The 54,919-nt window shown below is 54.2% G+C and carries 46 protein-coding genes and 1 pseudogene; 22 read left to right on the top strand and 25 right to left on the bottom strand.

Annotation, left to right across the window (positions count from 1 at the left end):
- Positions 1–2,266, bottom strand: a 2,266-nt coding sequence (locus DD606_RS11780; RefSeq protein WP_129258680.1) for an Ig-like domain-containing protein, incomplete at its 3' end; no start/stop codon positions are given.
- A gap of 893 nt (positions 2,267–3,159) precedes the next feature.
- Positions 3,160–4,077 carry a LysR family transcriptional regulator gene (locus DD606_RS11775; protein ID WP_050870900.1) on the bottom strand — a complete coding sequence of 306 codons (918 nt, stop codon included), beginning with the start codon at positions 4,075–4,077 and terminating at the stop codon, positions 3,160–3,162.
- A 98-nt stretch (positions 4,078–4,175) separates the two neighbouring features.
- Between DD606_RS11775 and DD606_RS11770 the strand changes: the two genes are divergently transcribed.
- A complete protein-coding gene (locus tag DD606_RS11770; protein ID WP_046621224.1) occupies positions 4,176–4,898 on the top strand; it encodes an SDR family oxidoreductase in 723 nt (240 codons plus the stop codon).
- 39 nt (positions 4,899–4,937) lie between these two features.
- On the opposite strand, the gene DD606_RS26435 is transcribed toward DD606_RS11770, so the two are convergent.
- From DD606_RS26435 to DD606_RS11730, 8 genes are read right to left on the bottom strand one after another with little or no spacing between them, the layout of a single operon-like run.
- Positions 4,938–5,363: a hypothetical protein gene (locus DD606_RS26435; RefSeq protein WP_050870901.1), complete on the bottom strand. Its 426-nt coding sequence runs from the start codon at positions 5,361–5,363 to the stop codon at positions 4,938–4,940.
- Positions 5,364–5,398: 35 nt separating this feature from the next.
- Positions 5,399–7,597: a glycoside hydrolase family 2 gene (locus tag DD606_RS11760; protein ID WP_050870902.1), complete on the bottom strand. Its 2,199-nt coding sequence runs from the start codon at positions 7,595–7,597 to the stop codon at positions 5,399–5,401.
- On the bottom strand, positions 7,566–10,274 hold the full coding sequence (locus tag DD606_RS11755) for a response regulator (protein ID WP_022651692.1): 2,709 nt from the start codon (positions 10,272–10,274) through the stop codon (positions 7,566–7,568). Before DD606_RS11755 ends, DD606_RS11760 begins: the two co-directional genes overlap by 32 nt.
- 2 nt (positions 10,275–10,276) lie before the next feature.
- Complete coding sequence (locus DD606_RS11750) at positions 10,277–10,711, bottom strand: globin (RefSeq protein WP_022651691.1); 435 nt, start codon at positions 10,709–10,711, stop codon at positions 10,277–10,279.
- On the bottom strand, positions 10,708–12,102 hold the full coding sequence (locus DD606_RS11745) for a DUF3131 domain-containing protein (protein ID WP_022651690.1): 1,395 nt from the start codon (positions 12,100–12,102) through the stop codon (positions 10,708–10,710). The genes DD606_RS11750 and DD606_RS11745 overlap by 4 nt, the downstream gene beginning before the upstream one ends.
- Positions 12,087–13,634, bottom strand: coding sequence for a DUF3131 domain-containing protein (locus DD606_RS11740; protein ID WP_032609971.1), 1,548 nt, complete (start codon positions 13,632–13,634; stop codon positions 12,087–12,089). The genes DD606_RS11745 and DD606_RS11740 overlap by 16 nt, the downstream gene beginning before the upstream one ends.
- Positions 13,631–14,962, bottom strand: a complete 1,332-nt coding sequence (locus tag DD606_RS11735; protein ID WP_003862249.1) for a DUF3131 domain-containing protein — start codon at positions 14,960–14,962, stop codon at positions 13,631–13,633. Before DD606_RS11735 ends, DD606_RS11740 begins: the two co-directional genes overlap by 4 nt.
- Positions 14,959–16,773, bottom strand: coding sequence for a glycosyltransferase (locus DD606_RS11730; protein ID WP_023323634.1), 1,815 nt, complete (start codon positions 16,771–16,773; stop codon positions 14,959–14,961). The genes DD606_RS11735 and DD606_RS11730 overlap by 4 nt, the downstream gene beginning before the upstream one ends.
- Positions 16,774–17,055: 282 nt before the next feature.
- Here DD606_RS11730 and opgC point away from each other — a divergent pair, with 282 nt between their 5' ends.
- The 5 genes from opgC to DD606_RS11705 are packed head-to-tail and all read left to right on the top strand — an operon-like array spanning position 17,056 to position 21,161.
- Positions 17,056–18,273 (top strand): OpgC domain-containing protein, encoded by a 1,218-nt coding sequence (opgC, locus tag DD606_RS11725; RefSeq protein ID WP_129258678.1) that lies wholly within the window; start codon positions 17,056–17,058, stop codon positions 18,271–18,273.
- Between the two features lie 10 nt (positions 18,274–18,283).
- Positions 18,284–19,183 carry a hypothetical protein gene (locus DD606_RS11720; protein WP_003862255.1) on the top strand — a complete coding sequence of 300 codons (900 nt, stop codon included), beginning with the start codon at positions 18,284–18,286 and terminating at the stop codon, positions 19,181–19,183.
- Positions 19,184–19,191: 8 nt separating this feature from the next.
- Positions 19,192–20,406, top strand: a complete 1,215-nt coding sequence (locus DD606_RS11715; protein WP_023323632.1) for a PP2C family protein-serine/threonine phosphatase — start codon at positions 19,192–19,194, stop codon at positions 20,404–20,406.
- Entirely contained in the window at positions 20,396–20,734 is a 339-nt protein-coding gene (locus DD606_RS11710) for an STAS domain-containing protein (protein WP_058647808.1), read from the top strand. Before DD606_RS11715 ends, DD606_RS11710 begins: the two co-directional genes overlap by 11 nt.
- Positions 20,735–20,741: 7 nt before the next feature.
- Complete coding sequence (locus DD606_RS11705) at positions 20,742–21,161, top strand: ATP-binding protein (protein ID WP_022651685.1); 420 nt, start codon at positions 20,742–20,744, stop codon at positions 21,159–21,161.
- Between the two features lie 100 nt (positions 21,162–21,261).
- On the opposite strand, the gene DD606_RS11700 is transcribed toward DD606_RS11705, so the two are convergent.
- The 6 genes from DD606_RS11700 to DD606_RS11675 all read right to left on the bottom strand — a co-directional run bounded on the left by DD606_RS11700 (position 21,262) and on the right by DD606_RS11675 (position 27,378).
- Positions 21,262–22,437 (bottom strand): hypothetical protein, encoded by a 1,176-nt coding sequence (locus tag DD606_RS11700; protein ID WP_059370922.1) that lies wholly within the window; start codon positions 22,435–22,437, stop codon positions 21,262–21,264.
- Positions 22,438–22,448: 11 nt separating this feature from the next.
- On the bottom strand, positions 22,449–23,240 hold the full coding sequence (locus tag DD606_RS11695; RefSeq protein ID WP_003862266.1) for an HpcH/HpaI aldolase/citrate lyase family protein: 792 nt from the start codon (positions 23,238–23,240) through the stop codon (positions 22,449–22,451).
- Complete coding sequence (locus DD606_RS11690) at positions 23,222–23,965, bottom strand: alpha/beta fold hydrolase (RefSeq protein WP_059370924.1); 744 nt, start codon at positions 23,963–23,965, stop codon at positions 23,222–23,224. Before DD606_RS11690 ends, DD606_RS11695 begins: the two co-directional genes overlap by 19 nt.
- A gap of 8 nt (positions 23,966–23,973) precedes the next feature.
- Entirely contained in the window at positions 23,974–24,738 is a 765-nt protein-coding gene (locus DD606_RS11685) for an SDR family NAD(P)-dependent oxidoreductase (RefSeq protein WP_129258676.1), read from the bottom strand.
- A gap of 3 nt (positions 24,739–24,741) precedes the next feature.
- Positions 24,742–26,064, bottom strand: coding sequence for a histidinol dehydrogenase (gene hisD, locus DD606_RS11680; RefSeq protein ID WP_129258674.1), 1,323 nt, complete (start codon positions 26,062–26,064; stop codon positions 24,742–24,744).
- Between the two features lie 75 nt (positions 26,065–26,139).
- On the bottom strand, positions 26,140–27,378 hold the full coding sequence (locus DD606_RS11675) for an MFS transporter (RefSeq protein ID WP_003862274.1): 1,239 nt from the start codon (positions 27,376–27,378) through the stop codon (positions 26,140–26,142).
- Between the two features lie 308 nt (positions 27,379–27,686).
- Between DD606_RS11675 and DD606_RS11670 the strand changes: the two genes are divergently transcribed.
- From DD606_RS11670 to DD606_RS11635, 8 genes are all read left to right on the top strand, one after another.
- A complete protein-coding gene (locus DD606_RS11670; RefSeq protein WP_003862277.1) occupies positions 27,687–28,757 on the top strand; it encodes a LacI family DNA-binding transcriptional regulator in 1,071 nt (356 codons plus the stop codon).
- Positions 28,754–29,725, top strand: coding sequence for a nuclear transport factor 2 family protein (locus DD606_RS11665; RefSeq protein ID WP_015571630.1), 972 nt, complete (start codon positions 28,754–28,756; stop codon positions 29,723–29,725). Before DD606_RS11670 ends, DD606_RS11665 begins: the two co-directional genes overlap by 4 nt.
- A gap of 105 nt (positions 29,726–29,830) precedes the next feature.
- Positions 29,831–30,973, top strand: a complete 1,143-nt coding sequence (locus DD606_RS11660; RefSeq protein ID WP_058662900.1) for an ester cyclase — start codon at positions 29,831–29,833, stop codon at positions 30,971–30,973.
- Positions 30,974–32,269: a histidinol dehydrogenase gene (gene hisD, locus DD606_RS11655; RefSeq protein ID WP_022651679.1), complete on the top strand. Its 1,296-nt coding sequence runs from the start codon at positions 30,974–30,976 to the stop codon at positions 32,267–32,269.
- A gap of 54 nt (positions 32,270–32,323) precedes the next feature.
- The gene (locus DD606_RS11650) at positions 32,324–33,634 is read left to right on the top strand and encodes an amidase family protein (protein WP_048244776.1); all 1,311 of its coding nucleotides are present in this window, start codon (positions 32,324–32,326) and stop codon (positions 33,632–33,634) included.
- A 438-nt stretch (positions 33,635–34,072) separates the two neighbouring features.
- Positions 34,073–34,300, top strand: coding sequence for a DUF1272 domain-containing protein (locus DD606_RS11645; RefSeq protein WP_072051147.1), 228 nt, complete (start codon positions 34,073–34,075; stop codon positions 34,298–34,300).
- 211 nt (positions 34,301–34,511) lie between these two features.
- Positions 34,512–35,255, top strand: coding sequence for a hypothetical protein (locus DD606_RS11640; RefSeq protein WP_039274301.1), 744 nt, complete (start codon positions 34,512–34,514; stop codon positions 35,253–35,255).
- A gap of 161 nt (positions 35,256–35,416) precedes the next feature.
- Positions 35,417–36,496 (top strand): SMEK domain-containing protein, encoded by a 1,080-nt coding sequence (locus DD606_RS11635; protein ID WP_045353505.1) that lies wholly within the window; start codon positions 35,417–35,419, stop codon positions 36,494–36,496.
- A 156-nt stretch (positions 36,497–36,652) separates the two neighbouring features.
- Here DD606_RS11635 and DD606_RS11630 read toward each other — a convergent pair whose 3' ends face one another.
- The 4 genes from DD606_RS11630 to DD606_RS11615 form a co-directional block, all read right to left on the bottom strand.
- Positions 36,653–37,693, bottom strand: a complete 1,041-nt coding sequence (locus tag DD606_RS11630) for a hypothetical protein (protein ID WP_129258672.1) — start codon at positions 37,691–37,693, stop codon at positions 36,653–36,655.
- Between the two features lie 276 nt (positions 37,694–37,969).
- Complete coding sequence (locus tag DD606_RS11625) at positions 37,970–39,277, bottom strand: McrC family protein (RefSeq protein ID WP_129258670.1); 1,308 nt, start codon at positions 39,275–39,277, stop codon at positions 37,970–37,972.
- Positions 39,274–41,430 carry an AAA family ATPase gene (locus DD606_RS11620; RefSeq protein WP_045353502.1) on the bottom strand — a complete coding sequence of 719 codons (2,157 nt, stop codon included), beginning with the start codon at positions 41,428–41,430 and terminating at the stop codon, positions 39,274–39,276. The genes DD606_RS11625 and DD606_RS11620 overlap by 4 nt, the downstream gene beginning before the upstream one ends.
- Before the next feature lie 579 nt (positions 41,431–42,009).
- Complete coding sequence (locus DD606_RS11615) at positions 42,010–43,689, bottom strand: SgrR family transcriptional regulator (RefSeq protein WP_129258668.1); 1,680 nt, start codon at positions 43,687–43,689, stop codon at positions 42,010–42,012.
- A gap of 222 nt (positions 43,690–43,911) precedes the next feature.
- On the opposite strand from DD606_RS11615, the gene ptsG reads away from it, so the two are divergent.
- The 7 genes and pseudogenes from ptsG to DD606_RS11580 all read left to right on the top strand — a co-directional run bounded on the left by ptsG (position 43,912) and on the right by DD606_RS11580 (position 49,509).
- A complete protein-coding gene (ptsG, locus tag DD606_RS11610) occupies positions 43,912–45,438 on the top strand; it encodes a glucose-specific PTS transporter subunit IIBC (protein WP_045353499.1) in 1,527 nt (508 codons plus the stop codon).
- A complete protein-coding gene (locus DD606_RS11605) occupies positions 45,435–46,277 on the top strand; it encodes a glucose-6-phosphate isomerase family protein (RefSeq protein ID WP_045353498.1) in 843 nt (280 codons plus the stop codon). Before ptsG ends, DD606_RS11605 begins: the two co-directional genes overlap by 4 nt.
- The gene (gene hxlB, locus DD606_RS11600; protein WP_045353548.1) at positions 46,277–46,840 is read left to right on the top strand and encodes a 6-phospho-3-hexuloisomerase; all 564 of its coding nucleotides are present in this window, start codon (positions 46,277–46,279) and stop codon (positions 46,838–46,840) included. Before DD606_RS11605 ends, hxlB begins: the two co-directional genes overlap by 1 nt.
- 23 nt (positions 46,841–46,863) lie before the next feature.
- Positions 46,864–47,499, top strand: a complete 636-nt coding sequence (gene hxlA, locus DD606_RS11595; RefSeq protein WP_045353497.1) for a 3-hexulose-6-phosphate synthase — start codon at positions 46,864–46,866, stop codon at positions 47,497–47,499.
- A 46-nt stretch (positions 47,500–47,545) separates the two neighbouring features.
- Positions 47,546–47,746 (top strand): annotated as a pseudogene (locus DD606_RS26430) (nucleotidyltransferase domain-containing protein); the annotation flags it as partial.
- 372 nt (positions 47,747–48,118) lie between these two features.
- Positions 48,119–48,901: a DUF6615 family protein gene (locus DD606_RS11585; protein WP_058656523.1), complete on the top strand. Its 783-nt coding sequence runs from the start codon at positions 48,119–48,121 to the stop codon at positions 48,899–48,901.
- Between the two features lie 203 nt (positions 48,902–49,104).
- Positions 49,105–49,509, top strand: a complete 405-nt coding sequence (locus tag DD606_RS11580) for a hypothetical protein (protein WP_045354513.1) — start codon at positions 49,105–49,107, stop codon at positions 49,507–49,509.
- A 315-nt stretch (positions 49,510–49,824) separates the two neighbouring features.
- Here the strand turns inward: DD606_RS11580 and DD606_RS11575 are convergent, their stop codons facing one another.
- Genes DD606_RS11575 through DD606_RS11560 form a run of 4 tightly spaced genes read right to left on the bottom strand, consistent with a single transcriptional unit; the run spans position 49,825 to position 52,727 of the window.
- The gene (locus DD606_RS11575; protein WP_129258666.1) at positions 49,825–50,847 is read right to left on the bottom strand and encodes a Gfo/Idh/MocA family protein; all 1,023 of its coding nucleotides are present in this window, start codon (positions 50,845–50,847) and stop codon (positions 49,825–49,827) included.
- A 10-nt stretch (positions 50,848–50,857) separates the two neighbouring features.
- Positions 50,858–51,838 carry a PTS glucitol/sorbitol transporter subunit IIB gene (locus tag DD606_RS11570; protein WP_129258664.1) on the bottom strand — a complete coding sequence of 327 codons (981 nt, stop codon included), beginning with the start codon at positions 51,836–51,838 and terminating at the stop codon, positions 50,858–50,860.
- Positions 51,835–52,209, bottom strand: a complete 375-nt coding sequence (locus DD606_RS11565; RefSeq protein ID WP_045354507.1) for a PTS glucitol/sorbitol transporter subunit IIA — start codon at positions 52,207–52,209, stop codon at positions 51,835–51,837. The genes DD606_RS11570 and DD606_RS11565 overlap by 4 nt, the downstream gene beginning before the upstream one ends.
- The gene (locus tag DD606_RS11560; RefSeq protein ID WP_045354506.1) at positions 52,206–52,727 is read right to left on the bottom strand and encodes a PTS glucitol/sorbitol transporter subunit IIC; all 522 of its coding nucleotides are present in this window, start codon (positions 52,725–52,727) and stop codon (positions 52,206–52,208) included. The genes DD606_RS11565 and DD606_RS11560 overlap by 4 nt, the downstream gene beginning before the upstream one ends.
- Before the next feature lie 371 nt (positions 52,728–53,098).
- Between DD606_RS11560 and DD606_RS11550 the strand changes: the two genes are divergently transcribed.
- A complete protein-coding gene (locus DD606_RS11550) occupies positions 53,099–53,515 on the top strand; it encodes a helix-turn-helix domain-containing protein (protein WP_045354519.1) in 417 nt (138 codons plus the stop codon).
- A gap of 366 nt (positions 53,516–53,881) precedes the next feature.
- Here DD606_RS11550 and DD606_RS11545 read toward each other — a convergent pair.
- A partial coding sequence (locus DD606_RS11545; RefSeq protein WP_129258662.1) for a DUF927 domain-containing protein occupies positions 53,882–54,919 on the bottom strand: 1,038 nt, incomplete at its 5' end.

Genomic DNA, 54,919 nt, shown 5'->3' with positions numbered 1-54,919 from the left:
TGTTTGGCTCGGCGGTTCCGCTGACGCTGGCCCCGTCTTCCGCCACCACCAGGTTGCCCGGTGCGGCAGGTGGGGTGATATCCGCTGCGTTGACCAGCGCCGGTGAGCTCTGGTTGCCTGCGGCATCGGAGGCGACCACGGAGATAATCTCACCGTTGGTCTGCGCAGGGTTCAGGTTGACGACATAGTTGCCGTTGCTGTCGGCAGTGGCGGTCCCGATTTGCAGCCCGGCATTGTTGGTGATGACGATTTTACTGCCCGGCTCGGCGGTACCGGTGATCTGGGTGCCTGCGGAGTTGAGCGTCGCAACCGGCATGTCTGGCGGCGTAAGATCGACGGTAAAGTTGATCGGCTGAGACAGACCGCTCTGGTTGCCTGCCGCATCGGTTTCCCGCAGGGTAATCGAGTGTGCGCCTTCTGCCAGTGGACTCGTCGGCGTGATGCTCCAGGTACCGTTCGGCAGAACGGTGGTGGTGCCGATAACAACGCCGTTATCGTAAACCGTGATCGTGCTGCCCGGTTCGCCTCTGCCCGTCAGGCGCGGCTCTGAAGCATCGGTAAATTGCCCGGCACCGATCGCCCCTTTCAGTACGCCCGTGTCGTCGTTAATGATAAATCCGGAAGGCGTTTGCGGCGCGGTGACATCTACCGTGACGGTAAAGACCGGCGAGGCCGGGCCAGTGTTACCGGCGACGTCGGTGGCGCGCACGGTAAGCTGGTGGCTGCCTTCGCTCAGGTTCACCGACGGCGTAAAGCTCCAGCTTCCGTTACTGCCCACAACGGCTGTGCCAATGGCAATGCCGTTATCATAGATGGTGACCGTCGAGCCCGCTTCCGCCGTGCCGGTGAGCTGTGGCCGTGGGTCGTTGGTGCTGCTTCCACTCCCGAGTGTGCCGGTGCCAGGCGCAACATCATCGGTGATGCTGACGATAGCTGGCGCGCCAGGCGCGACGGTATCGACCACGAAGCTTACCGCCGTGGACGCCGGGCTAGTATTGCCTGCGGCATCGGTCGCGGTGGTGGTAATGGCGTGGTTGCCTTCAGACAGGTTGGTCGACGGGGTAAAGCTCCATTTCCCTGTGGCATCGGCTGTGGCGGTGCCAATCGGTTTCCCGTTGTCATAGAAGGTAATGACGGTGCCGGCTTCACTGATGCCGCTGAAGGTCGGGCGGGCATCGTCCGTGCGTTGTCCGTTGCTCAGCGGGCCTGTTTCGGCGCCTACGTTATCATTGACGGTGACAATCTCCGGTGCATCCGGCGCGGTTAAATCCGGTGCCGTGACCTGAACGCCCGGGCTGGTATTGCCGGACGGATCGGTGGCGGTAGCGGTGATCTGTTCCCCGTTGGTGAGCGGCGTACCCAGATCAATCGTAAATTTCCCGTCGCTACCCGCTTTGCCCGTTCCGATGGTGTTGCCATCGGCATCTTTCAGGGTAACGGTGCTGCCCGGCTCAGCGGTACCGGTGACGGTTTTGCCGTCAGGGGAGACCTCCAGATTGGCCGGGGCATCCGGTGCGGTGAGATCCGGTGCCGTGACCTGACCGCCCTGGCTGGTATTGCCGGATGGATCGGTGGCGGTGGCGGTGATCTGTTCCCCGTTGGTGAGTGGCGTACCGAGATCAATCGTAAATTTTCCGTCGCTGCCCGCCTTGCCCGTTCCGATGGTGTTGCCATCGGCATCTTTCAGGGTAATCGTGCTGCCCGGCTCAGCGGTACCGGTGACGGTTTTGCCGTCAGGTGAGACCTGTAGATTGGTGGGGGCATCCGGAGGCGTGGTATCTGGCTCGGAAGGATTTCCCGGATTGCCGGGATTCGGGCTGTTGTTATCGTCATCTCCGCCACCTCCACCGCCAGTTCCCGCCGCAATGGCAATCCCACCTGCGGCGGCCAGGCCACCCAGCACCCAGGGCCACGCTGCGGCGCCGCCGATATCACTCCCTGACGCCGCCAGTAGGGCGTCCGTGGAGGCGATGGATTCATAGGTTGCGGCACCGGTTGGATCTTCAATCCACCACAGCGCACCGTCGCTCTCCTCAAGCACCAGCTGGCTCACGCCCTGCGCGTCGGTGACGTAGAAATTCTTGAGGGTAATCACTTCGCCCGAGTTGAGGGTAATCACCAGATCGTTTCCGCTGCGGGAGTAACCTGAGATGTCGGCGCGATCCACGTTAAGTTTAACGATTGAGGAGTGATCGAGTGTTATCTGTGTCCCTTCCGTGGTCGTTTCCACGCCAGTTAATTTAGATATAACAGATATTTGGCTCATACAATTATTACTCCAGCTGAGTGATTGGTTACGGCGTGTAAAACAAAGCCATCGTTTCTGAAGAGACGAACGCGCTCCCGGCGAAAATACTGTTTAATAAACAGGATTTACCGTTACTTTCTTTAGCGCGACCGATGCCCGCCAGGATTAAAAGTGGCAACCTCAGGGCAAAGCTAATTATTTACACAGGAAATAGTTGTTTATTTATATGTTTGCGATTTATAAGCCTTATTATTTGTGCAGGTATTGATTTATTTCGTTATGAAAATGATATAGCTATAAATGTCTGAATATGCAAATTAAGTGTTCGTAAACCCATTACGGCTATTGCAGGGGCGATTAATTGATAGCGTTAATATATTTCGTTAGCTATGAGGGCGCGTGGGTAAAGGGTTTTGGCGTTAAAGGGGCAACCCTTAAAACGCTGCTGGTGGGGCGATAATAATAATTAAAATGTGCGGTAAATATTTAATTTTGGTTATGTTTAATTTCTGCTTAATAGTGATTTAAGTTAGGGTAAAATATCTGGTGTATGATATATTTTAAATTCTCTCATTTATAAAATATATTTTTGCGTGCGGGTTAATTTCTGCTACTCCAAAAATAATGTGATTTCTTCTCATGTTTTATAAATAAAAGGCCGCAAGCGTGGCCTTTCAGAGGCAATCGGTATTAGCCTAAAGAAATTAAGCCGATTTCCACGAGGGCGGCTAATGTCAAAAGAATAAAGAGGATAACAACTATTGGTCTGTACATTTTTAAGGTTCCATCCTTGTGTGAAGTCCTGCCCATCGTGTCCGTTGTCATTTTCCATGGTAATGACGTGCTGTCGTTGATGCTCATCAAAGGGACGCAGCAGATTGAGGAAAATCTGCATTCAGGGTTGGAACCATTCAACGCTGTGTGGGTTGCGTGGCGGGGAGCTGTCGCCACTGGCGGATGTGCTCGATCAGGGCTCTGAGCTTGGGGGCCATATTGTGGCGCTGGGGAAAATAGAGATAAAAACCAGGAAAAGATGGAAGAAACGCATCCAGTAAGGAAACCAGCTGTCCTGATTCAATGTACGGTGTGAAGGTGTCCTCGGTGGCAAAGGTTATGCCACCGCCGGCCAGCGCGAGGCTGAGCATAAGACGCAGATCGTTAGTGGTTATTTGTGGTTCAATTGCCACATCGAAAGGGACGCCTGCTTCCTCAAACTCCCAGCGATAGGGGGCAACGTCCGGGGAAGGGCGCCAGCCGATACACCGATGAGCGACCAGCTCACGGGGATGCGCCGGTGCGCTGTGTGTCGCCAGATAGGAAGGTGAAGCCACCACCCGTTCACGCTGCTGGCCCGTAAGGGGAATCGCGATCATGTCTTTTTCGATAACTTCGCCCAGTCTCACCCCAGCGTCATAGCCCGCTGCCACGATATCGAATTCCTCATCTGACACGAAGACATCAAGCGATACCGCAGGATGCGCGGCCGTAAACGAGGCGAGCAGTGGGCCCGAAAGAAACGCTTCCGCTATTGAGGTGACAGCGATCCTGAGCTGTCCGCGCGGCATGCTGTCCGAGGTGACATCGTCAAAGGCCGCCTCAATGTTGGCGATGGGCTCCAGCAACGATTTATGCAACCGTTCACCCGCTTCGGTGAGCCTTACCGAGCGCGTGGTGCGCATCACCAGCAGGGTCTGAAACCCATCTTCGAGACGTCTTATCCCCTGGCTGACAGCGGAACGGGTGATGCCCAGCCGCCCGGCGGCAGCGCTGAAGCTGCGCTCCTCGGCGACCGCCAGAAAAAGCGGTAACAAATTAAGATCAATTTTCATTGTTTAACATCGCTAACCAGTGAGTCCAGTAAAGGCAGGATACAAGAAACAATGTTGAGACTCTATGATTGCTTTGAACTCAACTGAAGGAGCAAAACATGAACAAAGTGATCTTAATTACCGGGGCCTCCAGCGGTATTGGAGAAGGTATTGCCAGAGAGCTGGGAAAGGCAGGCGCAAAAGTTTTCCTGGGGGCTCGCAGGCTGGAGCGTATCCACGCCCTGGCTGATGAAATCCGCAGCGCAGGAGGAGAGGCAGAGGCTCAGGTATTAGACGTTACCAGCCGCCAGTCGATGGCCGCCTTCGTTGAGGCTGCACTGGAAAAGTGGGGCCGCATTGACGTTCTTATTAACAACGCGGGCATTATGCCTCTGTCTCCGCTTTCGGCTGGCAAGCAGGATGAGTGGGAACGCACCATTGACGTGAATATTAAGGGGGTACTGTGGGGAATTGGCGCGGTTTTGCCGATTATGGAAGCCCAGGGCTCGGGGCAGATCGTCAATATAGGCTCGATTGGTGCCTTGTCCGTCGTGCCCACGGCCGCCGTCTATTGCGCGACCAAATTTGCGGTCCGGGCCATTTCCGATGGTTTGCGTCAGGAAAGTTCAAACATCCGCGTGACCTGCGTCAACCCCGGAGTGGTGGAAAGCGAACTGGCCTCGACCATTACGCACGAAGAAACCATGGCGGTGATGGATGCGTACCGGGCTATTGCTCTCAAACCAGCTGATATCGCTCGCGCCGTGCGCCACATCATCGAGGCGCCTGAGAGTGTCGATACCACCGAAATCACCATCAGACCTACGGCCTCCGCAAACTAACGTAGCGGGTCAGGCATCAGCCTGACCCGCTTCACTCTCTTACCGCGGCTGTTCGGGCGGCATAATAAACAGCTCTGCCACGTTCACATGTTCCGGTTCCTGCAACACGTAAGGAATCGAGTCGGCGACATCATCGGCTTTCAGGAACGTCATCTTCTCCTTCAGCTGTTCCATCTGTGCACGATAATTTTTGTCACTGATATGCTCGAATAATTCACTTTCAACGGCACCCGGCTGAAGCGAGGTGACGCGAATGTTGAACTGAGGCGCCAGCTCCACGGACGGGGGGGTTATATGCCGCTGCCAATGGTCGAGGAAGATTTCGCAGCGGGAAAACGGGTTACGCTGAACGTGCAGATGCAGCCCGACGTCGGGACCGGTTTTTCCATGCGGGCAGTGCACCTGGAAGAACATCCGCCCGGCCAGGCCAGATGCTGGTTCGTTAACACGCTGAAAGGCTGACATGCCGGGTATCAATAGCATCGTTGGGTAGCCAGCATTCATTGCTCAGGAGGGCTTACCACTCTCTCATTGCGCTGGTTGGAACCCACGGTGTTACCGGCGCGATCCGAAATCTCATACTCAATGGTAACGTTATGCCTGGTGGTCGGTGTGACGGTGATGTCCTTGATCCTGCTGCCCGAATCGGGGGGAAGCGTGAGGCTTGTATTGCCTTTAGCCAGCACCCGACCATTTTGCTTCACCTGCCACTTCAGACGACACGCCTCACAGGCGGACCAGGTGTCATTGATCGCCCACAGGCGAACCGTTGCTTCGCTTCCCTGACGCCACACCGCCGTCACGGGTTCAATCGACGGCAGAATAGGCTGATAGGCTTTTTGCAGGGCGTAGTAGCCCGCTTTCGGCTTACGCAGATAATCCACGACGCCCCAGTTGATGGAGGGCCAGGTTTCTACAAACATAAAGTGGAAGAGGGCAGTTACCGGCTGGTAGCGCTGCCGACGATAGCTCTCTGCCGCCATTGCCACCAGCTCTGCCTGGTAACGCTGGGTGTTGGCAATCATCTCCTGAATGGTATTGCCCCGCGGAATATTGGCAAATTTAAAGGTCTGGAAGGGCTGGAAGTTATGGTATTTCCAGTGCGTCCAGCCGGGATCGTCGGCGGCGGTGCTTTTCGGCCACATCAGGCGGGCGGGAATGATGGTTTTCAGGGTTGAGAGTCGCGGTAGCGCCTGAGCGCCAAACTCCGTGATGATCGCGGTTTTGGCGGGGCCAAGAAGATCGCGCATGGTGCCAAAGTACCATCCGGCCCAGTAGTGTTCTTCCACCGCAGAAAAACGATGCACTATGCGCGAGGTATCTTGCGAAAGCGCGTCTCCGACGCGTTTCGTCAGCGTCTGGTTCAGGTTTTTATTCCAGTCGGGAAAGCGTTTTTCCATCCACGGTGAATTCCATGGCGGCTCGTTATGACCGCCCCAGACGATAATGGCCGGGGAATTACCAAACTGTTCAACCATCTCGCGGGTCTGTCGCACGGCATTATTCGCGAAGGCGTCGCTGTTATTGTAACCCCATTGCAGGGGGACATCCTGCCAGATCATCAGCCCCATTTCGTCAGCCACATCGTAAAGTGCCCGGCCTGCCACATGCGAGTGAACGCGTATCGCGTTGGCGTTCATTGCCTGCACCAGCCTGAAATCGCGGCGATATTTTTTGCGTGTCATGGTGCTAAGCCACGGGGAGCCGATGTAATTACTCCCTTTGATAAACAGGCGTTTGTCATTAAAGAGCCAGCCCTTGTTGTCAGGCTGCTTCACTATCTTGCGTAACCCGGTACGGGCAACTGCGGTATCCATCACTCCTTGCTTATCCGTCAGGGTTGCGCGCACTCGGTACAGGTTTGGCCTGCCATAGCCCACTGGCCACCAGAGCCTGGCGCCTTGCATTGGCAGCGTGACGCGAAGCGATTGCGGCTTTCCGTCCGTTCTCGCAAGGTTTACAGGGAATTTCTGCTTTACAGGCGGGCCCGTAAAATTGTCTGGCGTGGCCGACAGGCGCAAAGTTACGTCACCGGCAGACAATGCCCGGTAGCGGATCTCGGCGTGCAGCGCTGGTTTGCTCAGCCCTTCACGCCAGTCCGGACGCAGTATTACCTCGTCGATGGTCACTCCGCGGCTCAAATGTAGCTTTACCGGCGACCAGATCCCCCCGGAGTTGGCATCCTGGCCGTCCTCTGACCAGGCCCCGCCAGGGCGGGTATCGTGCTGGTTAAGTACGCCTTTAACCATCGTTTTATGCAGCGGCCAGATTGTTTTCGGATCTTCCCAGGGACTGTCCACCCGCACGGCGAGCTTATTGTGTCGCTGCAAAGCATCGCTTATGTCTACCGAGAAGCGCTGAAAATACCCCTCGTGATGGGCAAGATGCCTGCCGTTGAGCGTGACGTCGGCAAAATAGTCCACGCCATCAAAGACCAGGGTGGCCATGGTATCGGGCGCGCGCCTGGGCAGGGTAAATTCGTGCCGATACCAGAGGGCACCCTGATGATCGTATCCGGCGCTGTACCAGTTGGCCGGAACCGCAATCGATCGCCAGTCGCGGTCAGGCGCGCTGGCGCCATCAAAGGTGCTGAGGTTGGCGTCATGCACGCGCCACATTCCGGCCAGTGACCAGGTTACGGGCTGGCTGGCCTGGGCCAGCAGAGGGCTAATTGCCAGCAGCAGAAGAAGCCTGATCATCTTTAACCTCCTGTGCTCTGCGGCGCAGCCAGGCCGCAGAGCGTCTGGCCTCCTCGATAAGCTCGCCATGTAAAACGCTCAGCCCCGTCTGGTTCAGCGAGACCGCCTGACTCTCCAATTGCTGGAGCACTTCTGAAAGACGAATGAAACCGAGGGTGACGGCTTCGCCGCGAAGCTTATGAGCGGCCCGCCGTAGGGCATCGCGGTCATTATGCGCAATGTTCAGCGCCATGGCTGCCACCGCCTCGTCAAGACCGTTGCCGAACAGCGCCAGCAATTCATTAACCAGTTCAGGATCGTCCGCGCACTGTTTTAACAGCTGTGCCTCATCCGGCAGACCCTTATCTTCTCCGGCGAGAACATGGGCTATCTCCTCCCTGAGCGCCTCCTGACTTACCGGCTTGGCAATATAGCCGTCGAAGCCCATTGCCAGACAGCGCGCCTTGTCACCCTGCATGGCATGGGCGGTCATCGCGATGGCGGGCTGGTGGCTACGCCCCCGCGTCAGTGTCTCCTCACGAAGCAGGCGAATGGCCGTTTCACCGTCCATTTCTGGCATTTGCAAGTCAACCAACATCAAATCCCAGGACTGTTCACGCCAGCGTTCGAGGGCCTCCCGGCCATTGGATACCACTTCGCAACGGTGGCCGAGCTGCTCCAGCAGGCGTCTGGCGACTTTCTGATTCACCAGGTTGTCCTCGGCCAGAAGAATGTGAAGTCCGCCCTGCGCCGGTACAGGCGAGGTGACGGGAGAGGGAGAAAGAGAAGGGGGCGATGCCAGATGTGGAGCGGGTGCCAGGACGCTGGCTATGGTTTGATAGAGTTCACGTTGGGCAACCGGCTTATGCAAATAGTGGGCAACCCCGATGCGCTTGAGCATATTGGCATCGAAATGGCGGCTCATGGAACTGAGCATAATGATGTGGCTTTGCTCGGCCTGCGGCATAACAGAGAGCTCAATGGCCAGCGATACACCGTCCATATCCGGCATCTGGGCATCCAGCAGGATCAGCGGCCAGTATCCCCTTTTTGCGGTCAGGCTTAACGCTTCCCCGGCGTTGTTAACACAGGTCGGTGTCAGACCCATCTGGCGAAGCATGGTGTCCAGCAGCCGCAGGTTGGTACTGTTGTCGTCTACCACCAGTACCGATTCGCCGTTAAAGCGTGCTACAGGAGCATCGGTTGCTGAGACAGCCAACTGACCTTCCAGTGGCAACGTAAAAGCAAATTCGCTGCCTTCACCCGGCTCGCTCTGAACCGTTAGCTCTCCGCCCATCAGACTTACCAGGCGGGCAGAAATGGTCAGCCCGAGGCCAGTACCGCCGTAGCGGCGGGTGGTAGAGCTATCGGCCTGGCTGAACGCCTCGAAAATGGCTTTTTGTTTCTCCATCGGGATGCCAATGCCGCTGTCGCGTATGCGAAAACGCCAGTGCCCTTCACTTTCTGTAGGCTCTATTGCCAGCATAACCTCACCGTGATGGGTGAACTTCAGCGCGTTGCCCAGGAGATTAGTCAGAATTTGACGTAGTCGGGGACCATCAACGATGAGCACTTCCGGCACCCCCGGAGCGATATCCACCAGCAGTTCAATGCCTTTTTCGCTGGCGGAGGGCATATGCGGGCGGATGAGCGACTGCACAAAGGGGCGGATTTCCAGCGGCTCTGTATCGACGGTCATCTTACCTGACTCAATGCGTGAGAAATCGAGAATGTCATTGATGATATGCAGCAGTGACTGCGCTGAACTCATCACCAGAGAAAGATATTCACGCTGTTCGGGGGTGAGCTGTGTATCGAGGCAGAGCTGAGTCATGCCCAGAATGCCGTTCATCGGGGTGCGAATTTCGTGGCTCATGTTGGCGAGAAATGCACTCTTCGCCTCGTTGGCCTCCCGGGCCACTTTCGCCGCTTCAATGGCTAACAACTCGGCCTCCTTGCGGCGGGTGATGTCCTGTAGGGTGCCGATCACCCGTTCGGCCTGCTGCTGCATACTGAGGGTGACCACCTGTCCCGAAACCAGCATCCAGCGCCAGCCCTGCGTCGCGTGTTGCACGCGAATCTCACTTTCAAACACCGGCATGTGCTCCTGCCTGGAGGCGATCATCGCGTTGCGCAGGACGGCACGATCCTCTTCATGGACCAGATTCAGTAAAAAGCGCAGCGGGTAGTGCAGCTGCGTACGCGACTGACCCACCATCGCCAGCAACGTATCGTTCACCTCCAGGCTGTCGTGAGAGACCTGCCAGTTCCAGATGCCGATCTGAATGGACTCTGCGGTCAGTAAAAAATCATCGTGCAGCTGCTGGCGCGAGCGCTGGGCGTCGTCAAGCTCGGTAATATCGGTATGCAGGCTGAGAATGCCGCCATCGGCGAGACGCTGGTGCTGCACGTAGAGCCGCCGGTTTCCCGACTGCCGCACCTCTCGATGGCTTGACTGACGGCAGTTGCGAACGATCGCTTCACGCAGGGTCCGGCGGCGGGTGGAGTCGATGTTATAACCCGCATCAATAAATTTCTCCGCCAGGCTCTCGAGGGAAGCGCCGGCGATCAGCCAGGGGGCGATCACCGGGTAAAAGCGCGATATCTGGTCATTCCAGGCCAGCAGATGCTCGGCGGGATCGTAAATCATCACCCCCACAGGCAGCGCGTTGAGATCGAAACGGGATGTGGCTCGCATGGTTACTCACCTCTGGCCTTATAGTGCAGCTCCGCCTGGCGGCGCAGATACTCCAGCCCGGGGGCAATTGCCATCGCCCAGGCTGTGAGGATCTCTTCATCGCAAAGTGGATCGCAGGCGCGCACGGTCCTGAGCATTGCCTCCCGCCAGAGGCCGAAAAATCGGGGTGGCAGGCCTAGTCCTTCATCACTCTGCTCCCGCGCCAGGCGTTCCAGAAAATCGGGTACAAACAGCGCACCGTCAACGGCAAGCATGGCGAAAAAGCTCTTGAAGATCGTCTGCTGGCCATCTCCGCCCTGGTCCCGGGCAAAGTGCTGTTCTGTCTCCGGTGACATATGGACAAACGTTTCCCAGAACGTTTCAAAAAAGTGCCGTTTATCATTTTCCGGCAGGACGCGGTTCAGGCTGGCGTCAAAGAGATCGCGATAAAATTTCATGGTGCGGCCCTCAAGGCACGTTCGCCGGGCAGACAGAGGCCGGGCGGATTGAAAGGATCCGACGTGCGGCGGGCAAAATAGCCATCATTCTTCACAAGGCCGTTTTCAAACAGCGGTCCGGCGTTGTGTTTGTACAGCAGCGCTTCCAGCACCATGGCGTTCGTCGAGAGGGTTAGCGTCGGGTTGATATCGCCGGTGGCCTCAACGCGGCCCTCAAACCAGCCCTGTTGCGGGTTATTCAGGTGTCGGGTTATAGCCATCAGGGCATCGGTATATTCGTTTTCCCACAGCGTCCAGAGCATGAAGACCGCTTTGGTGGTCACCTGTGCCAGCCGGGGATAGCTTTTACCGTCATCGCCCAACGTATTCCAGGCGTAACCATTTCCCCAGACGGTGTCCTCGACGTGCCATGGCGCCTGAGAGAGGTAAAAATCGGCGCGTGCGGTGAGTATGCCGTCGTGCTCCCAGCGCGTTTTTTGGCTGAGCCATACTCCTTCGGCCCGGGCGCGCAGCCTTTTTTGAATATCGACGGCCACTCCGGGAGCCTGCCAGCCAAACTCCAGACCCGGGAGCATCGCGGGGAGGGTGGAGAGCAGCGATGGCTGCCAGGTTGTTCTTGGATCGCGCGCGTCAACGGCGAGGCTGCGCTGGTACATGATGACGTTCTGGGAAGGCGGGGAAAATGCCTTGCCCGCCGGGAATCCCCACAGCCGAAACGCGCTGGCGGCATATTCGCTTTCACCCAGCCGCAGTTCGTCGCGTACCAACAGCTGTTCGTTCTGCTCGGACGCAGACCACAGCTCCCCGTCTTTATCCACCACCGGACAAAAATTCCAGCGCAGGATGATTTTTTCCAGATATTCGCGGTACTCAGGTGCTCGCTCGGCAGTGAGACGCAGGGCCAGCATCAGCCGCGCCATATCTTTCGCCGACCATCCGCGCTGCGCCGGTTTTCCTGTGAAATCGATGGGCGTGGCCGTACGGCTGGAATAGAGTCTGCCTGGCGTGCGGGTTTCGGTCAGCGTCAGGCGATTGAGTGTTCCGAGCAGGCGCGTCAGCCGTGCATCAAACTCGGCCGCCTGGATCAGACCCAGCTCGCGAGCTGCCAGCAGGGCGATAAGCGTATCGCCCATTTGCCACAGCGTAACGCGTGGCTGTTTATCGCTACCGTTGACCAGCCCTGTCTGAGGCTGTGTGTTATTCTCAAAATAGCGCCAGGCGATACCCGCCCACTCCCGCTCCTGTGGGGTCAGGCTACTGATGCGAGCGGTGGTGTGCCAGCCGCCTTTGGTCAGCCAGCGCCACCCTGCGCTTTCGCAGCTGAACAGGGCGAAGGCGATAATAAGAATGAGGACGGCGGCAGCCAGCCAGCGGGCTAAGGTCTTAAGCATTGTGCGGTCACCGGCGGCAGTTTCACAGGCTCGTCCGTATTACAGGTAGCACATTGACAGGCCTGGCAAGCGGGTTTGGTGCGCAGAGTGGTCCCGGTTTGTTCACACCATGTCTTCACTGCGGGCGTACTGTTCAGGAATGGACGGTTGCGCGAGGCATTATTAGGCTCAAAGAGATCCACCAGCTTTTTTTCCCACAGGGAAGGGGCAAAGTGGGGATCTTTGGGATTATCGCTGTTGAACTGCAACAGCTTGCCCTCTTTTTTGAACAGCAATGCTTCAAGCATGATGCCGTTGTTATTGGCCGTGAATTCTTTGATGGGGCCGTCGCCGTTTTCGTACAGCCCTTCATAGTAGCCTTTGCCCGCCTCGTTGGCGTTTTCAATGGCGTCCAGCAGGCGGTCGGTATAAGGCGAATTCCAGAGAACCCACATCCCGAGCGCCGCTTTCAGAGAGACGGCGGCCGTATTGGGAACGTACACGCCTTTATCGGTGATGGTGTTCCAGTTGAAGCCGTCGCTAAAGACGGTGTCGTAGACGAAGTAGGGTGACTGATCGAGTTGATGCTCAGAGCGAGCAGATAAAATACCGGTGATGGCGTAGCGATTCTCCTGCGCCTGGTAAACCCTGTCGGCGAAGTTTTTCATCCACGGATGGGTGTAGTCACGCGGGCTGTTTTCCCTGTCCGTCGGTTTGTCGAAACCAAATTCGAGGCCGTAAAGCACATAGGATTCGGTTACGACGTAATTATGCTGGCTGGTAAGGCGCGGATCGCGCGAGTCATAAGGCACCATTACGCAGTAGATCTCAGCCAGCTCGTAGGGCTGAGGCTGGCTGGCCTGACAGGTGCCAAAGCCCCACAGCGCAAAGCCCGCTGCACCATACTCTTCGTAGCCCAGCCGCCCCTCCTGCACGTACTTTGGCTGGCCATTTTCCAGGTAGGCTCCGTACATCATTCCACAGGGGTTGATGACGTTGGTGAAGTTCCATCCCAGCAGCACGTTATCAATGCTGTTGCTGTATTCCGGATAGCGCTCCTTAATGACCTTCAGCCAGATCAACATCCTGCCGATGTCCAGCGCCGAGAAGCCAATCTCGCCAGGTTTGTTCTGGTAGTTAACCTTCTGACCTGTGATGGTGTTATAGGCTTTATTGGGCAGTTCGTTGCGGAATAAATCCAGTTTGTTCAGGGTAGCGAGTAATTTCAGCATTCTGCGATCGAACTCAGCTTTATCAATAATCCCCAGCTCCCTTGCGGCCGTCATCGCGGCCATATAAGAGGCGCTGTCCCACATAGTGGTTGAGGGGTATTTATTAACGGCATTTACCAGGCCGGTTGTGGGCTGATAGTTAGCAACGAAATATTGCCAGGCGTTTTTGGCAATAGTCATCTCGCGAGGCGTGAGTTCGCCGCTACGCGGTGGGTAATCAGAAGCGGGAAGTCCAGCCGCTGCCTGTGCCGCAGAGAGTGAGAGCCAGCACGCCACAAGCCCGGCCAGAAGAGGAAAAAAGAGTATTGATTTCAGCTTCATGGCTTCGCTCCTGCTGAAGAGGTTTGGGGAGTGGCGGGGCCAGGGCAGGCCAGACAAAGCATTTGACCGTGGGCAATGTACGCCAGGCTTTCGAGGACGACCGCATTGGTATCGGCATCAACGATCTCGTTCACGCTGCTGTTGAGGTTAAGCCCGCGCTGCCAGCCCTTGCCCGGTACCTGTAGCTTTTGCACCTGCTGGCGCAGTGCTTCGCTCCAGCCGTTGCGGAACAGGGCGTACCAGGCAAAGGCGGTGCGGGTCGAAGTCATCGCCGTTTGCTCCGGCGTGGCGTCAAGCAGAGCGCTATTTTGCAGCGGCTGGCGATTGGGCAGATCGTTGACGTAATCCGGCGCGGGCTCGGCGTAATCGGTGCTGATCGGCGGCTTGCGGACCCGAAGGCTATGTCGACGCTGTTGGATCTGCATTATGCGCCATGTGATTTCTGCGCTCTGCGCATCAAAACCCAGCTCAAGCCCCGTTAATAAATAGGGAAGGCTGATAAGCGAAGGTTGGCGACCCCACGGCGTACGCAGCCCCTCGTCGGGCACCATTATTCCGTCGATGTCGATCATCTGCTGCCCTTCTGGTGGATTCGTCACTGCCAGTCCCGCCGCGCTGTCGATCAGCCGAAGCGTATGGCTTGCATAAAGACGATAGCCGAAGCTGTTTCTCGGCTCGTCCGTCGCCAGCGCCCAATGGTGGAGCGGGACCGCGGCCTGGCTGGTGGTGTTATTGGCAATCAGGGCGCCCATCTTCCAGCGATCGAGCAGATTGCGTACGGCGCCAGCGTGCTGAGGATAACGCCACAGCAGCGTTTGCAGGGCGTTAAGCAGGCGGCCCATGCCGATAGCCGAGGCGTCCGGTTTGCCCAGGGTCTCAAGTGTGTCGGCATGGTAATAGGCGGCGGGCAGCCCCTGAGGATTGAGTGGAAGGCTTGCGAGGGCCGCCAGTGCGGCCGCGATGCGTTCATCAAACTCCTCGGAAGTAAGAACGTTGAGCTGCCTGGCGGCTGCAACCGCAAAAAGATAGCTGCCGGTGCTCCACAGGCTGAGCCAGGGTTCGCCGTCGTGCGCGTTGGCCAGGCCATTCGGCTGCGTGTTGTTCACATAATATTGCCAGGCCACCCGCGCCCAGATGGCTTCTTCGAATGTCAGTTCACGCGGAGCGGGCAAGGGTGGGAAATCGTTACTCAGCGATATCCCTGCGCTGCTCTCAACGCGTGTCGGCATCTGTTTTTCAACCCAGACGACAATAGCGAATCCCAGCAGAAAGCCGAGCAGAATGGTGAGGTAGCTGCGGGCTGACAAAAGTGCGTCGCGTTTTCTCATTCGCTCACCTCTTCTTCAGCCGGGGTCCACATGGCGGCGAAGATCAGCGGCAGCATGGCGGCAATGTTGACTGCACCCCAGAAGATATTGATAACGTAGCCGGACGGATCGTCAACCTGCCCACGTGCAACCTGAATACCGCCCCAAATCAGCCCCGCCAGCGTGAGCACGACGATGGCGATTTGCGGTTTCACCAGGTATAGAAACCGTCCCGTCTGCCTCTCTTTGGGGGTAACGTGGAATTTGATCTGCTCTCCGCGCAGGACTGTGTTGAGCGCGCGCAAATTCATGGAGAAGAATGAGAGATACGATGCTCTGCCATCCCAGGCTGATATTCCCCAGGTGCCGAACATAAACGCCAGCTCCGAAACAATAAAAAAGGGCAAAAAATGAAGATAAAAGGGTTCAGACCAGGCTGATACAGGCGGAATGCCGGTAAACAGGTAAACAATGGGCGATATCAGGAAAACAGTGTTCCACACGCAGGCCAGATAGGACCAGAAGGTGGTGGCGTACATCAGCGTTTGCGGCAAAGAGAGCTTAAAACGGCGGCGGCTGAAAATATTGTCATGGAACAGAATATCCAGTGAACCCGCGGCATATTTGAAGCGCTGGATCATCCACGTCAGCATATCCTGCGGTGAGAGCATTTTCGATTCGATCCGCGGGTGCATTACCGAGCGCCAGCGGCGGGCGGCATCGCCGTGGAGCAGGATGGAGGTATAAATATCTTCTGAAACGTGAAATTTATAGGGCGTGAGTTCCGTGTCGAAGGCCACGTGGGGACGCATGGCGTCCTGAAGGGTTTCACGCATGACGGGATCGCGAATGTCCCGCGTGTGGCGATCGATCTCTTCTTCTATCGTCCAGACGTAGCTGCGCAGCGCTGCCTGCATTACCGCTTCGCGCCTGTGTACAGAGGCCGCACCGCAGCAGAAGGCGGCGTTGGCCCAGTTTCGCCGTCGCAGAATGACGTCATAAAACATGCGCGGATCGTTAAAAAAGGGATCGCGGCCGATGGTTACTGGCCCGATGAACTTCTGGGCGAGCCATCCCAGCCCGTATCCCGTTTTGCCTGCTTTTCGCCCAAGCCAGCGCGCGAGGTTTTCCCCCTCCGGCAGGTCGAAGAACCACTGCGGTGTCTGAACCCAGGCCACGTCAGGGTCACGAAAGTAGCCCAGCGTGTGGCTGAGCAGAGTGGGGAAGACCCGGGTATCGGCATCGCAAATGATCAGGAAATCACCGTCGGTTTGCTCAAGTCCGTTTCGCAAGTTACCGGCCTTAAAGCCAATATTGGTCTGGCGGGAGATGTAGTTTGCGCCTTCCTGATCGCAGACGGCTTTCATCTCCGGACGCCGGCCATCATCGAGCACGTGCACCTTGTAGTCCAGCGGGCCGGGGTAATCCATCTTCATGGCGTCCCGAATTGAAAGCCTGACCAGCTCAACATCTTCTGAATAGGTTGCGATAAAAAGATCGACCTTGATGGGTCTTGAGGCTTCCGCGTCTTCGGAGCGCAGGCAATCATTGATCTCAATCGGGGGCGGATTTTGCGGCGGATCGTCTTCTTTCCACAGGTTTATGGTGAATAGGACTGTGCCGATCCAGGCCAGGGTTTCAGCCAGCACTAATGGAATGGCATACCACAGCGCGTCGGTATTTAAGGAAGCTGTCCAGCGCCAGTAAATATAATTAGCGCCTAAAATCAGCGAGGCAACCGCCAATACCTGCCATGTTAACATGACCCATCGCGGTGTCTTAAGCGGTTCAGGCGGCTGGCGATGTTCAAAACGGGTAAAATAAAAATCCATAGAGAAGGATATCCTGTTTCCACGATAGTTATTAATTACAGACCCGTTACTGACAGGGAGCGCAAAACGGAAAATAACGTCCGTAAACAAAAAGTAAAGTAAGTGTAGATGGCGGAGGAAATAATTCCAGAGAGGTTAAAACTCGATTGTTTACACGCGCTAAAATAACTGTTAACTACGCTTAATAATATTTGAAGCGTTATCAAAAATTGCCAGATGCTTTTGTTTACGCTATCTAAATAAAATACAAGAAACTTTTTAGCATGGAGAACGCGACGCCCCATGAGCCAGATTGCGCCTGTGCTTATAAATAAAGACGTTGAAAAACCAACGACATGGCGTTACATCGCGTCGGATAAACGTGATTTACGTATTGATTTTATGCGCGGTATCGCCTTAGTGATGATGGTGGTGGCGCACACGGAAGTGATGTCGATATTTAATATAGTTACCTGGGAAAGGTTTGGTCTGGTCACCGGCGCTGAGGGTTTTGTGATCCTTTCAGGATTTATGCTGGGAATGTTAAACCGTGTAAGATTGCAAAAAGCAGTATTGTTGACTATATCCTGGGGGCTTTATCTGCGTGCATGGAAAATATATCGGATAAATATCATCATTATTCTTTCATTTTTACTGTTAGGATATCTGCCGTTTATTAACGTCTTTGAGGTGACCCATTTTACCGATCGTTACTCAGGTACAACCTGGTCACTGTATCCGGTGACGCCGCAAATTAAAGAAACCTGGTTTAACATTGTCCTCTACCTGCAAATTGGCCCTCATCAAACGCAAATCCTTGGGCTCTATATTTTTCTTCTGCTGTTAAGCCCCCTGTTTTTGGGGATGCTCCAGAAAGGATACGTCTACTGGCTGCTGGGTTTATCGTTGCTCGTCTACGGCGGCTGGCAGATGTGGCCGGTACGCGCTACGCCGTCTCAGTTTGAATTCGCGTTTCCGCTGCTGGCCTGGCAGTTTATTTTCGTGCTGGGTATGTGCAGCGGTTGGTACAAAGAGGATTTGATCTCTTTTGCCCGTACGCCCGCCGGTAAGGTCGTGCTCGTGGCGCTGGTGATAATTGCGCTGCTTCTTGGCTTTATCGCCCAGAACCATACCAACCCGTTTATGCCGCCCGCACTGCTAATGCACAGCCTCTCGCCGGAGGACTTCAACGCTTTTTATCATACCTGGGCGGCAAAAAATGGCCTTGGGCCCGTCAGGGTACTTAACGATATCTGTCTGATGGTGACCGTCTATTTGGTGCTGACCTGGTGCTGGCTGCCCCTGTATCGCCTCGCAGGCTGGTTTCTTATTCCGCTGGGTCAACATTCGCTTTATACCTTTATTTTGCATGTCTACGTCGTATTTCTGGTAAGCCAGTTCGTCACGTTCGATCTGTGGCGCCAGGACTGGATAGTGAACACCTTCATTCACGCTGCGGCGCTGGGCGTGCTGTGGCTGATGGCGAAATATAACGTCGCCGCGCGCTGGATACCTAACTAAGGAAGGGCTGATGCGGGATAAATTTTTGCTGACCTGCGCACTGCTGTGCGTTGCCACTGGCGCAGAGTCGGCGCCGAAGGACGATGCGGATTCACTACGTGACAAGAACGGCGAGCCGGTGCAGGCTGGCGTGTTCACCAGCCGCTGGGGTCGCCTGTTCTCCGGTAATGAAGACGTCTTCTCTGGCGCGCTGAGCTTTAGTTCGGGACTAAAAGAGCAGTGGATGACTATCCCTAACAGCTCGGACACCGCAGAGCAGAAACGTAAATACAACCAGACGCTTAATCTCAGCCTGCAATACTCACCCTACAGTTACTGGTTTGCGAACGTGACATCGCGTTTGCCGGTGACGGACACCAGCCGCTACACGGCCGATTTTCGTTACAGTTTTGGCTATGATGACTGGCATGCCAACACTTTCAGCCTGGTGTACAGCAATTACGGGGATAACCGCTTCTGGACGTCAGGAAACCGTCGCCACACCTATTTTGAGCAGGGGGCCGTGACGCTGGCGTATAAATTTTCACTGCCGAAACCGATAGAGAATACGCTCCTGATTAACAAAGGCGACTCTATCATTTGCCAGATGGGCTACAGCTGGGTTCCGCGTTATTACGATCTGGACAGCAACGATATCCGCAAAAACAAGAACGTGGTATTGGGCGGGTGTGGTTATACCTTTAAGCAGCACTTCTTCGTGCGCGCCACGGCGTTCTGGTTTCCGGACAGCAGCCAGCAACAGCCCTGGAACGGCGACTACAGCTATAGTTTTGGCTATGCGGGTTATACGCCAGGTTCATTCTCTGTTCAGTATGCTAACTACTCCGGCACCCGTTACCCCGGTCACCAGAGCGGCAGCGGTAAATTCCGGGAAGGCACCGTCAGCGTCATCTGGTTCTTACCGCTTTAGGAGGGCGTATGTTGTCACAGCACGTCCTGATAGTTGAAGACTCACTGGTTTATCGTCGCCTGCTTAGCCGAATGCTGACGCAGTGGGGGTATACCGTCTACGAGGCGGAGAACGGCGTTGCCGCGCTTGAGATCCTCGAAAACCAGCCAGTCAGCCTGGTGATCAGCGACTGGGATATGCCGGAAATGGATGGCCTGACGTTGTGCCGGGAGGTTCGCAGCCGTCAGTTCGGACATTATGTTTATTTAATTTTGCTTACCGCACGCGAAGAGCCGGGCGATCTGACGGTGGGGTTTGACGCCGGTGCGGATGATTTTCTCAACAAGCCGGTCGAGCAGAGTGAGCTACGGGCGCGATTGCACGCGGGGGCACGGGTTCTGTCCCTTGAGGCCACGCTTGCTACGCGTAATGCACGCCTCAGTGAGGCGTTAAGGCAGATAGAGCAAGACCTTGAAGTGGCGGCGCGGATCCAGCAGTCGGTTCTGCCTGCGCATCAGTTGCGTTACCGGGATTACTTTGCAGACTGGATTTTTTTGCCGTCAGCCTGGGTGTCCGGCGATATTTTCAATGTCTTCCCGCTGGACAATCACCTGGGATTCTACTGTGTAGATGTGTCGGGGCACGGCGTTGGTGCGGCGATGATGTCACTTGCCGTGGCCCGTCAGTTTCTGCATGGCAGGGCGGTAGAGCGTTTTCTGTTTGCAGACGATAGCGACGTTGCCTCCCCTGCGGAAGTCGTTCGGATCCTGAATGGTCGCTTTTGCAGCGAAGAGGTTGAGATAATGAGTTATTTCACCATGATTTACGGTGTTATCGACCTGACAACAGGTGAAGGCAAGCTTTGCCAGGCCGGGCATCCTACGCCGTTCATTGTGAACCCTGGCGGCGAGGTCAGGACGGTCGGTGAAGGCGGCGCGCCGGTAGGATTGATGCCGGATCTCAGCTGGTCAGACGTAAGCTTCTCGCTGGCGCCGGGTGAGCGCCTCTGCCTGTTTAGCGATGGCATCACCGAGTGTGAAAATCCTGACAACGAACAGTTTGGTCAGGCTCGTTTGCAGCGTCGGCTTCAGGATGACGCCACGCTCGCACTGGAACGGCTCTTACCGCAGTTTGCGCAGCATCTTATACGCTGGCGCAGCGGAAAATGCCGTGAACAGCAGGCCATGGCAGACGATGTTTCCTTATTAGTGATTGAGCGTACAGGAGTAAACGATGAACATTGATACAGACCGACTGGACGACGTAAACATTATGACGCCTTCGGTGCGCCGACTGGACGCCTCGGTGGCGGCGGTATTTAAGGAAACTATTGCCCGGGAGATTGGGGTGGATCGTAAAGCCCTGATAGTCGATTTCAGCAAAATCGATTTTATCGACAGCAGCGGCCTTGGCGCACTGGTTTCCCTGCTGAAGATGATGAACGGTAAAGGTGAAATGATGCTGTGTGCGCTGAACCCCGGTATACGCAACATGTTCACCCTGACCCGTATGGATCGCATATTTCGCATTTGCCCGGATCGCGCTACGGCACTTTCGCATCTAAATCAGTGAGTTGACTGTGGCTAACGACATTACTTTTCCCGCCACGTTAACCTCCGTCTCGCCGCTTGCGGCATGGCTTGAGCGTCAGATGGCTTCGCTGTCCGTTAGCGATGACTGGCGCTTTGCGCTCGATCTCGCCGCCTGTGAAACGGCTACCAACATTATTCGTCATGCGCTACATGAGGATCCGGAACGTTGCTTCACCGTGGAGTTCATCGTTACCGTCTCGGACGCGGCGCTGCGTTTTACGGACGATGGCGATAAATTTCCCGCTGAACGTCTCGCGGCGGTGCGTGACGACGCGACGTTCGATGCCTCTCTTTTGGCTGAAAGCGGCAGAGGACTGAAACTCATTTTGTTGTATGTGGATAATTTCACGGTAGAAAATATTGCAGGGAAAAATATCACCGTTCTGGAGAAGAGGATGGTCGGATAATTGTGACGTTTAAGAAGGTCCGATCAGGGCTGTATGTGGGTATTCACAATGGCGCAGTGATCAATCTGCGCCAGTATCGTGATGACGAGCACAAGCCCAGTCAGGCCTCCGCCTGCCATTTTGCCAGTATCGCACCGGCCCGACGGGCCGTAGCTGGCAGGATGTCGGCATCCGCCACGTAGCCATCAGGATCGATACAGCGATTGTGTTCTCTCGCCTCGTGCAGGATCGCCTCGTCCCAGTAGAGGCGCTTACGCTGATCGCCCCGGGTCGTCAGAATAAACTCCACATTGCCATCAACCGCGCGGTAGCGGCGCCAGCTGTTTGCCGGAATGGAGATCACCGAACGTTCCGGGGCGATAATGCTGACTTCCTTACCCGCCTCGTTCCAGGTCACCTCCAGCTGGCCTTTAAAGACCATGATCACCTGAATATCCGGGCAGAGATGGCGACCGACAATGTGGTCGTCAGCAAGACGCAACCATTCGACGGAAAAACCGTGCGGGCTCAGGATAGCGGGAGCGGAATCCCGATCCTGTGAAATGCCAAAACCGATAACCGGCGCAATTTCGCCGCCGTGTCCCGGCAGCACCGAATCCAGCAGTCCCTGTGCTGACCAGCGGCGGTCATCACCGGTTACCGCACGCTGGCGCATCTCCTCAACGCTGTAGTCACGCAGACCGGCAATATATTGCTCTGACAGCGGCGTCAGCAGCGCGGCGGGATCGGGCTCTGGTTCACCTGGCTCCTGCGCAATCAGCATATTATCCTTGCTGAGATACATACCGTATTCGCTGGCGGCCGCCAGCACTGACGGGTGCCAGATGATGCCGCCCGTGTTGTCCCCGCCGAGCACGGTAAATACCATGCCGCAGGTATCTTCTTTACTGACGTTGGTGAAACCGCGGAAGATCCAGGTCGGTATTGAGAGGATGGTGGGCGCGCTAAATTCAGCTTCATGCTCGCCGTTGGCGCCCCAGCGAAAACGCCACGTCCCTTCATGGATCAAGAACACTTCTGCGGTGAAATGCAGATGCAGGTTATTCGTCACCCCTTTTGGCATAGCCGCCGCGCCAATGTTAAAGCCGTGCGGCTCGGGAATATTGACGACCTGCTCGCTGGACTGGGTTACACCCGGGCCGATGAAGGAATAGTTTTGTTTGAGATGCGAGCCGGGCAGCTTGCAATCAATAAAAGCAAGATTGCAGGAGACCATATCGTCGGGGGCGATTAACCGTGTTCGTGCCTGGCTCTGGGTAAGATGGATAGTTTTCATCATTTCTCCTTTTAATAACCGGATGCACCGGTGGTAGGGATGGCGTTGCCGCGGGCGAGGGCAATGGCTTCACGTGAGGCGCGACCCAGCTGCATAACGTCGTTTGCAGGGGTAACAAACTGGAAACCCTGAGCAATACGCGCTGCCGCGGCCGCGCCGGAAGTGCAGAAAATACCGGCAATCTTTTGCTGCTGGCGGCAGCAGTGAATCACCCGCTCAATAGCAGCAAGCATTTCGGGATGTTGGGATTCGGCGCTGGCACTGCCGGTCAGCGTCAGCGAGAGATCGTTGGGGCCAATAAACACACCGTCCAGCCCTTCGGTATCAAGGATGGCGTCAAGATCCGCCAGCCCTTGGCGGGTTTCGATCATTGCCAACGTCAGGATCTCGTCGTTGGCGTGCTGTGGATAATCGCTGCCGCCATAGAGTAGACCTCTGGCCGGACCAAAGGAGCGAACCCCCAGTGGTGGATAGCGACAGGCCGCGACAAAACGGCGAGCCTGTTCCGCGCTGGAGATCATCGGGCAGATTACGCCGTAGGCTCCTGCGTCTAATACGCGCATGATTTGCGCCGGATCGTTATCTGCCACCCGCACCAGCGGCACGGCAGGCGTGGCCGATAGCGCCTGTAGCATCGACAACGCGCTGGCAAAATCAATCATGCCGTGCTGCAAATCGACGGTGACGGCGTCGTAACCCTGATGGCCCATAATTTCCGCGCTATACCCGGAGGGGATTGCCAGCCAGCCGTTAACGATCGGAGTATTTTCCAGAAATACGGTCTTTAAACTGTTTTTGCGCACTGTATGCACTCCGTTATCCACTGACGCAGCAGCGGCGCGATCTCATCCGGGGTTTCCAGCGGAATAAAATGCCCGCCAGCCTCCACCGTATGCCTGGTCACGTTCGCATTGCCGGCTGCCAGTAGTTGATGATGATGAGGCGTGCAGATAACGTCCTGCGCGCCGTTTAGAAGTAATGTGGGGCAGGCGAGGGCGTTAAACGCAGTCCGGTTGTCCTGCCGGTGAATGGCCATTTCCGTTTGCCCGGCAAAGGTCTCAATGCCGCACTCTTGCGCCATTCGGCAAATAGTCTCTTGCAGGATCCGATCGGACAGACGTGACGGGGCGACATAGCTCTGCCACAGCGAGGAGACCAGCCAGTCGGCCAGGCCCTGCGCCTGGGCGGTGTGTACCGCTTCCCGGCGTGAAGCGAGGGTGTCTGGCGCAACGGGCAACGGATTAACGGAAATCAGCGTCAGCCCGTTCACTCTTTCTGGCGCGTCGGCGGCCATTTGCAGCGCGACAATCGCGCCGAGCGAAAAGCCCGCCAGCAGAAAGCGCGGTGGCAGAACCTTTAATAATCGCCGTGACGCCTGCGGCGCGGACTCTGCGCCCGTCAGCGTGATGCACAGCACCGCTGAGACGTTCAGCCTTTCAATGACGGGCTGCCAGAGCCGGACGTTACACAGGGTGCCACCAAGCAGCACCAGCGGCAGATCGGTATTGTCCAGAAGCGGATATTCCATTGCATCCCTCACGTAGCCGTCCAGCCGCCGTCAACCATCAGGGCACTGCCGGTGATCAGCCCGGCGGCGTCTGAGGCGAGGAACACCACCGGCCCCATAATGTCCTCCAGCCTGCCTAACCGGCGCAGCTTGATATTGTCCAGCACGTAGTGGCGGAACGCCGGATCGGCAAGCGACGAACGCGTCAGGTCGGTTTCAATGAAGGTCGGGCACAGCGTATTGACGCGGATCCCCGCATCGCCCAGCTCCAGCGCCATCGTTCGGGTTAACCCTTCTAGCGCGAATTTGGAAGCGCAGTACACGCTACGCTCGGGGCCGCCAACGTGTCCCATTTGCGATGAGATGTGAATAATCGCTCCTCCCTTACTGCCCGCCCGCATTCTGCGCGCCACGCGCTGGCTGACAAAAAAGGTGGCGCGCAGGTTAAGCGTCATCACCGCATCGAAATTGTCCTCGTTCACCTCAAGAAACGGCTGGTGGCGGGCCAGCCCGGCACTGTTCACCAGAATGTCGGGCGTGGGCAACGTCGCCAGCACACGCTCCACCTCCTGAGCGTCGGTAATATCCAGTTCCAGCGGGTGGAATGCGAGGCTGTGTTCCGCTGCCAGACCTGCGGCATGCGCAAGCGCCTCGCGGCCCCGGGCGGCAATCCAGACCTCTGCCCCTGCCTGTGCGAGGGCGACGGCGGCAGCGAAGCCAATCCCTCTTGACCCGCCGGTCACCAGCGCGCGTTTGCCGTGCAGGGTGAAAGAGGGCGTTTGCAAAAGCGTCATGGCTTACACCTTTTCCCTGACCGGGGCCGGTGTGGCGTAGGGAACTTCCGTCTGGCCATAACGGCGCACGCGAATATTGGCCTGCTCGGCATGTCCGGCGAACCCCTCCAGGAGCGACAGACGCGAACAATAGCTGCCGATTTCGGCGGTGGCTTCGTCGCTGAGGACTTTCTGGAAGGTGCAGGTTTTCATGAACTTGCCCACCCACAGGCCGCCGGTATAACGTGCGGCTTTCTGCGTGGGCAGGGTGTGGTTGGTGCCGATCACCTTATCGCCGTAGGCCACGTTAGTACGTGGTCCAAGGAACAGCGCGCCGTAATTGGTCAGGTTAGCCAGTAACCAGTCGTCCCGGTCGGTCATCACCTGAACATGTTCGGAAGCGATACGATCTGCCTCCAGCAGCATCTCTTCGTAGCTGTCGCAGACGATGATTTCCCCGTAGTCCTGCCACGACTGGCGGGCAATGTCGGCGGTAGGAAGCTTTTCCAGCAGCCGTTCCACTTCGCTGAGCGTCTCTTTGGCAAGCTGGAGCGAGTTCGTCAGCAGGATGGCAGGGGTGGTGACGCCGTGTTCGGCCTGGCCCAGCAGATCCGTTGCGCACATTTCCGCGTCAACCGTGTCATCGGCAATCACCAGCGTTTCCGTCGGACCGGCAAACAGATCGATACCTACCCGGCCGAACAGCTGTCGTTTGGCCTCCGCGACGAAGGCGTTACCGGGGCCGACCAGCATATCGACCGGTGCCAGCGAGTCCGTGCCCAGCGCCATGGCGCCTATCGCCTGAATGCCGCCAAGGGCATAGATTTCCGTTGCGCCAGCCATTTTTTGCGCCGCGACGATCGCCGGGGCGGGCTGACCGTTAAACGGCGGGGCACAGCTGATAATTCTTGAGCACCCCGCCACGCTGGCGGTAATGATCGACATGTGCGCGGAGGCGAGCAGGGGATATTTTCCGCCAGGCACGTAACATCCCACGGCGTTAATCGGAATATTTTTATGCCCGAGAATAACGCCGGGACGCGTTTCAATTTCCAGGTCCCGCAGACATTCTTTCTGCGCGCGGGCAAAATTCGCGACCTGCTGTTGGGCGAATTCAATATCCTGAATATCCTGACGGCTTAACTGTTTTATGCAGCGGTCAATCTCCGCGGACGTCAGACGATAATCCTGACGGTCATAACGATCGAATTTAATGGATAATTCGCGAATGGCTTTATTTCCGCGTTTTTCAATATCCGCAAGTATTTGTTCAACCGTTTCTCTTATTTGCTGGTTGGCTTGCTGGCGCTCTTCGGTAGATTTACCGGTTTTTAATTTCCAGGACACTCGCTTCTCCTTACTTTTTTCAGATGTCAGTTGTCCTCCCGGCGAGCCGGGAAAGGGTATTTACTTCAGAAAGGGTTATTGATCCGGCGCGGCAGCGTACGCACCGTTTTTTAATAATTGGGCTGAGGTTTGCGATTTACGGGCATATACCCATCGAGCGGACAGCGGCGTGGCAATAGCGGCCACAACGGAAAGGGCGGCAATCAATATATAACCGGACGACAGGTTAATATGTTGCATCATTACGCCCATCATTACCGGCCCGACAAACATGCCGCAGGAATAAATGGTCTGGAATAGCCCCATTCGCGTGGATTGTTCATCAGACGAGGTATTCACTACGCTGAGCGACATGAATGCTGCAAAGGCCATACCGAACGAGAACCCCGCCAGCGCCTGCCACAGGTAAATAACATAGATATTGCTGGTGAAGGGAATGCCGAAAGTGGATATCACCTGTAAAACGATGCCGAGCACGGCGGTTTTTACCAGCCCAAGGCGCTGATAAAACACCGAGCTGCACAGGGCGATGGCCAGCCCGTAAAAAAGAAGGTGAATGTTACCCAGCAGCGCGAGGATCCCCGCCCGGGCGCCAAGCTGCTCGGCATAGACCGGCGTCAGCGTGTCGCGGGTGGCGAAGGGCACCAGAATGACGACGGTCGCCAGAATGCCAATCAGCCAGACGGAACGGTCGGCCAGCTGCTGGCGCGCGCCGGTAATGCAGGCTTTAAGCGTGGGGGCCTGAACCGGGTCGTGCACGTCCTGAATGCGGGTCGTCAGGATCAACGCCACCAGGGCGGAGATGCAGGAGACAAAAAAGGCGATGTTATTGGCGAAATAGTGAATCAGCACCGCGCCAATACAGTTGCCGAGAAACACGCCGATGGGCCCTGCAAGCGCCAGCAGCGCGACGGCGGCAGGGGCTTCGTTGCGACCGAAGTAACGCATGAACAGGATGTTGTACAGCACCCAGGTCGCCGCCGTGACGCCGTCTGCCGCTTTCGCCAGATACAGCGTAATGGCATTGGGTTCAAGCCAGGCAATCGGCCAGGCGATAATTGGCAGCAGCAGGCCAATCTGGATGAAGATCCTGCGGCTTTTAACCACGTCGGAAATAATGCCTAACGGGAAGCGTATCAGAAGGGTTGCCAGACCAGACGCGCCCATAATGATGCCCATGATCTGTGGCTCAATGCCCTGGTTGATCATCATGGGGGCCAGGAATGCATCAATGCTATGGATGCAGATAAAGAACAGGATGCTGATGATAAAAAAGAGCCGGGCTTCCCGACGGCGTAACAGTGCTTGAAACATGGTTTTGAACCTCTTGAGAATTAATGGGTTATAACCAGTCAGGGACGACGTTTACCGGTTCAATCCTTTGGGCGACTCCTGTTCTCTCCGGTACCATTGACGGTATGAAAACTCTTTGCATACGTATTCAAGATTTGAAGTTACGAAAAGGTTTCATGTTTGTAAAGTGATCTCGATCTTGTTGTGAGAATTTTAATTTTTTGTGTTGCATACGCATGCAAAGGTGGTGTAAGTATAAAAAACACCCACTTGCTGAGGCGTTTGAAGCACGCGCAAATGGGCAGGACGTTGATAAGGAATCAGGGGTAATGAAACGTAAGACTTTTGCAGCAGTCACATCCCAACAGGTCGCTCAGCTGGCGGGGGTATCGCAATCTGCGGTGTCGCGAACGTTCACGCCGGGGGCCAGCATTTCGCCGGCAACGCGTGAAAAAGTGCTGAAGGCAGCGCGCGAGCTGGGTTATCGCCCGAATGCGATCGCCCGTTCGCTCAACACGGCTCGTTCGCGCATTATCGGTGTCGTCATTTCTTACTTTGATAACCCCTTTTACTCGCAGGTGCTGGAGGCGCTGGCGCAAAAGCTGGATACGCTGAACTATCACCTGCTGCTGTTCGTTGGCGACCGGGAAGGCAACGTTGACCGTATTTTTGACCAGATTATGCAGTACCGGGTGGATGGTATTGTGCTGGCCTCGGTAACGCTGTCGCTGGAGTTATCTGAAGAGTGCCTTGCCGCCGGGATCCCGGTAGTGCTGTTTAACCGCAGCGAAGAGAGTGGCATGGCCTCCAGCGTCAACAGTAATAACGAAGCGGCCGCGCGGCAGATTGCCGAGTTTCTGCTGGCGGGGGAGCACAAGCGTTTTGCCTACGTGGGCGGCGTGGCCGATTCCCCGGTCAATATTGCCCGCCAGCGCGGGTTCATCTCCACGCTGGAAGAACATGGCATCACCGATGTGCGGGTGGTGCACGGGAATTACGACGCTCAGCAAACCACCCGGGCAGCCTATACCCTGTTTTCGACGTCGCCAGCGCCGGATGCGGTCTTTGTCGCCAACGATCATATGGCCGTCACGGTAATGGATGTGGCGCGCTATGAGTTTGGTTTGCGCATTCCGGAGGAGGTCTCCGTTGTCGGGTATGACGACATTGGCCCTTCCGGCTGGCCCTCTTATGCGTTGACCTCGGCGTCGCAGCCGGTCGGCGCGATGGTGGATGCCACGGTGGAACTGTTAATGAAACAAATTGACAGCGGAACCATAGAGCCTGAACAGATTACGGTGCCCGGTACGCTGGTGATACGCCACTCGGCGCGTCGCCCACGCAGCGGCGTTATCGAAACCAATGGTTTAACGCTATTCCAGTCTAAGGAGCGCACATGACCAGATTGCGGGGCTTCAGCCCTCAATTCGACTCTATCCAGCAGTTCATTTTGACGCTGACGCACGTGGTGTGGGAGCAGAAAGATATCGGCCAGCTGGCGGATTTTTACGCCACGCCGGTGGTTTTCACTACCCCCGAAAAACAGCTGCATGAGCTTTCCCAGTTTATGCGCCTGACGCTTGAGGCGATGCACAGCTTCCCGCAGCGAGCGGTGCTGACGGAGGATATTCTGTGCAGCCAGAACCCGGGGGATGAGTACTATGCGGCGCAGCGTACCGTAGCCCGCATTCAGCACCAGGGGGAGGGATTTTTTGGCCCGCCGACGGGGAAAAATGTCTGGGTCCGCACCTGGGCCGATCGCATCTGTGTTGATGGTGCCGTACGCCAGGAGTGGCTGCTTCAGGATCGTGCCGCGATTGTGGCGCAACTGGGGCTGGATGTCCGCGACTTTGCTTTTAACCTGGCGACCATGCGCCAGCAGCTTGGGCTGGAATCTGTGTCTGCTGAGACGCTGGACGCCCGCTGGGCGGGCGGGCCCGAGGGCGACGACGTGGAAGGGGCGCTGGCCGGGGTCGTTGAGCGCTACTTAACGATGTGGGCGGGCGGTAACAGCGGCGTGGTGCCCGGTCTCTATCACCCGGCGGCGACGCTGTACGCGCCGGGGCACTGCCTCTGCACCGGCGAACAGGAAATTGGCGCACAGCTTTCCGGTTATCGCGCTTCATTTGCCGACAGCGAAACGCAACTTCATCACCTGATTGTGCGTAAAGATCCTAATGAGCCGATTCGACTTTCATTGCGCTGGTCGTTGTTAACCTGGCATGACGGTTACGGCAAATTTGGTGCGCCGACCCGTAAACCCATATCAATTACCGGTATCAGCCAGCTTGAATTACGTGATGGTTTAATTTTCCGTGAATACCTGGGGATCGATGAATTAGCGATTTGGTCGCAAATATTTAATTAATGGGGCGGCAGCCCCCTTATTCCGGCTGCAAATATTAACCGTGTTTAATTCACCCTCACTTACGGGTGCGGGTTCTTATTGTCTGAAAACAGAGCAGGAGTTTATATGTCTTCCACCGAAGCAACAAATAAAGCACCAGCCGTACCCGAAAAAAGCAGCGTGAAATCGCTGAAAGAGGAACCTGTATTACAGGTGGAGCGTCGTGATTTTGTCGATCTGGTACCGGAAAAAAGACCGCGTGTGCAATCATTACGCGGCTTTGATGACTGCTATACCGATATTGTCGATTATATCGTTCGCTGCACCCATAAAATATGGGACGAGCGCGATGTCGGCTTAATTTATTCTCACTATACCCATAACTGCGTGCTGTATAACGCGCTGGGGACACTCTATAACCGTGAACAGGTGGTACAGGATACGCTGCAACGCTTAATTGCCTTCCCGGAACGGCGCGGAATGGCAACCCAGGTTATCTGGAACGGAAATGATGTTGACGGTTTTTATACCTCTCACCTGGTGACGGGAAGCGGGCGGCATACCCAGCACAGCCATTTAGGCAAGCCGACCAACCGCTCCTTCGTTACCCGGACCGTGGCGGATTGCATGATCCACGAGAATAAAATTTATCGGGAGTGGGTGGTCAGCGACAACATGTCGTTAATGAAACAGCTTGGCCTGAACACCGATCAAATCGCATTTAATATGGCAAAAGAGCAGTTCGATAAAGGCTTCCGCGTGATGGACATCGGCGAAAACGGCCGCATGCTGGGGCAATATCCGCCGGAGATGGAGTGCGATGTATCCATTGCGCACACTGATACTGAGGAGCAGTGCCTGCGTTGGCTGCATGAGATCTACAACCGCCGGATGTTTGGCAAGATCAAAGAAGTGTATGCGCCTAACGTACAGTGGCACGGTCCGCTGATGAAAGAGCTGTACGGCACCGCGGCGGTAACCCATCAGACGCTGGCGCTGGTGGGGATGATCCCTGACGGCGCGTGGCTGCCGCAGCATATTTGTTCCAACCCGTGCGATGAAGGCGGCGTCAAAATGGCCGTTCGCTGGATCATCGAAGGGCATCACCTGGGTTACGGCGAACTGGGCAAGCCGACCGGAGAACGACTGTTTGTGATGGGCATGTCGCACTACCACATCGTCAACGGAAAAATTGTTGATGAGTGGGTGGTTTACGACCATCTGGCGCTGCTGGCGCAAATCAAACTCGGCCAGATGGAGGACGAGTAAATGTTAAATAAGGTGAGCTGGATTAAGCGCCCGCAGGGGCAGGATGCGCAGGCCGATCGTTCCCTGACGGAGAAGGTCAGCGCCATTATCGAGCGCGTGAAAACCGAAGGCGATACGGCGCTAAGAGCCTTTTCGCAGCAGTTTGATAAGGTCGTGCCCGCGCAGTTTGAGGTGAGCGAGCAGGAGATCGCCGAAGCACTGGAGGGGATGGATGCCCAGACGCGCCGCGACAGTGAGTTTGCGATTAATCAGGTGCGTCGTTTTGCGCAGGCGCAGCTGGCGACCATGCAGCCGCTGGAGGTAGAGACGCTGCCTGGCGTGCATCTCGGTCACCGGATCATCCCAGTGCAGACGGTGGGCTGCTACGTGCCGGGCGGTCGGTATCCGATTCTCTCCGCTCCCGTGATGTCGATTGTTCCTGCGACGGTGGCGGGTTGTGAACAGATTATCGCCTGTCTGCCCCCGGGCGCCCATCCGGCGATGATTGCAGTTTGCCATCTGGCAGGCGCGCACCGCATTTTCAAAGTTGGCGGCGCGCAGGCCATTGCGGCTATGGCCTGGGGAACGGAGAGCATTCCGTCGGTGGACAAAATCGTTGGGCCAGGCAACGCCTTCGTTAATGAAGCGAAACGCCAGGTTTTTGGTCGGGTCGGCATTGATGCCCTCGCCGGGCCGAGCGAGATTTTCACTATCGCGGACGACAGCGCCGACCCGCGCATTCTGGCCGCCGATATGCTGGCGCAGGCAGAGCACGATATTCATACCCGCGTCGGGCTGGCGACAACCAGCCGGGATATCGCTGAGCGTACCCTGGCGGAGGTTGAGCGTCAGCTCGCCAGCCTGCCAACGGCGGCAACGGCGGGGGAGGCGTGGCGCCGGCAGGGTGAGATTGTGCTCTGCGAAGATGAAGCGCAGCTGATTGCTTTTGCTGACCATATGGCGACGGAGCATTTGCAGGTGCATACCCGCGATCCGCACGCGACGGCGGCGAAGATCCGCAACTATGGTTCGCTGTTTATTGGTCAGAACGCCAGTGTGGTGTTCTCTGATAAATGCTGCGGCACCAACCACACGTTACCGACGATGGCGGCGGCACGCTATACCGGCGGTCTGTGGGTTGGCGCGTACGTCAAAATCTGTACCCATCAGTGGATTGACGAGCAGGGTATCCCGGCAATCGCAGAACCGGCGATCCGCCAGAGCCGTACCGAGGGGATGCAGGGGCACCGACGGGCGGCGGAAATTCGTCTGCGTCCGCAGGACATTGATGCCATTACTACCGGCATGCGGGACTAAAACGTATCCCGGGCAGCCTTCTGCCCGGTTTTCATCACGAGAGAGCCTGAGACTATGAAGCGCCTGATACCGCCAGACGACTGCCCGGAGGAAATTGCCCACCGTCTCGACGTCATACAGCAGCACCGGGCGCTCAACGCGATCCTCGGGGTTAACCCTGACGCTATGTCTCAGGCGGAACAGCATCAGCAGCAGCGTCGACGTGGAGAACCGATCGGCCCCCTGCACGGCGTGCCGCTGATCGTCAAAGATAATATTGCCTGCGCGCCGATGCCCATTACTCTTGGCTGCCGGGCGCTGGCCTCACTTAACGCGACAGCGGATGCACGGGTGGTGCAGCGATTGCGCAGCGCGGGGGCGATTATTCTCGCCAGGGCCAATATGTCCGAGTTCGCGTTCGATGTGCGCTCGCGAAGCTCGCTGGGGGGCGATGTGGCGAATCCACTTTGCCCGACACTCACCGCCGGAGGTTCCAGCGGAGGATGCGCTGCGGCCGTGGCGGCGGGAATGGCGGATGGCGCATTGGGTACCGATACCGGCGGCTCTATCCGCATTCCCTGTAGCTATACCGGGCTGGTGGGGCTACGGCCTGCCTTTCGCCGTTCACAGCTGGACGGTGTAGCGCCGCTCTCGCCCAGCAAAGATACCGTTGGGCCAATGGTACATAGCGTTGAAGATGCCGCCTTGCTGCATGCGGTGATCCATGGCCTGCCGCCGGTTGCGCTTCCTGTGCGTTCGCTGAAAGGCGTTCGCTTTGGTGTGGTAACCGCGTTACAGGGAGAGGATGAGGTACAGCTGGAGGTCTGGCAGTCGGCGCTGCACACGTTGCGCCGTGCCGGAGCGACGCTGGTGGAGGTTTCACTCCCTTTCCTTGAAGAGGTGAGGCAGGCCACCTGCCTCAGTCTGTATGAATTTCGCGTGGCGATTGACGACTGGCTTAGCAAACAGCCTGGCGCTCCCTCCGGACTGACAAGCATTGTGGACTCCGGCGCTTTCCTGCCGGAGTTTGCGCCGTTTCTACGTCAGATGCTGGCGAGTAACACGCTGAAAACCCCGCTCTGGCTGGCGGGGCGTCGCTTTCAGCGCCTGTTGCGGCAGAACCTTTGCCAGGTGGCTGAGGCGCAGCGCATCGTCGGATTTGTGTATCCCACCGTACAACGGTTACCAGAAAGTATGGCGAAGATGCCGCCAGGCTGCGCGCCAGAACTGGCCGCTATCAGCGGCCTGCCTGCCATTACGTTACCGTGCGGCGTAAGCCGTATCGGTCTGCCGGTGGGGATGGAGATGTTATCGGTGCAGAAGGATGAGGCGGCACTGATGGTGCTGGCGCTGGCGTGTGAGGGGGCGCTGGGCGAGAAGGGATAGATACAAAAAAGCCCGCAGAGCTTGCGCAGTGCGGGCTTTCTGTACTTCACCGGACATATCCGGATCATTATTTGGTGGGCTGGCGTCCTTGTAATTGGTGGGGGAGGTGGTTGAGTTTGTTAGGGATTTTGATTTTTTGCGGGGAAGGGAAGGCGCAAAAAGAGTGGCGATGGTGTTGATATGGAAGGGGTTTTTGTATCTGTTTGATTTTTAATTTGATTGTTGGGAGCGGGATTTTCCGTGCTAGTTTAGGCTCTGGTGGACGCTATAGGCTTGTCGTTCGTTTCCGAAAGTGAGCGTTTCTGTCGGATAATTCACTCTCTTGAATTTTCCAGACTGTAGACCATGCTCACCTAATACACACTAACAACCGAAGGCGATACAGGTAGTTTGCCTTTGATATATCTAATGATGCCCCTTTAACAATAAGAGAGCACCATGCTTGAACTCCGTCCTAATTGCGAATGCTGTGATAAAGATCTGCCTCCTGAATCAAAAGAGGCATTCATCTGTTCATTTGAATGCACATTCTGCGTCGATTGCGTGACTCAACGACTTAATGGCCGGTGTCCGAACTGCGGAGGGGAGCTGGTGCGACGTCCAATACGCCCCGAAGCATCCCTCCTGCGACACCCTGCATCCAGTCAGCGTCGCTATAAACAGTAGAGATGAAAACTATGTTCGCTCCTTGCTTATAACGCTCTTCATGATCTTGCTAGCCGTCCGTTGAATGCCACACGCGGACGTTGCTAACTTTGGCCCTTATTTATCAATGGGGGCAGATCAGTCAATCTATATGCTATTTGTTTTGCTCTTAAGTTCTGAACTATAGTGCCGATAGGGAAATTAAGTACTTTTGTCCTAAGGAAGCAAGGTTGTGAAAGATTTTTCAAAATACTCGAAAGCGTTAGGGATGGCTAAGTTCTATGTTTATGCATTTTATGACACTGAAGATGTATCAAAAAAACCGTTTTATATAGGCAAAGGCAAGTCAGAACGCTGTCTTGATCATATAAAGTGTAATGATGGCTCTCCGAAATCAGAACGAATTAATCATCTGTTAAAAACAGGAAATCTGGGAATCGACATACTACGCCATGGCATGGATGAGGCAACCGCGAAGCTTGTTGAAGCAACATGTATTGATCTCTTAGGTGTTGGAGAACTGACCAACAAAGTACGAGGAAGCAGCTCACTTATGGGGCGAATCACGCTGGATGAGCTCAACCATCTCCTTCTTAAGCAAGAGACGGAAATTGCACCTGAACATGCAGGGCTCGCTTTTTTGCTAAACAGCACCTACAAGTCTGGCATGAGTGCACTTGCATTATATGAAGCTACGCGTGGCGTCTGGGCAAAAGTACCAAAAGATGAAAACCTGCAATTTGCATACGCAACCTACGGCGGTTTGGTGATGGAAGTCTACGAGATACAGTGCTGGCTAAAGGCAGGCTCTCAACAGTACTTTACTCGGGAACTGATTATCCCCCCCGAAACCAACCGTTCAGAGTTTGTTGGGCGAATTGCATCACCAGAAGTCAGAGAATTATACGTAGGCAAGCTAATCAAAAAATCGCGCAGTCACGGTAGCCCTTTCGTAAAAGTTGGGCTGGCACAATAAACCGACTTGCTTTCCATCCATTGGTTAATACACCTTAATGCTTCTCATGTTGTTGAGGCTGCCAATGTCCGCTTCGTGCCAGGAGTGGACATTCCCATATTGAAAAGAAAACCGCTGAGCTGTATTCTGGCAGTTATAAAAATGAAAAAGGATTCTCAATAATGAATATATATGCAACTAAAACTGAAACTTTTAAGAGGTTCGTAGCTGGAGTCTTAAGTAGCTATAGTGCAACAATTTCTAACGAATCAAAACTTAATTTGCAAAATGGAACAACCTCCTCGGAAGAGGCCTTAATGTGGCTAATAAATAAAGCTTTTCAAAAAGAGTTTGAAGACGCTAACAAAGTTTTTAAGCATAATTACCCCGGCATAGATTATGTTGATGAGCACAATAAAATTGTGATGCAAGTAACGGCAACCGCAAGTAGCAAAAAATTCGGAGATAGCATAGACAAAACACCTGATTGGCTCAGAAAAAGCGGATATAAAGATTTTTACTTTTTCATCAACTCCACTAACAAACGAATAAAATATTCTCATCAATACTTTAACGTGAAAGTTTTTGATATTAATGACTTAATATCCTCTCTATGTACGTTAGAAACAGGAGAACGGCATAAAGTCGTTGCTTATCTTAAAGAGAACTTTTCCAATTGGATTCCTTTAAACTCTTCGGGATTATTCATACCACAAGTGACCAGTTTCAAAAGAAACCAATCTCTTTTTAATAAGTTCATTGAAATAAATAAATTAGGTGTAAATTGGAACTTAACTAACTCCCATAAAGAATGGTTGCGTGAGCAGTGTGAAAATGATTTGTATCATCTTCAAAAAAAATTGTCAGAACTATCAATGTTGCAGCGTAATTTTATTTGTATGATTTATCAGTATGGTTTTGTAAATGGCAGAAATAGGGCGGATGACGTTTCGCAAGAAATTCGATTTAACCTTGCGCAATATGCAACGCATTTTACTGAAGAAGAAGCCGAGCGATTTGATGATATATATTATGGGTTAAATAAGTGGGGAATTTGTGAGATCATAGAAGTTTTCGATACAGAACGCTACGTTCAAGATAGTGAGATTTTTCCGCATTACAAAGAATTAATCCTGAAATGGTCTAACTGGGATGCGAATTATAATTTATTTAGAGCTATTGGTAATTTTTACATGTCGAGATATGATGAAAAAGAATTGTACCGGGCAATTAGAAATAATGATTTTTTCCTAATTTACTAATACACCTCAGCAAACGTCTGCTGTTCGCTCACAGCGGACCTCCAGCTCAGTTAACTAGTCCGCTTCGTGCCAAAAGCGGACGTTATAAATTTCTTTTAGGGCAACCAAAAAAAGTATACGACCTATACTTGATTTGTATTTTAGATTACGCCTGTATCAGTATAAATTTAACCCAAGCTTACTAATTTCTTTTCTACGCATTCCAAAAATAACATCACCACTTCTAGAAATGAATGAAGCAATGCGTCGGTCATTGTCATCTACACCTTCCCAGAAGAAAGGGACATTATTGTTCATCAGACTTTCTGCAAAGGTTAAATGTGTTAACGCCAAGAAAATCCTAACGAAATTAGATGGCTCATTGAAATTCTGATTCAGCAAATGTAGTGTCAAATGTCTATTGAAACTACCTTCATTAACACCTCCAGTTGGTTTATATATGACATTTTTAAAAAAAGATCTGGTTGAATTAATCACATCACACTGGGGGTTTAAATGTGTGAAAAAATCCACCTCAGTTTCAATGTCATAACCTTTGCCGGGATGCCAGTCAAAATTTGATAGCTGCCGACTTCCCCATGTAATAATGAGTTTTCTAATTTCTTTTTCAAATCTGTCTGCACTTGTATTTGTGTTGTCACCATCACAAAATTTCACGAGTAAGTTCCTCAATCCTCCTTCAAAGACAGGGAAGAGCGACATTATAGATATATGATCATACCCCAAATAAAAAGCTTCTATAGCTTCAAAAATAATTGTTTTGTAGTTTTTTAGGGATTCACTCTTTATAAAATATTTGTTGAAATAAGCAATTGCAATTTCTAATGAGAAATTTTCGAACAACCATTTATTTGAATTCTCAAGTGGATTTTCACATCTTTTAATTTCATGGATTGCAGAAGAAAGAGTACCTTCTCCAATATATAGGGGTAATGCTATACCAAGTGAATTTGCATGCAACTGAATATTCGAACATCGTCCACAATGTCTATTTAAGTACGATATTGGCCTTTCGGTAAGCAAGAAGTTTAAATCATCAATTTTAACTGTGAAAGAAGCATGACAAAATTCACTTTTTGAGATTACTGGTTCTACGCTATGATTTCTCCTGAATTGATTTAAAATTTCATTCTCAGAGAGCTTGTCTAATTTTGATAAGCGTTTCAAAGTTGGCAGGAATTTTTCTAAATCTGACATAATAATCCTAAAAGTTAAGAATTAATCTTTACGAAAGATATCATATGATCCTTTGATTAATTATACTATTTAATGGTGTTTTTATCAGCACAGAACTAGCGCAAACGTCCGCTTTTCGCTCATAGCGGACATGTCCTACTGTTATTCTCTACGTACCAAGAGAATAAGCCCTGTATATTAAATGCATTAAATGATCATGTAAGTATGAGCCTAAATCATGGATTGAGGTTATTGAGAGTGCCGAGCCTCAAGGTGCACCGGTCTCGCATTTTCACCTCACTGCGTGTTGATGCCGAGTAGGTTAATTAACTGCTCGACAATCTTGTCCTCATCGAGAACCAGATTCACACTAGCCACCTGTAATTGTTCCTCGCCTGCTAGAATCCTATAGCCTGCATTCAGAGGTTGCGTTCCCAGACCTGCATGATGTGGATAGAGAAGCATAACTTGTGGGCATTGATAAATCCGTGCATAGGCCATCATTTGGTAGACATCAGCCTGCGATATGCCATGCCTGGCATCTTCGGGATGACGCCCAATACGCTTCCATTTAGTGTCTATGATCATAACAATCTGATGGTCCCGCTCGATAAGCAGATCCGGTCGGGTCTGGAAGCGTGGTTTGCCTTCTTTTACGTCCTCGATCAGACAGTATAATCTGCCTGCCTGTGCACGAACCGTCCATTCCGTACCGCGTACAGCACGCTTCGCCAGCGCCGCTATATATGCCTCGAACAGGTCGTTCATTGGGAAAAGCAGTGTAATCCCGTTCTGCGCTCGTTTATCGTGGTGTGTAGCTTGCCAGTCGCGTCGCAGGAGAAGACGTGCCAGATTGTAGAGGGCTTCCCAGCGATGATTGGTTCGGTCGATCCGTACCTGTGACCACGGCAGATGACTGAAAGGGACGTCGCTAACACCCGCTAATAGGATGCGCAATTCATTCAGACGACGAAGCGTATCAGCAGCGCGGGCATAATGGTGAAGCAGAACTACACACGCCTTCATAATTCGAAGTAGGGCGGTATCAGCCGACAGTTCGTCGTAACGACAGGCGAGACGGTCGGGGCGGACGGCAAGCGTAGTGAATTGTCGTTTGATATTGAGCCTTCCGCGCAATGAGGGCAAATCGTCTTCCTGTGCCAAATAGGTGCGCGGTAATCCCCGATGTACTTCAGATAAGAGTCGCTCGGCGAACAAGCGGATGAGTATCTCAAGTAAGCTTTCAGCTTGTCTCGCCATTGTTGCAGCCTGTCCATTGCCGAGTTTAAGGCCGAGGGCGACATCAAGCATACGTATCAGGCGATTGCGTATTGTGGCGTCCGGTTCTATCGTCTCGTCGTCGAATTTGGGCAGGATCTCAAGGCTACATCCCGGAGCGGCAATTACCCCAACCATTTGCCCGGCAATAATTTTGTTATGGCGATCGATTAAGATATTAGTACCGTGCTGATTTGCCAGCGGATGCTCGCGTGCCGCCGTAAGCAGCGCGTTAGCCTGAGGGCGGGTAAAAGCATGAGGAGCGTTTATGCTGCTTTCAGTGTTCACACAAACACCACCCCATTCGCGAACCGTGAGGTGCGTCATTCTTTCGATTCACCAGCCACCTCAAGATCGGTGACATTTAACGTTCTGGTTTTGCCTATCAGTCGATCAAAGGCGTCATTTCTGAACGGTGCACGTACCGACCAGCTTGATAATGGTTCCCCCTCTATTCCGGGTGGCGGTAAAATCTGCGCTTCCTGCATAAAACCATCGCCCAGCACTGCCGCGATTCGGCTCCAGTCCTCGAAGAAATACTCTTGTAACAGCGGTATGACCTTATTGCGCACTGCATCTTCAACTTGTGCCCTGGATTCACAATTGATAAAGAAGGCGTGTCCAATGCGATATTCCCGGCCTATAAGATATTCAATACGCTGGTTGATGGTGGTAAGAACGGCTTTGAGATCGATCCCCTCTACTTCACACAGCAGGGTCGCGTCGGGAGCCATTTCCCGGAAGTTGAATCGCCGCCTTAATGCTGTGTCGAGCAATGCGATGGATCGATCGGCGGTATTCATGGTACCTATGATATGAAGGTTGGCGGGGATGCCAAAATCTTTCTTTTTCGAATAAGGCAGAGTTACAGTGAGTGCATCAGGCATTCCAAGACGTTTATCCGGCTCTATTAACGTAATCAGTTCACCGAACACTTTCGAGATATTTGCCCGGTTGATCTCATCAATAATGAGGACGAATTGTTCTGGTTGTCCTTTAACATCGGAACTATTATCCAGGTTCTCTGTACTCGAGAGTAGTCTGCCTAGCGCCGGGATATTCACACGACTGGTGGCAATGGAATAGAGCGTCCGCATGGTGAAGTTACCATCGATAATTGTATCGAGTGGCAGTGGTTCATCAAGGGTCAGTAGCCAGCGAACTGGGCGGCGGTGGGCATAGTAACCTTCGGCTTCAGGAACGAAATAGTAATCACCAGTTATTTCAGCGATAGCGCGAAACGCAGTGTTCCCGTAAGGGACAATCACGATATCACCAGGCTTCATTTCGCAACGGAAGGGATAGGTTTGCGTCCAGTTACTAGGCGTCAGATTCCCTGGATTTTGCTTGATCCATTCATCATGAATCGCGTTGAACGATGAGAATCTATCCGCGCTCCAGTCTATGGTCCCACCCCACCCCAGAGCGATATACCCATTGTCGCGGGCATCTTCATACACATCGTCTTCGGTGCCAATTGTCCCTTGCCCCATTTTCCAGAAGCGTTTCTGGGATAGTTGCAGTGCCGAGGCATCTGTCTGTGCACGGGGTTGTGTTCTGGCCTGATCGGCAAGGGCACAAATTTCTCTGAAGAGCCCCGGCGTAGGCATGAGTCTGAATCCAGCAGACGAAGACTCATCTTCACCGATTTCTGGACGAAGACCCTCAACGAAGGTTTCGTAGTCATAGCTCTGGTGGAATGTGACGAAAGAGATTCTCTTTTCTGCCATCAGTTCGTTATAGCGCGCCATCAGGGCCGCACGCCCATCTTTTGAGTTCGGATAGGCATCTTTGCCATCGCAGAGCGCTACGGCTTCCCTCGCCGTGTGATAGGTCTTTCCGGTACCTGGAGGACCGTAAAAAATAAGGTTAGTCGGAGTTGGTTTAGTCTGGGCCACCAGTTCGCTTCCTTCCGTAAGGATGAACGTATATTTCCGGGTTGTGCTCTTTTTAGGCCCTTCCGTCACCGGAGGGGGAACATCCGCTAGTTCCTGAAATTTTTGACCATCAAGAGCCTGACAGATGTTCGGCCATCCCTTGTCGAGACCCATTTCAGTATTCAGAGGACCAACTACCAGGGTGACACTTGCGTCACCTCGCTCTCTGGCTGGGGTGATGTAGTTTTCAAGGACATAATCCCGAATTTCGTCGGCCTGAGAGTCATCACCGCTCAGAAAACGTCCATATTGTCCGAGCCAGCTATTCCAGTTGGACAATCGGTTAAGCGGTTGCTCTGATTCAGGCATTAGTAACCGATAGTCATTGCCGTTGTCTTTGGCATCACGGCGAATCTCTTTGATCCGCTGCCGCAATTGCGCAAATCCATCCGCCTGGTAGGCTGCATCCAGATCTGCATGAGGAGAACCAAGTGCTGCGAGATTTTTTTCTATAGTTTTGACAGCATAAATACGGGAATTGAGGCCTGCTTGCGTTTTGGCGCCTCTGCACTTCAACCATTCCTGAAATTCAACTTCGAGCATTTCCGATGCCCTCTCATTTTCGTTAACTTACTGATAGCTATCATTGTGGATGATGGAAGGGGCAGTACTGCAACTCTTCGCTACAGATTGCCAATACTATTAATCTTCCTTGCTGATTGTCTCGCTTGCGGGGCGAAGAGTTTGACCAACCTGACATAGCAGACAGGCATCATCCTCGAATGTCATGGTCCCTCAGGAGTGCAGCCCAAGCGCTGTGTCGCTTACCGTAAACATAGCACTATGGATGCCTCGGTCAAGGTATGTTTTTTCATAATTTATTGATAAAAAACAATAATAGTTATTATGTGATGATTTGAACCTTTATGAGCCTTTTAATAAATCGTCATGTCCAAAGCTATGTAGCAGTTGAAGGTACAGGCATTGAGCATGGGCATTTTAGCTTCGTCTACAGGACGTTCTGGATGTAGGTATTGGTAGACAGTAAAGGGGGCTGCGGATGGATTTGATGGAATTGTCCATACAGATGACCAAACGTTCCTCCACCCCAAATCCCGCACTTCTCTCCCTTACCCTTAAAGGCCTTTAAAGGCCCTTTAGCGAGCTTTTGCGGGCGTTGCATTATTCGAGCCAAAGTTGGCTGAAATCCGGCCATCCCAGCGTATTTAAATCCCGCCAGGTAAATGACTTCTCGGTCGCAAATTCCATCCAGTGATGCAGCAAAGGCATGACATATCGCTGGTGGGTAATCTCATGGAAAAAGGCGGCAATGGTGGCGAACGCCTGTTCATTATCGCTGTTCAGAATGGTCGGCAACAGAGTGTTCAGGTTTTGTCGCTGGGCTTCAGGCAGTCGCGTAAACAGCGTGGTGGAAGCCAGCCATTCCAGAAACGCCGGAACCGAAAGGGTATCGAGCATAAAGTTGCTGAGCCAGATGTCCGCAGGCAGGCGCGGCTGGCTGTTGAAGTGGTCAAATGGGTCGATCCGTATTTCGGAGCGAATATGCCAACGCTCAAGCAAGATGCGAATCGCCCCGGCAAGTTCCACCAGTTCCGGCTGCTGAAAGGTGCTGATGATAACCGGCTGACGCAGGTTAAACGGCGCGGTGATCCCGCCAAAATCCACCGGGCGGTGGTTCCACTGCGGCAGCATGCCCTGAGCCACGGAGAGGATGCGTGCGTATTCGTCGGGAAGCTGCGTCTGGCTGAGGAGTTCGACAGGTTGTAGCAGGTAATTGATAAACCGTCTTCCGGCCTCATCTGCAAAGGCCCCGTCACCGTCGAGCAGCACAAAGCAGCACCCCTGCTCCAGACTGCGCTCGTTGAGCGGGCGGTCATCCTGCGCCTCTTCGCCCCGCAGCAGGGGAATAAAGCTCATGCTGATATGCTCCGGAGCCCAGGTGAAAATGGTGATCTCATCCAGTCCGGGGCGCGCCTGGTGCCAGTGTTGATTGCGCCGCAGAACCATAAAGTTGTCGCTGTGTTCCTGCAGGTGGAAAGCGCCGCTACAGCGGATGTGTCCGTGCTGGTAATCGAACAGCATCGTCGGCTGAGTGGCGAGCAGGCAGTCGAGACGTCTGACCGGATGATGCGTTTCAATCACCAGATGCCAGGGGGCGTCAGCGGTGATGGTTTTGATTGGGCTGAAAAGCGGGGCGAACTGCGGGCTCTGGCTGGCGGCAAGCAGGCAGCGCTGAACGGTGCAGGCATCCAGTTCGCTGCCATCGGCAAAGCGGGCGGTGGATTTCAGCCAGAACTCCCAGCGGGTAAAGTCCTCATTGTGGGTCCAGTAGTGGGCGATATCGGGAACGATCCTGCCCTGAACGGCGTCATAGCGCGTCAGCCCGCTCAGGCACTGGCGCAGGAGATGGCGTTCGGTCCGCCGCAGGGGGACGAGCGGGTTAAGCGGATCCAGATTGCGGTAGTAGGGGATGCGCACCCGCGTTTCGCTGCTTTTATCCTGTACCCCAAAGTGCCACAGGCTCAGGCGATCCAGCAGATACTTGTCGTTGCCGATAAACCGCAGCACGTTGCCGTAATCCTGCTTCTCCAGCAGCTTATTGACGTTCTGGCTGAACAGTTTTTCCGGTGAGGTTAACAGGTGGAGCCGTGAGCGCTTGCCGCGCCCGCGCTGGGGCTGCCAGTCGAGCCATTTTTCCTGATGCATCTTTTTCAGCGCAATCCGGCAATTACGCACTGAACAGCCGAAGATGGCGGCGATCTCCTGCATCTGTAATTCGTGCGTCTGGCCTGCGCCGTAGCGGGCGTGCAGCCTGCGAAAATGCGCCTCGAAGATACTCATGTGATGGCCTCCCACCGAACGCGATTTCCTCTTTTATCCCTTTCTGACGGTTTCCGGCGTGATTGCCCTCATAAATTTTCCGGTTTTAAGCAAAAACCGGAAATAACTTTCGTCGTCGTTTGCTGTTTTTTTAATCATCTCCGGTTCGGATACTGAAGGTGTTCGGAGCAGAACCTGCTGTTGTGCGAATCCCTGTCATAAAGACGCGCTCAGGAGATCGAGATGAAAAGATTCAACCTTCTGCAAATGTTACAAAGCATCGGGCGATCGCTCATGATCCCCATTGCCATGCTGCCTGCCGCCGGTATCTTGCTGGCCTTCGGCGTCAGCTTTCAGGATCCCAATATTGTCGCCAGCCTGCCGTTTCTCGGCGCTGACTGGCTGGTTCACGTGTTGAAGCTGATGGCGGAAGCGGGCAGTGCGATTTTCGCTAACCTGCCGCTGCTGTTTGCGGTCGGCGTGGCGGTAGGGCTTAGTGACGATCAGGGCATTGCCGGGCTGTCGGCGATCGCCGGGTTTCTGATTATGAACGTCACTATCGGCCAGTTTCTGGGGATCACGCCCGAGTCGGTGGCGCAGGTGCGTGACTACACGATGGTGCTGGGCATCCCTTCGTTACAGACCGGCGTGTTTGGCGGCATTATCATCGGGATTATCGCCGCCTGGCTGTACAAACGCTATTACCGCATCCAGCTTCCTTCGTGGCTGGAGTTTTTTTCCGGCAAGCGCTTCGTGCCGATAGTGACCTCCTTCGCCGCGCTGTTTGTCGGGCTGGTGATGGCGGTGGTCTGGCCGCCGGTCCAGCATCTGATTAATGGCCTGTCGAATACCATGACGGTGCAGGGACCGGGCGTGTCCGCCTTCCTGTTCGGTTTTGTCGAGCGGCTGCTGATCCCGTTTGGTCTTAACCATGTCTGGTGGCCGACGTTCTGGCTGCAGTTTGGCGAGTACGTGAACAAAGCCGGGCAGGTGGTGCATGGCGACCAGCTTATCTTCTTTGCCCAGCTGAAAGACCAGGTGCCGATTACCGCCGGAACCTTTATGGCCGGGCTAACGCCGATCAAAATGTTCTGTATTCCGGCGATTGCACTGGCGATCTACCGCTGCGCCAGCCCGGAAAACAAAGCGCGGGTGAAGGGCATTATGCTCTCTGGTGCGATCACCTCCATTGTTTGCGGCATCACCGAGCCGATTGAGTTCTCCTTCCTGTTTGTTGCGCCCGTGCTGTATGGCATTCACGCCGTCTTAGCGGGTCTGGTGTTCCTGTTGATGGAGTGGTTCAGCGTGCATATCGGGCTCTCTTTCTCCGGCGGGCTTATCGACTATCTGTTCTTTGGCGTCCTGCCGCGTGCGCCTCACTGGTACATGGTGTTCCCGGTCGGGCTGGTGATGGGAGCGCTGTACTACGTCCTGTTTACCTTTGCCATTCGCCGCTGGAATTTGCTGACGCCGGGGCGTGAAGTCGAAGAAAGCACTGTGGCGGAGGAAAACGAACAGAATGACCTGGTGAGCGGCATCATTCTGGCCTATGGCGGGCTGGGGAATATGACCAGCATCGAAGCGTGCATGTCACGTCTGCGCATTGACGTGACGGATAAGACGCTGGTGGACAAAGCGCTGCTGAAACAGCTTGGCGCGGCGGGCGTCGTCGAGGTCGGGAACAACATCCAGAGCGTATTTGGCATGAAATCCGATCGGCTGAAAGAGGCGATCCGCGCAGCTAACGCGTATACACAGGAGGCAAAATGAAACAGTTACACCACAGCGGCTTGCCGCTGTATCTCGATAACGACGGCGTGATGGCGCTGAAACCGCCGCTGAACTATCTCGGCTTTGGCCGCAAAAGCGCCGGGCAGATGGCGGTGGTCTTACCGGAGTTCACCGAGGCGCAGCGTGATGAACCGGCTTACGATGTTTACCGCGGTCTCAGCTTTGCGGAGGATCAGGAGCGGCTCACCGCTGACCAGTACCAGTATGACATCACCATCATCATGCCGGGGACGATTGGTAAGGAGCGCAAGAAAACCAGCGGCCATTATCACGGCTATAACGACACGCGGCGTAATACCCATCCGGAAGTGTATGAGGTGATTAAGGGCACGGCGGCGTATATCCTGCAAAAGTCGCCGGATTTTGCCGTCGCGCCAAAAGATCTGGTGGTCGACGATCTTATCGTGGCGGTGGTGAAAGAGGGACAGAGCATTATCGTGCCGCCGAATTACGGCCACTGCTCCATCAATATCGGCGACGGGCCGCTGGTGTTCAGCAATCTGGCGTATAAACCCTGCGCGGTTCACTACGACACGGTGCAGTTTTATCACGGTATGGCCTGCTACATCGTGGAGGAGAACGGGCAACTGTGTGTGCGCAAGAATCACTACTACCCGCACATTCCGCACATCAAATTCGCCACTGTCAAAGAGAATCCGCATCTTGGCATCACCTTCGATACGCCGCTTTACCAGCGCTATCGCGCCGCGCCGGAACGTTTTCACTTTCTGGGACATGTCGATAACTATGTCCGGGAAATCATGGGGATGCTCCAGTATCAGGATGATTTATTCCCGCTCTGTCAGGAGGACGCATGATGGAAACGCAATCTGTTGCAGGCGTTGCCTGTAGCGACCTGAATCAGGCGATGTCGCGGATTGATGGTGCTGCGCTGGCGCATCTGGAGCAGGCCATCGCTGACGCGAACGCGATATTTGTTTTTGGCGCAGGGCGTTCGCTGTTGATGCTGAAAGCTTTTGCGATGCGACTGATGCATATCGGCCTGCAGGTGCATGTTGTCGGCGATGTGGTCACGCCTGCTCTGCAAAAAGGCGACCTGCTGCTGCTGGCCAGCGCATCGGGCGAAACGGCTTCGCTGGTGAATGTGGCTACGAAAGCAAAGCAACTGGGCGGCACAGTGGCCCTGCTGACCATTTTCCCCGAGTCCACGCTGGGGAAACTGGCTGACGTAGTGGTCAGGATCCCGGCCTATACCGACAAACTGCCGGATGGACCGGATAACGTGAAAGGCATTCTGCCCGGAGGCAGCCTGTTTGAAGAGGCAATCATGGTGCTGGGGGATGCCATGATAGTGAATCTGGCGCAGTCGACGGGATATCGCTTAACCAAAGGTTTTGTGCTGCACGCCAACCTCGAATAGTCATTCGACACAAGGAAACCAACATGAAATTACAGCTTGCCCTGGACGAGTTAACCCTGCCTGAAGCGCTGGTATTTATTGATAAGGTGGTTGACGACGTTGATATTATTGAAGTAGGAACCCCCTTTCTTATTCGGGAAGGCGTGAACGCGATTAAAGCCATTAAAGAGAAATACCCGCATAAGGAAGTGCTGGCGGATGCGAAAATTATGGATGGGGGCCATTTTGAGTCGCAGCTGCTTTTCGACGCCGGGGCAGACTATGTCACGGTATTAGGCGTTACCGACGTGCTGACGATCCAGTCGTGCATCCGTGCGGCGAAAGAGGCCGGAAAGCAGGTGGTGGTGGATATGATCTGCGTCGACGATCTGCCCACGCGGGTTCGTCTGCTGGAAGAGGCGGGGGCGGATATGCTAGCGGTTCACACTGGCACCGATCAGCAGGCGGCAGGGCGCAAGCCGATTGATGATTTGATAACGATGCTTAAGGCGCGCCGGAAAGCCCGTATTGCCGTGGCGGGCGGCATCAGCAGCCAGACGGTGAAGGACTATGCGCTGTTAGGCCCGGATGTGGTGATTGTGGGATCAGCGATCACGCATTCGGCGGATCCGGCGGATGAAGCGAGGAAGATTTCACAGGTGTTGTTGCAGCATCATTGAGGTTAGACGAACAGAACGGCATCTGGCGCGACTGTGTGCAAGATGTCGGAATATTGAATCCCACAGCATTGATCCTGATGTCCTGCTGACTTCCACGCTGGCAACGCACGATCGTGACTCCGGCAGCATTGCCATCAGGATGGCTGTTGACACTTATATCAATCTGCGGGCTGATGCTCTGCCTGAAAATATTGCAGATGATGCGACACGATGGGTGGTCCTTGCCATGCTGAAAAGAGCATTTTGACAGGGGGGAAATCTACACTCCGGTCGTTTACTCGGCCAGAGTGTAGAAGTATCACGGAAAATGCATCCAATAGCCAAATCCTGAGATGAACATCACTCTTTAGTTACTTAAATCCATGCTAAAGCCAGGTCCAGATGCCTAGGACTGGGAAAATTTCAAATGTCGGCTGAGTACGAGAAGTGGACGTAGCAAGCCTCACGTTATGTTAATTTATAAAGTGCATATCAGTCTCACGGCAAATATCTTAGGGCAAACCCCTTTTCCTTCTTTTGTTTTTGACGTATAAATACTATTCTCTTCATTCGAATCATGCTTTCAGCAAAAAAACTTTCAACTTATCTATTTATAAACATAACTAAGAGAATACTACAAATGGACTTAGGTGAAATTGCGATAAAAAATTCTGGCTGGATTTGGAGTACATTAAGAGAGGCAAAAAAACTAAGCTATCAAATTGGAGAGGAGTCAATAACTGACTTTCTTGTGCTTAATATAAAAAAATGGGGTAGGGGAAAAATTATTATTAATACGTTTACCCGCCACAAAGAATCAGTGAATGGCTCCGACTGGGAGTGGTGGTTTACAGGTCGAAGTGGTAAATGGTTAGGCATGCGTATTCAAGCAAAAGTTCTCAATTTAAATTCTGAGAAATATGAACACCTTCATCACACAAATAAAAATGGGCATCAAGTTGATCTTCTCATTGCGGATGCCAAGAAATATGACCTTATTCCCTTGTATTGCATGTATACAAACTGGAAATCGGGGAGTTATAAAGTTAATTGGGAGTGTAAAACCTACAAACGTAGTATCCTTCATTATGGGGCAGCAATTCTTAATCCTCTTAAAGTAAAACATCTCCAGCAAAATAGAGCAAACCATTTAACTGATGTTATTGATGATTTAAGGCCGATGCATTGTTTGTTCTGCTGCAAAGGCTTCTCGCAAGGGGATCTTCCTGAAAGAGCTCTGGAATGGTTAAGTGGCGTTGGTCTCCTAATTGAGCAAGACGCTCCTTCACTTGAATATTTTATAAAGGATGCACCACCATACTATGTCACTCAAATGTTAGAGGGAGGTATACAAGAAGATGTTATCGATTTACATGATGATAGGCTCAAGCGTGTGACAATTTTCAACTTAGTAGGTGAATAAAATGATTGTCACTACTGCCAGGCATTATGAATTCATGCCACAATATCTTGGCTGTGATCGTTCAACAATTGAGAACGAAGCCGCAGTCATACTGGAAGCCAAATAGTATGCGGACGTACATCGTTCAAAATTGGCTAAGAAATACAGCCGGCCTACTGTTAGGGAAGGGCTGCAAGTTAAACTGAGTATCGCAAGGAGGGATAATGAGCACTAATAGCGCCAAAGATAATGTGATAACAACACCTAAAGAGCTGGGTAAAGCTATTAAGGAAGATCGAGATACGATTACAATTGAAGGTAGTTTAGCTAAAACTACGGTGAAAATTCATGCGACAGGAAAAGTTGCATGGGCTATAGCATTTGCAGCCATCGGTATTGCGGTAGTTGCCGCCATGGCAACTTTAGCTACCGGAGGAACCAGTGCTCCAGCTACCGGTACTACTGCTGCATTATCTGCTGGGGGAGCAGCGGCTATCCTCGGCAGTTCGGCAACAAGTGCAGCAATCTATATTGCTATTGCAGCAGGTGGTGTAGGCGCTTTAACGAAGCTTCGTCGTTATAAAGTAGTAGAAAAAAGTGACTCGAGATTAGTCTTAAAAAAAGGTTGATAGATATTAAAAATTTGAGTGTCCGGAGGCTATAAATATTGGTTTCCCTTTGTTTTTCTTATGCACCACTGTCAAATTAGAATATTTCTGCCTTATCAGCGAGCAACTGGTAGTACAAGCTGGTTGCTCAAAAATGTACCATTTTAACTACCGCTACATTGGATTAATTCGCTCTCCTTAGTAGTGAAAACTATTTCCAACTTCTGCTCCTGGCTAAAATCTGACCATATTTTCTAATGATTCCTGCGCTTTATCTGGTTTGCAGGGCTAAGGGCTTTACTAATCTGACATAGCAGAAAGGTACAGCCCTTGAAGTTATGGCATTATCGTGCGTTCAGGTTTCCCGCTTTCCAGACTGCGATGCACTGCTTCGCAAATCCGGCTGACCGCCAGGCCGTCCACTGCGGTGACCGGATACGGTGACCTGTTCCTGACCGCCCCCACAAAATCATTGATGGGGTCGATACCGAAACCGCTGGCAACGCCGTTGCGGTAGTTGATGAAATAGCTGTTGGGCGTGAGCGTCATGCCCGGCGTGGTGATTTCCAGCCCGCGATGCTGTGAAGTGCTGCGGATATACGTTGCCTCGCAGAGGATATCAATACGCCCGTCGTTGTCCTTCGGAAAGCCCTCCGGCAGCACCCATGAGTTTTCTACCACCCACGAACTGCCGTCGGCCATTGTCAGCAGGCTCTGCACGCTGTCGAAGGTGTCGAGGCCGCATTCAACCATCAGCCGCTTCTGCCCGACGGCATACACCGATACCACCTCCTGCCCGGAGAGGTGGCGTACCAGGTCAAAGCAGTGTGAGCCGAGAAACCACACCGGGGAGCTTGCGCCTGCCCAGTCCAGCCACTCCGTCGGCACGCTAATCACGTCATCCATGCTGATATGCCCGCGCAGGATGCGCCCGGCTTCCGGCTTATCCAGTTCAGCCTTAATGCGCATCACCGCCGGGTCCCAGCGTTTATGGAAATCGACGCCAACCAGCAGGTCCTGCTGCTGCGCCATCTCCACGATAAGCTCGCACTCGCGTACCGACGTGGCGAGCGGTTTTTCCGCCAGTACATGCTTACCGTGGCGCAGCGCGGTGAGGATGGATTCGGTGTGGTACGGGTCCGGTGTCGCCACCGAAACCACGTCGATGGCTTCCTCCTGCAGCAGGACATCCAGCCGGGTATAACCCATCACGCCGTAGGCCATGGCAAGGTCGTCGCAGCGCTCTGTGTCGGTGTCGCAGATGGCGACCAGCACCGTGTCCGGGTTATGGCGATACGCGTTCATATGGTGTTTGCCGTAGATACCTGCGCCGACCACGGCAGCTCTGATTTTGTTCATCGTTATGTCCTCAGAATAAGCCCAGGGAAAACAGACAGCCGACTATTACCGGAAGTGGTCCGGTCAGTTGTCTCGATAGCAGAAAAGCGGGTACACCTTTTGCTATGGTCTCCGGTTTCGCCTCCTGCATCGAAAGGCCGACCGGCACAAAGTCGCAGCCGACCTGCACGTTGATGGCAAACAGGGCTGGCAGGGCGAAGGCCGGAGATATCGCCCCTGCGCCAATCTGTGTGCCTATCATTACGCCAATCACCTGCGAGATGGCCGCGCCCGGTCCGAGCACCGGGGAGAGGAACGGAATGCCACAGATGAGCGACAGCAGCACCAGTCCCCACAGCGAGTTCGCCAGCGGCGTCAGGGCGTGGGCAATCAGGCTGCCGAGTGCGGTCTCCTGCACCAGGGCTATCAGCAGCGAGACAAAGGCCATAAACGGGATAACGTTGCGCAGCGACACGTCCACCGCTTCACGGCTGGCGGCGAACAGCAGGGCGATAACTTGGCCGACGGCGGTGCCGGTCTGCTCGACCATGCGCACCAGTTTCTCTGCGCCATTCGCAGGTGGCGGTGTGGTGGTAATGACTGGTTCCGGAGCAGGAAGTGGCTCAGGCCCGCAGTCCGGCGCTTCAGCGCTATCCACCAGAACCAGCTGTTCCATCGTCACGCCGGAAACGTAGTTATCCTCGGTAATAAACTGTGCCAGTGGCCCGGCGCGCCAGGTGGGGAGCACGTTGATGGTCGGAATGCCCTTCTGCGGGTACAGGCCGCAGCGCAGGGACCCGGCGCAGTTAATCACCACGCACAGGATGTCGTTATCCGGTGGAATGTCTGAGAAGCCGTTAACGATTTCCGACTCGGTGAGCGCGCCGATTTCTATCGCCACCGGATGAATCTCGCGTCCGGTCAGCGACAGCACCTTTTTGCCGCTGCCAACGGACAGCCACAGCCCTTTACCGTAGCCGCCGGGACCGGGAGGAATAAGTACCGTGTTCATGGGCGTCCCTCCTCAATCACCAGATTGCCGTGCAGGTCAAGCAGGTTTGGTACCGGGCCGGAGAGATGAACCGCGCCGACGTGGCAGGGATTCAGGTCACCGTTGAACACCAGCGTCAGGTGGCCGAGTTCAAACAGTGCCTGCTGTGCACCTTTGCCAACACTGGTCACCAGATAATCATGGCCCGCCAGCAGCAGGCGGTCGCCGGGGAGTATCATCAGGCTCTCTTCCCGGAACGACGGCTCCAGCGACAGGGAGTAATCGAGGCAGTCTTTCGGCCCGTTGCTGTCGAAGGTGATGAGCATTTTGTCGGTGAGGCCATCAGCGACAAACAGCCCGATGGCAGTAATACGTGCGCAGTAAATCATCATGGCGCATTCCCTCGCTTGCTGAGCCGCAGGAACAGGTACTCGGTGATAATCCCGCGAATCAGGCCAATTAGCATGGCAGCGGTGATATAGCGCAGCGCCAGTGAGGTGACGGGCTGGCCGAGTGCCTTAACCCCCGCAGCCACGCCGAGCCAGACAAACAGCTCTGATGGCACTACGTGGGGAAACAGGCTGGTGAGGGGATGGGCGGTGGTGCCGAGCGCATCTTCATAGCCGGGTTTACTCTTCTCAGGTAAGAGCTTGCCGAGCGTCAGCGCGCCGGGGCTGCTCATAAAGAACCAGCCGAGTGCCGGCAGCACGCCGTAGGTGAGGATGCGCGAGCGGCCGAGCAGGGCGGCGACTTGCTCCATCCGTACGGTACCGACCAGCTTCATCAGGAAGTTGATGGCCAGCAGTAGGCAGATAAGCATCGGGATAAGCCCGGTCATCATGTCGAGGAAGATTTTGCCTGCGGTCTGGAATACATGAATAAACGCCTCAGCGAGGCTGACTGTCCACATAAGGAGTCCTCCGGGTAAAAGGCCCGGAGCGCACAGACTTATCGGACAGAAGTTAAGACATGACAGGCGTAAGCGTCTGGGGCTCCGGTAATGGCGATAAACAGCTGTGATTCATACTGCTTTCTTTGTTATCCCCGCTTGTGGCGTGTTTTTGTGAACTGAGCGGTTTTCAGGACGAGCGGATGCGTGGCAATTCAGCCCTGAGTATGCGATGCTCAGCAGTTGGGTTTGCAGAGGGTGATAGTCTGCAATTTGTACAGATAAGTTATCACATGATTTTGTGAATTTAAAGATCTGTTTTTCACAATATATTGTGAATTTATTTTTATTGAATTCAACAAAATCAATTGATTACTGATTAGTGGCGTCTAATGTCTAAAAAAGATAATCAATTTTTTGATCAAGATAACAATTTTCAGTTTGGCACTCGCCTTGCCGAAGCGATGTCGTTATCTGAAGACACAGTCAGTTCTCTGGTAGATAAAACCGGTATTCCCAATTCAACCATTCGAAGCTATCTGAAGGGAGAATCCGTTCCCGGAATCATGCAACTTCGGAAGATAGCTGCTGGTATGGGCATCAAAGCGGGATGGTTTTTAGGTGATGATGAAGAGTTTGCCTGTCCAAAGGACGGGATGTCAGAAATTGAAAAGGATCTTGAGCTACTCAATAACCTATTCAAATACATGGCCCCTGTACAGCGAGGGCGGGTACTGAAACGCGTTCTGGCAAGTGTGGCGCGTCAGATCGACCATAATGTTGACGGTGACAATAATACTGAGCAATAGAACTAACGATCACTATCAGTCTGTATCTCTCATGGCTTTTGCCCTTTAAGGGCAGGCCCGTTCCCCTTATTCTCCCTTCCTTTCAGCCTTTGCCGTTTCAGTCCCTTTTCGCCATTTTCAGTTCTTCTGTTTTTGAGGTGGTACAGGTGGGACAAGTGGTACAACCGCGCCAGCCGTGGCTTTGCGCTGTACCACCTGAAAAATGCCAGTCTGAAAAGTGGGACAGAATCAGCACCGGCTGTCCCACCCTGTACCACTTTTTTTAAACTAGATTATCTAAAGTGGGACGCTGTAACCCGCGCCAGCTCTGCGTGTACCACTTGTCCCACCCTGTACCACCTTTTTTTAAAGCACGCGAGACTGTACTCAGACACTGAGGATGCGGGAGGTGAGTCGGTAGACCCTGGCTTTGCCGATCTCCGGCAGGCGAACCTGCGACTGGTATTTCCCGTCACTGCCGGGCAGCAGGCACTCTGCTTCCTGGCATAATCTGGCCGCTCTGGCGGGACTGAATCCCCGGCACATTTCCCGCCAGCCCTCCGGCAGGATGTGAAACAGTGTGTGCTCTTCACCCGTCAGCGGATCTTTTTCCACCCGGCGAAAGCCCACCATATTCAGCGGGCGGTCCGGGCCGTCCCACGAGGCAAAACGGCTGTACTGGTGCGCGGTAATGAACCGCTTGATCTGCGCCAGCACACCTTCATCCTCCTGGTTAGCAATATGGCCGCGTTCGTTCAGCCAGGCGTGCAGGCAGATCTGCACCGCCTCATACGCCGTGCCTTCCTGCCAGCCCGTGATGCCCTGCAGCGTCGCTATCTCTCCGGCCACCGCCAGCAGCGCAAAGCGGGCCACGATGCGCTGCACCTGGTTTCCGGCGTTGTCCGGCATCAGGGCGGTCTGGTAGCGGCGAAGTAACTCTCTTGCCAGCGTGGTGCTGGCGTCCAGGTCGTGGGTGAGGAAGGCCAGCCAGGCACGAAAGGCGGTGCCGTGGAAGCGGGCCACCCGGTCGCAGAGAGCATCGGCGAACTGCTGGCCACTGGCAAAGCCGTGTAGCTGCTCAAACGCGCCATGCTGCCCGGTGTCGCTGGGGATTTGTACCATGCGCACGTCCATTCCGGCGTAGAGGCGCTCCCCGGCGCGTTCGGTGTGTTCCGCCAGCGACAGCTCCCCGGTGGAGAACAGCAGCAGCGTCCAGTGCCTGCGATTACGTACCTCGCCGTCGGTGCGGGCGCGCCCCTTGCCCTGGCCGTTCGCCAGCATATAGGCAATCATCCCGGCTTCACGCGGGTCCACTTCGTGTAGTTCATCGAGCGGCAGCAGGGCATCGTTGTGGCGGCTGGCAATTCCCTCCAGCGCATTCCCGGTGGCCCGCCAGGAGTGCCAGTAGTCCGTGCCACCGCAGAC

Origin of the sequence: Enterobacter cloacae complex sp. GF14B (assembly GCF_004136805.1) — a bacterium.
Taxonomy (GTDB): domain Bacteria; phylum Pseudomonadota; class Gammaproteobacteria; order Enterobacterales; family Enterobacteriaceae; genus Enterobacter; species Enterobacter hormaechei_C.
This window is presented reverse-complemented; position numbering and strand designations above follow the sequence as displayed.

What these genes read in the sequence shown, in the direction of transcription:
- DD606_RS11570 (WP_129258664.1), bottom strand. Translation starts at nt 51,838, where the DNA reads ATGAACACGGTACTTATTCCTCCCGGTCCCGGCGGCTACGGTAAAGGG.
- DD606_RS11720 (WP_003862255.1), top strand. Translation starts at nt 18,284, where the DNA reads ATGCGGGATAAATTTTTGCTGACCTGCGCACTGCTGTGCGTTGCCACT.
- ptsG (WP_045353499.1), top strand. Translation starts at nt 43,912, where the DNA reads ATGAAAAGATTCAACCTTCTGCAAATGTTACAAAGCATCGGGCGATCG.
- DD606_RS11625 (WP_129258670.1), bottom strand. Translation starts at nt 39,277, where the DNA reads ATGACGCACCTCACGGTTCGCGAATGGGGTGGTGTTTGTGTGAACACT.
- DD606_RS11775 (WP_050870900.1), bottom strand. Translation starts at nt 4,077, where the DNA reads ATGAAAATTGATCTTAATTTGTTACCGCTTTTTCTGGCGGTCGCCGAG.
- DD606_RS11690 (WP_059370924.1), bottom strand. Translation starts at nt 23,965, where the DNA reads ATGGAATATCCGCTTCTGGACAATACCGATCTGCCGCTGGTGCTGCTT.
- DD606_RS11735 (WP_003862249.1), bottom strand. Translation starts at nt 14,962, where the DNA reads ATGAGAAAACGCGACGCACTTTTGTCAGCCCGCAGCTACCTCACCATT.
- DD606_RS11710 (WP_058647808.1), top strand. Translation starts at nt 20,396, where the DNA reads ATGAACATTGATACAGACCGACTGGACGACGTAAACATTATGACGCCT.
- DD606_RS11565 (WP_045354507.1), bottom strand. Translation starts at nt 52,209, where the DNA reads ATGATGATTTACTGCGCACGTATTACTGCCATCGGGCTGTTTGTCGCT.
- DD606_RS11700 (WP_059370922.1), bottom strand. Translation starts at nt 22,437, where the DNA reads ATGAAAACTATCCATCTTACCCAGAGCCAGGCACGAACACGGTTAATC.
- DD606_RS11630 (WP_129258672.1), bottom strand. Translation starts at nt 37,693, where the DNA reads ATGTCAGATTTAGAAAAATTCCTGCCAACTTTGAAACGCTTATCAAAA.
- DD606_RS11575 (WP_129258666.1), bottom strand. Translation starts at nt 50,847, where the DNA reads ATGAACAAAATCAGAGCTGCCGTGGTCGGCGCAGGTATCTACGGCAAA.
- hxlA (WP_045353497.1), top strand. Translation starts at nt 46,864, where the DNA reads ATGAAATTACAGCTTGCCCTGGACGAGTTAACCCTGCCTGAAGCGCTG.
- DD606_RS11670 (WP_003862277.1), top strand. Translation starts at nt 27,687, where the DNA reads ATGAAACGTAAGACTTTTGCAGCAGTCACATCCCAACAGGTCGCTCAG.
- DD606_RS11675 (WP_003862274.1), bottom strand. Translation starts at nt 27,378, where the DNA reads ATGTTTCAAGCACTGTTACGCCGTCGGGAAGCCCGGCTCTTTTTTATC.
- DD606_RS11660 (WP_058662900.1), top strand. Translation starts at nt 29,831, where the DNA reads ATGTCTTCCACCGAAGCAACAAATAAAGCACCAGCCGTACCCGAAAAA.
- DD606_RS11615 (WP_129258668.1), bottom strand. Translation starts at nt 43,689, where the DNA reads ATGAGTATCTTCGAGGCGCATTTTCGCAGGCTGCACGCCCGCTACGGC.
- hisD (WP_022651679.1), top strand. Translation starts at nt 30,974, where the DNA reads ATGTTAAATAAGGTGAGCTGGATTAAGCGCCCGCAGGGGCAGGATGCG.
- DD606_RS11750 (WP_022651691.1), bottom strand. Translation starts at nt 10,711, where the DNA reads ATGAAATTTTATCGCGATCTCTTTGACGCCAGCCTGAACCGCGTCCTG.
- hxlB (WP_045353548.1), top strand. Translation starts at nt 46,277, where the DNA reads ATGGAAACGCAATCTGTTGCAGGCGTTGCCTGTAGCGACCTGAATCAG.
- DD606_RS11770 (WP_046621224.1), top strand. Translation starts at nt 4,176, where the DNA reads ATGAACAAAGTGATCTTAATTACCGGGGCCTCCAGCGGTATTGGAGAA.
- DD606_RS11665 (WP_015571630.1), top strand. Translation starts at nt 28,754, where the DNA reads ATGACCAGATTGCGGGGCTTCAGCCCTCAATTCGACTCTATCCAGCAG.
- DD606_RS11760 (WP_050870902.1), bottom strand. Translation starts at nt 7,597, where the DNA reads ATGATCAGGCTTCTTCTGCTGCTGGCAATTAGCCCTCTGCTGGCCCAG.
- DD606_RS11585 (WP_058656523.1), top strand. Translation starts at nt 48,119, where the DNA reads ATGGACTTAGGTGAAATTGCGATAAAAAATTCTGGCTGGATTTGGAGT.
- DD606_RS11650 (WP_048244776.1), top strand. Translation starts at nt 32,324, where the DNA reads ATGAAGCGCCTGATACCGCCAGACGACTGCCCGGAGGAAATTGCCCAC.
- DD606_RS11560 (WP_045354506.1), bottom strand. Translation starts at nt 52,727, where the DNA reads ATGTGGACAGTCAGCCTCGCTGAGGCGTTTATTCATGTATTCCAGACC.
- DD606_RS11745 (WP_022651690.1), bottom strand. Translation starts at nt 12,102, where the DNA reads ATGCTTAAGACCTTAGCCCGCTGGCTGGCTGCCGCCGTCCTCATTCTT.
- DD606_RS26435 (WP_050870901.1), bottom strand. Translation starts at nt 5,363, where the DNA reads ATGTCAGCCTTTCAGCGTGTTAACGAACCAGCATCTGGCCTGGCCGGG.
- DD606_RS11755 (WP_022651692.1), bottom strand. Translation starts at nt 10,274, where the DNA reads ATGCGAGCCACATCCCGTTTCGATCTCAACGCGCTGCCTGTGGGGGTG.
- DD606_RS11740 (WP_032609971.1), bottom strand. Translation starts at nt 13,634, where the DNA reads ATGAAGCTGAAATCAATACTCTTTTTTCCTCTTCTGGCCGGGCTTGTG.
- DD606_RS11635 (WP_045353505.1), top strand. Translation starts at nt 35,417, where the DNA reads ATGAATATATATGCAACTAAAACTGAAACTTTTAAGAGGTTCGTAGCT.
- DD606_RS11645 (WP_072051147.1), top strand. Translation starts at nt 34,073, where the DNA reads ATGCTTGAACTCCGTCCTAATTGCGAATGCTGTGATAAAGATCTGCCT.
- DD606_RS11550 (WP_045354519.1), top strand. Translation starts at nt 53,099, where the DNA reads ATGTCTAAAAAAGATAATCAATTTTTTGATCAAGATAACAATTTTCAG.
- DD606_RS11730 (WP_023323634.1), bottom strand. Translation starts at nt 16,773, where the DNA reads ATGGATTTTTATTTTACCCGTTTTGAACATCGCCAGCCGCCTGAACCG.
- DD606_RS11580 (WP_045354513.1), top strand. Translation starts at nt 49,105, where the DNA reads ATGAGCACTAATAGCGCCAAAGATAATGTGATAACAACACCTAAAGAG.
- opgC (WP_129258678.1), top strand. Translation starts at nt 17,056, where the DNA reads ATGAGCCAGATTGCGCCTGTGCTTATAAATAAAGACGTTGAAAAACCA.
- DD606_RS11605 (WP_045353498.1), top strand. Translation starts at nt 45,435, where the DNA reads ATGAAACAGTTACACCACAGCGGCTTGCCGCTGTATCTCGATAACGAC.
- DD606_RS11685 (WP_129258676.1), bottom strand. Translation starts at nt 24,738, where the DNA reads ATGACGCTTTTGCAAACGCCCTCTTTCACCCTGCACGGCAAACGCGCG.
- DD606_RS11620 (WP_045353502.1), bottom strand. Translation starts at nt 41,430, where the DNA reads ATGCTCGAAGTTGAATTTCAGGAATGGTTGAAGTGCAGAGGCGCCAAA.
- DD606_RS11715 (WP_023323632.1), top strand. Translation starts at nt 19,192, where the DNA reads ATGTTGTCACAGCACGTCCTGATAGTTGAAGACTCACTGGTTTATCGT.